The organism is Sphingobacterium sp. UBA7249, from assembly GCF_002472835.1.
GTDB lineage: Bacteria > Bacteroidota > Bacteroidia > Sphingobacteriales > Sphingobacteriaceae > Sphingobacterium > Sphingobacterium prati.
This window is the reverse complement of sequence record NZ_DKST01000013.1, coordinates 14,213-59,434: the sequence shown is the minus strand read 5'-3', so window position 1 is coordinate 59,434 and position 45,222 is coordinate 14,213. Positions and strand designations below refer to the sequence as shown.

Sequence of the window (45,222 nt, the reverse complement as noted above, 5' to 3'; positions counted from 1 at the left end):
GCCACGCGCTTTGATGAGCCGGATCAATGCAATATTGAGAAGAAATGCGTCGGATGAGTCTGATTCTTCAGCACAGGATAAAATCGAGATAGCTGATCTAGTTATCGATAGAGATTCTTTCTTAGTCTACAGGGGCGAGAAAAAAATTGTACTTGCCAAAAAAGAGTTTGAATTACTATATTTATTGGCCTCCAAACCAAATAAAGTTTTCACGAGAGAACAAATCTTAAAAAGTATTTGGGAAGATTCAGTTGTTGTAACCAACCGTACGATCGATGTGCATATTCGTAAGCTCCGCGAAAAAATAGGCGACGATTATGTGACCACGGTAAAAGGAGTGGGATACAAATTTGATAAAGAATAAAACAAGAAAGAGGCTAAGGCCTCTTTTTTGTTTCCAGCCAAGATTTTCGCGCTTCTTTTCGTAAAAGAAGATATACCTACGATCCACTAGGCATAAGGATGGGTATTCTCTACTTTTTGTCGCCTTATTTGGACAACTCTTTGAACAGATAGCTTGATATCACGGCAACAAATCTTTACTTTTGACAGATACCAAAGTAAAGAGATCAACATGTCATCTATTCTTATAAAATCTGCACAACTTGTTAACGAAGGTAAAGTTGAGGCCGCTGATGTATACATCAGCAACGGCCGAATCGAAATGATCGCACAGGAGATTAATCATCCTGCGGATCAGGAAATCAATGCTGAGGGGCTACATCTGTTTCCGGGATTAATTGACGATCAGGTTCACTTTAGGGAACCGGGATTAACATATAAAGCCGATATATGGCATGAAAGTCGCGCTGCGGTAGCAGGGGGGACAACCTCGTTCATGGAGATGCCTAATACCGTTCCCAATACCTTGACACAGCAACTGCTTCAGGATAAATATGATATTGCAGGAAGGAATGCATTAGCCAATTACTCCTTCTTTATGGGGGCAGCCAACGATAACTTGGAAGAGGTGTTGAAAACCAATCCGCGTGATGTCTGCGGTATAAAGGTGTTTATGGGATCGTCCACCGGAAATATGCTGGTGGATAATGAAAAAGCACTAGAGGGTATTTTTGCCAACTCGCCTACCTTGATTGCTACACACTGTGAGGACGAAGCAACGATCAAGGCCAATCTGGCAGCATTCAAGGAAAAATATGGTGAAGATGGATTGAAGATTGAGATGCATCCGTTGATCCGCTCTGCGGAAGCTTGTTACTTGTCTTCATCCAAGGCTGTGGAGCTGGCTAAAAAGCACCATACCAGGTTGCATATTTTACACATATCAACAGCAAAAGAAATCGATTTATTTCGAAATGATATTCCATTAAAAGACAAGAAAATCACAGCTGAAGCTTGTATCCATCACCTTTGGTTTTCTGATCAGGATTACGCAACAAAAGGGAATTTTATTAAATGGNNTGATGTGATTGCAACAGATCACGCGCCCCATACAATCGAAGAAAAAACGCAGCCTTACGCGTCAGCGCCTAGTGGAGGTCCTTTGGTTCAGCATGCTTTACAAGCGTTATTGGATATGGTCAAAGCGGGTAAAATGACGCTGGAACAATTGGTTCAGAAGTCAGCACACAATACCGCAACATTGTTTCAGGTCGAAGATCGCGGTTATATCCGTGAAGGCTATTGGGCGGATCTTGTGCTTGTGGATCTAAATAAACCATACACCGTTTCAAAAGAGAATATCCTTTCTAAATGCGGATGGTCCCCATTCGAAGGGCATACGTTTAGTTCAACGATCGAACATACAATCGTATCCGGTAAAGTAGCATTTTCTAAGGGAGAAATTATTGAGAAAGGAGCTGGCGAGCGTTTATTGTTCAATAGATAATTTATCGGAATATGCAGAAAAGGGCATTTATAAAATCAATTGCTTTGGGTGCAATGGCCATTCCGGTATTGGGGGCAGAACGATCTGTACAAATTGTGGAAGGGTTAACCGGGTCAGCTACTTTGCTTGCCAAGAGGTTACATCCTGGGGATACCATTGGTTTGATAACTCCAGCAGGCGTATTGGATGATGAAGAATCGATCATTATCGCTCGCGAGATCTTTGAAACATTGGGTTTTAAAGTGAAAGAGGGAAAACATATCCGTAGCCGCTATGGCAACTTAGCCGGTACAGATCAGGAGCGTATTGCTGATATAAATGATATGTTTGCTGATAAGGCTGTCAAAGCAATAGTCTGTATAAGAGGGGGCTCGGGAACTTCCCGTCTTCTGGACAGACTTGATTATAAGATGATGGCCCAAAATCCTAAAATTTTATTGGGCTATTCAGATATTACGGCGTTAATTCTGGCTTTGTACGCGAAAACCGGGCTTATTGCTTTCCATGGTGCGGTCGGTATAAGTACATGGACAAAGAAGCTCGCTGATGCATTTAATGCGCAATTTGTAGCGAATAAACCTGCAGTATTTGAAAACCCTAAATCAAAAGGGGATAATATTGTACAGACTAAAGACCGGATTGCCACAATTTCTCCGGGTACTGTCGATGGTGTACTGCTCGGTGGAAATATGACTGTATTGACCGGATTGTGTGGTACGCCTTATCTACCCGATTTTAGAGATAAAATACTTTTTATTGAAGAGGTGGATGAAGATATGGAACGCGTTGACCGCATGTTTTGCCAGTTAAAAAATGCTGGAATATTGGCTGTGATCAAAGGTTTTATCTTTGGAAAGTGTACGAATTGCAAACCGTCAGGTGGCTATGGCTCTGTGACATTGGACCAGCTGTTCAATGATTATATCAAGCCCTTAAATGTGCCTGCTTATAGCGGGGCGGTCATTGGGCATATTGCCGAACAATTTATCCTTCCGGTAGGTGCAAAGGTGAGAATGGATGCATCGCAGGGAACGATTACCTTGCTTGAGGCGGCCTTAAAAGATTAAGATGAATTTGGTAAAAGAAGATTTTATTAGAGCCTTTTCTTTATATGAAGAAAAGGCTTTGCAGCATAGACGATTTAAACATGCTGATATCTTGCCACTTTTGCAAGGAAAAGAGATCAGTAAGCAATTTACTGTTGAAGAGATCGGACAGTCAGTGGAGGATCGTTCGATTTTTAGATTGAAATATGGTCAAGGGTCGATAAAGGTTTTATTATGGTCGCAGATGCATGGCGACGAACCTACGGCAACGATGGCACTATTTGATCTGTTTAATTTCTTAAATGGGGAGGCAGATGGCTTTGATACCTTGCGAAAGGAGATAGCGGAGAAACTGGCCTTATACTTTATTCCGATGTTGAACCCTGACGGTGCCGAGCGTTATCAGCGGCGGACTGCCATGGATGTGGATATGAACCGGGATGCGCGTGCACTTGCAACGGTGGAGGGCGGCCTGTTAAAAGCACAGGCGATGCTACTTAAGCCAGACTTTGCTTTTAATCTCCATAATCAGAATAATTACTACAATATTCCAGGGAGCGCTACTCCGGTAACAATTTCTTTGCTGGCACCAGCCTACGATTATGCGAGAAGTGTCAATAGGATTAGGGCGGATGCCATGCGGCTTATCGTTGGGATAAACAAGATATTACAGGAGTTTATACCGGATGCTGTCGCGAAGTATGATGATGAACATACCCCGCGTGGTTTTGGAGACAATTTTCAAAAATGGGGTGCGCGTACCATTCTGATTGAATCAGGAGCCTACGCTGGAGATCCGGAGAAACTGGAAGTTCGAAAATATAATTTCATTGCGCTATTACACGCCTTTCAGGAAATCGCTTCGGGATCCTATCTAGTACATGATATTGCAGATTACAACGCAATTCCTTTTAATGACGAAAAGCTTCATGATGTTTTGATTCGAAACTTATCCATCGAAAAAAATGGTAAAAAGATGTTGGTGGATGTGGCTATTCGACAACATGAAAAAACTGTGGCGAGCGACTATTACGTAGAAGGAGTGATTGAGGATATCGGTGATTTGCAGGACTTCTATGGATATACCGATATGGATGTCGAAGGACTCCAATTTATTCCCGCAAAAATGTATACAGATCGGATATTTTCACTGGCGGAATTAACCTTACCTATTGTGATTGAATTGTTGAAACAGGGCTATGGGGCGTTACAGATTTCTGATAGGCCCGAAGGTACGCAGCTGCATGATTTTCCGATTCAGATCTTAACAGATGCCAATTTTCAATATGCAGGTAGCCTCTTTTTTGAAGAACAAGCTGACTTTTTTATCGGCTCCGAAGATGGAATTCGATTTGCATTGATCAATGGTTACTTGATTGATTTAAAGGAAGAAATAGGTGGGAATTTTAAAAATAGTATTTTATAAAAATAGACTTCTTTTTAAAGTATTTTAAAAAGAAGTTGGCTATGAAATACCTCCCTGGAGAATTATACAATACCGAGCTGTCCAACCTGGATAGCTCGGTTTATTGTTTTGTTTAATTATCTAGTAACTCGGGTTTTGTTGATTCGCGATAGCCGGATTCGCATTCATTTCATCCAAAGAAATTGGAAGAATCGTTTTGAAAAAAGTTCGGTCTATCGTCTTTGGTCTATTGGTGGTACTTATATTACCAAGATCATCGTCAAATGTGATCGACTTATTCCATCGCATCATATCAAAAAAGCGGTGTCCTTCCCCCAGTAGCTCTTTGCTTCTTTCATCAGCAATCATATCCAATGTAATTGTATTAGAGGTTGCTGCATCCAATTTTGGAGATCTTTGACGAATTGCGTTCAGGTAGATAGCTGCAAGACTTTTGTCGGGAGTGGGTTTAAGCAGTGCCGATTCAGCTGCGATTAGGTATATTTCTGATAATCGGATTACCTTGATATTGACAGCAGTACTGTTTGATGGTGTGTTTTTATCACCAACAAGGGAAGCACTTCCACTATACTTATATACAGCGCCAAGATGTGTGGTGCCAACCTCATCATAGGCCATTATTCCCCATCTTACATCTGTGTCGTCGGTTTTAAGTTTCGATAAGAAGGGGTCTGCGGCGATAAAATTCCCCAAAATTGCTGTGCTTCCATGTCCTTTTCTACGAAACATGGCACCAAGCGAACTTGTCCCTGCGTCAGCTTCATTTGGATAGACTCCAAGTTCAAGAATTGATTCCGTACCGAACATACTAGTCCAGGATTTTACCCAGTCGGCGTTGCTATACAAGGCGTACACCTTGGAGTCGATTATTTCCTGAGCTGCTTTTAGCGCATTTTCGTAATCGTTCATGTAAAGATAGACACGAGCTTGTAATGCCTTATTTGCAAAATAGTTAATGTATCCGTTTGCTTTTGACTTGGATAATAAACTCTCTGAATCTCTAAGATCCAGTAAGATCTGCTTGTAATTTTCTTCAACCGAGACCCGTTTTTCCTGTGCGTTGTATTCAAGTACTTTGGTTACATTGGGAATACCCAAGGATGATTTCTCCATATTATACGGTTTGCCATATAATCTCACCAGATCAAAATTAATTAATGCTCTAGCTGTTAATGCTTGCCCTTTATATGAAGCAAAATCCTCCGTAGAACCGCTTGCAACCAGTTTCTCGATATTTGTTAGCAGATTATTAATTTGTACTACTGAGTGAAATCCCTGTGTCCAAATGTCAGTATAGGGGTTTGATGATGCGGAATGATTAAATACATAGAGATAGTCGTAACCACGTCCTTGTGAGGCGATGGTAAAGTCACCACCCTTTGCATCTGCGTAGAGCGGGAAATTTCTACCATAATAACCGACATTGGCCATTTTGCTCATTAATCCATTCATAATTACTTTTGCATCGGCTGCTGTTTGAATAGATGTATTGGAATCCCCCATATTTGTTGGAGCCACATCAAGGAAATTGCTGCAGGAGCTAATTGCTAACGATATAGATATGCACGAGGCAATAAAAAGCTTTTTCATAATATTGTGTTTTGTCCGTTAAAAACTAAATTCGACACCAAAAGTATAGGTTTTTGCCAGTGGTGTTTCCCAGCCACGGGTACCAAACTGGTTTACTTCTGGATCCATATATTTATACTTGGAAATCGTGAGTAAATTACTGCCGTTAAAATATAGCCTAGCATTTGAAATGCCTGCCCGATGCAATAATGTATTTGGTAACCTATAGCTTAAGGAGATGTTTTTTAGCCTAATATAAGAAGCGTCAAATAACTGCCTACTACTTATCTGATTGACATCTTCTAGATCTCTACCAGTTACCATAGGATAGGTGCCGTCAGTATTCGATGGTGACCAAGAGTCTTCGACGAAGTATTCGGAATGGATCCGTTCCCAATAATAACCATCATCTGCAACATCTTTTGATGTAGCATCATATAGTTTGCCGCCTATCTTGTAGGCAAAGTTCAATCCCAATGAAAAGTTTTTATAGTCAATATCCGAATTTATACCACCGTATAATTTAGGATTGGCATTTCCAATAATTGTCTGCTTTGCATTTTTATAATTATAAGTTGCCGCTTTTCCATTAAACATAAATTCACCTGCGGTACCATCATTGGTATACCATACATTTTTTCCATTGGTTTGGTCCGTACCTGCCCATTCCAATCCATAGAAAGACAATGAAGATTCGCCTTCACGATAGACATACCTTGCCCTATTATCACCGCCCGTCGGGTCAAACCAGACGATATCCTGCCCTCCATATAATTGTGTTACTTTTGATGAAATCAAAGTTGCGTTGGCACTAAGCGTCCACTTCCAGTTATCATTTTTTATGATATCTGAGCCTAGTTCGATTTCTAAACCTTTGTTGTTCATTTCACCCACGTTTCTCAATATGTTTCCAAAACCCGTAACGGTAGATATGGGAACTTTTTGCAGCAGATTTTTTGAATCCCTATTGAAATATTCGAGTGTACCAAAAAGTTTATTGTTAAACAATCCAAATTCCAATGCGATATTGGTCGAATAGTTTTTTTCCCAAGCCAAGTCGGGGTTCCCTAGATTGTTTAATCCGCCTCCCGGCTGGGTCATATATTTATTGGAATAACTGGTCAGATTTCTCCATGCGTAGAGATCAGTGGGTAAAGTTCCGTTTATCCCGTATGAACCTCTTAGTCTTAAATTATTGATTTGTTGAACATCTTTGATAAAAGATTCTTTTGCTAAATTCCAGGAAGCTGCGACTGACCAAAAATTGCCCCAGCGCGGTCCGGGGCCTAATTGTGATGAACCGTCTCTCCTAAAAGAAGCTGAGGCAAAATAACGTTCATCAAAATTATATTCAGCTCTGGATAGGATAGACATCATGTTGTTGCCCCAAGAATATGCAGAAGCATCCAAAATACCCGCAGTAGCGACGGTGTGAAGTGATGAGGATGGAAGATCTTTACCTGTGGCGCGAATAAAGTCTGTCGTGTTTTTTTCGGCCTCGAAACCCGCTAATAAACTTAAATTATGTAGACCAAAGCTTTTGTTATAGTTAGCGGTGGTCGACGATACTAATTTCTGGATGGATGTAGAAACTTCGGTGACGCGACCATTGTCTACCATGCCATTATAATGTTTGCCGCTATAGTAAATATGATCTTTAACCTCCGTGTTATCGTAAGAGAAAATGGTTTTTAGGGTTAACTCGGGCAAAAGCTTCAATGTTAAGGATTCTATGGCAGAGAGCTTGCTCGTATTTGAAGAGTTTTCCCATTCTTTGTTGTAGTACAATGGGTTGTAAGCCAGACTTCCATAACGGGCAATGTATTCTTTCCCGGTTTTATAATCAGTTGGCCAATACATCTGCCATAATAGATTACGCGTTTGATACAAATAATTAGTTCCTGTATTGCGCGTATCATTCATGCCGATTAATTTGGTCTTCGCATAGTTGACGTTGGATCCAAATTCCAGGTACTTTCCGATTTTCTGTGTCAAATTGATCCGTCCGTTTATGCGATCAAAATTATTTTCGATAATCCGGCTTTTGTCTTGTGTATAACCCAAGGAAGCATAATAGTTTGTCTTTTCCGTTGCTCCACTAACAGCTATATCATTAGTATTGAATATGCCCGTTCTAAATAACGCTTTGTTCCAATCATAGTATTTTCCGTCCCGGTTTTCCAAACCATCAGTTTTTCCGGCAATATGAACCTTCTCCCACTGTGATGTGCCATCGGTGCTAAATTGGTAACCATGGATACCAAATCCATATGCAGAATTCGGTTTACCATAATTTGGAGAATTAGGATTCCACTCTAACGAATTCAGGCGGTATAGTGTATTCTTATTTGCTTGCTCAGCTGTCTGGCCTGATGCTATCCGAGAGTCATATAGGATACTGTATAGCATATTGATTTGATCCTGTACAGAGGCTGGTTCATTATTTTTTGTCGCCCAGGACGGACTTATGCCGATTGAGGATTTAACATTGATCTTTGGGTCGCCATTTTTGCCTCTTTTCGTTGTAATGATAATTACTCCATTTGCCGCCCGAGATCCGTACAACGAGGATGCAGCAGCATCTTTCAAGACGGAGATCGATTCAATATCACTGGGATTTAATGTACTCATTACATTATTTGTATTGACGATGTAATCGCCCATTTGTCCTACACTTCCAGAGACAACAGGGACACCATCGATGACATACAATGGTTCGTTGGAAGCATTCATTGAACCAATACCCCGAATACGTATGGCCGATGTGGCACCTGCTTGGCCTGATCCGTTTGATAGTTGTAAACCTGCCACACGTCCAGTTAATGCTTTTTCAAAAGATGTGACCGGTTGTTTATCGATTGCATCAGCTTTTACCTGCGCAGCGGAGCCCGTATAAGTATTTTTTTTTGCTGTACCATAAGCGACAACCATGACCTCATCCAAAGCCTGTTCGCTACTTATAAGAGTAATACTAATCGTTTTTCGTCCATTGATCTGAATCTCCTGTGCTTTATAGCCGACAGCAGATAACACTAGTGTAGCATTTGAATTTGCATTAAGGGTGAATAAGCCTTGTTCATTGGTCGATGTCCCTTGGCTGGATCCTTTGACATTTATGGTAACTCCACTGACGGGATTTCCATTGCTGTCTGTGATTTTTCCAGCAATCTGAATCTGTTGTGCATATAAAGACTGCATCGAACTACAGGCTATGAGACACAACGTTGTGAGCACATGTTGTTTCATAAGAGTTTGAATTGATTAATTTAGTTTGTTAATATGTTGGTTTTATCGGTTGTTGATCTCAACTCCGACAAAGATTCAATGCAATGTTCTTCTTATAAGACAAAAAAACATTGCATTGAATATAATCTTATTTTCTTAAAATTCCAATTCCCGGACGGTTCGGTAAGATGCAGTTGCCATCAATTACCGTCATGCCATCAAAGATATCGTTATCGATCAGGAGTGCCCCATCTAAATCTGCCCAATCGGTTAATGGTGCCAATTGTGCCGCTGCACTGATGGCACATGAAGTTTCGGTCATACAGCCGATCATTACTTTCATTTCAAGGGAACGTGCAAGTTCGACCATCCGCTTGGCTTCACGCATACCGGTACATTTCATCAGCTTGATATTGATGCCGCTGTAGACACCTTTTAAGCCAGGTACATCAGCCAATCGTTGACATCCTTCGTCAGCAATAGTCGGTATTGGACTATGTGCCGTCAGCCAGGCATTATCGTCAATCTGTTCTTTGGGCATCGGTTGTTCGAGGAAAGCGACATTTCGCTCAGCCAGCCAATGTGCCATTTCCAATGCCTGTTCCCGAGTTTTCCAGCCCTGATTAACATCGGCACATAAAGGACGATCGGTCACCTGGCGAATGGTGTCAATAATCATTTTATCGGTATCCAGTCCCAATTTTACTTTTAGAATCTTAAACTGATCTGCTTCAGCGACTTTTTTGCGGATCATATCCTCCGTGTCGATGCCGATTGTATAAGAAGTTGGCGGGATAAGATCCGGATTTAACCCCCATATTTTATAGAAAGGCTGGCCCATAACTTTACCAAGCACATCATGCAGTGCGATATCTATCGCTGCTTTGGCGGCCGTATTCTTTGTTGCTACTTGATCTACATAGTGCAGGATCTCTTCGGTCTGGAAAGGGGAGCTGAATCCCGATAAATCAATTTGATTTAAGAAAGCAATAACACTTTCCTGTGATTCACCAAGGTAAGGTGGCATGCTGGCCTCTCCGTAACCGATAACACCATCGTACTCCAACTCGGTCAATACCACAGGTGTTGTATTTCGGCTGTAGGAAGCGACGGTAAAAACATGGCGCAGTGTTAGCGTATATGGACGAAACCTTAACTTAAAGGTCCCAAAATCTTTGCTGATCCATTCAGATTGATTGCTCATCATGGTTTATTTGTTGATATAGTAATTATTTTCAGCGATTTTTTGAATTGCAGAATCCTTGGCACCTAAATAACGACGGGCAGCAACAACGGTACGTGTCTGAAAATCGTCGTAATCAGCAGCATCTTTTAGCATGCTGTTAATGCGAACCAATCCTGCAGCATGGATAAAAGCGCCATTGCCAATATAGAGCGCTACATGGGTTACACGTGCGTTGGGATTACTATTTTTGCCCGCAGCAAAGAAGAGTAAATCAGCAGGTTTCAGGTTTTTGATCGCTTTGTCAGGGTCAAAATGCCCCTCGCTATCCAAGATATCTATCTTTTCGCCCGCTAAAACCTGCTGTGATGCATCTCTAGGGATAACGAAGCCATTCATAAAGAAGCTTGTCTTGGTAAATCCGCTACAATCGACCCCTTTGACCGACGTGCCGCCCCATAAATAAGGTAGTCCCAACATGGTTTTTGCACTTGCGATAATATGGTCAGCGGTAGGATTACGCGTATCCAGCCAATTTTTTAACGTTAGGCCTTCAGATTTCTTGATATAACCTTTGCGGCCATCGGGGTAAGCGATTTCATAAAAACTGCCTTTTTGTCCAGTTAATTTCAAGATATCTCCGTATACAAGATCCGATACCCGTTGGCTTTTCTCATTGGGTTCGGAATAAGATTTTCCGAATTCAGTGGTGTAGATCAACTTTTCTGATTGTCTCCAGTTGTCAATCTCGGCCTGATCCATGACAGCTATTGAAGATGCTGGCACCCAGGCAATATAACCATCAGGTGTACGTACCCGGTATTCACCGCTTTTCTTCTGTAGCAGGTCTACTTGTGTGCCCAATAAAACTTGGCTTGTCAGTTCCGCGGCATTATCCGGGGAGGTACGCATGTTGGCAACTGAAAGTCTGATTACCCCCACAGTTTTGCCATCAACACTAGCGTCCGGTAAAAGTTGAACTTGGATATTCGCGGATATTTCTTTTGCTTTTTGTTCGAGAACAAACTTAGCATCTTTTTCGGTTGTTTCGAGGATATATATATTTTGGGGAACATCCGCTTTTTGAATAGCCACAATTTTCGTTCTCCGATCAGGTGCAAATTCACGTTTTACGTTTTCTTGCAATTCTTTGATTTTGAAATAAGTGGTGGAATCTACTTGCTGTGCATGGCCATGACTTGTGCCAATTAGACTTGCACATGCTAAAATAGCGAATTTTAGTGTGTTTTTCATGCTGATTAGTTTGTTTCTAAAGATAGGATTAATTCACAATATAAATCAATGTTTGTTGTCGATTTTTAAGTGATTCGAGTGCTGTGTTGCTAAAAAACGAATCTTTGGGCTTAATTTTAATTAATTTGTCTATTTGCTAAAACCATTTTGTATTATTGCTTATTGATCGCAAAACCATTGATTGTTTTTGAATCTCACTGCCAAAAGCAGGTTGGCGATTGTGAAATGAGGTAGTGAACATTCAAAAAACGAATTATTCATGTTTGTAAAATGCCGGACGGTAGAGGCAAACAGGTTATTAAAAGGCAAATAGTTTATATATGAGTTCTAGACGTAATTTTATTAAGCAGGGTTTTATGGCTGCTACAGCTATAGGTACTTTAAGTGCATTTGATACAAAAGGGCTGACGATTGCATCCGATGATAAGGTGAAAAAATATCCGATTGTCATATCAACCTGGGATTTTGGGATAGCGGCAAATAAAGCGGCCTGGGAGATCTTATCGAAAGGCGGAAAAGCTCTTGATGCTGTCGAACAGGGGGTACGGGTACCCGAAGCAGACTTAAAAAATATGACCGTAGGCAAAGGCGGCTACCCGGATCGTGATGGACATGTGACCCTAGATGCCTGTATTATGGATGCTGATGGTAATTGTGGTGCTGTGGCTGGTATGGAAAAAATCGGACATCCGATATCGGTGGCCCGCTTGGTTATGGAAAAAACTCCGCATGTCATGCTTGTCGGTGAAGGTGCATTGCAATTTGCGTTGGAAAACGGTTTTCAAGAGGAGAATTTATTGACGCCTGAGGGAGAGAAAGCTTGGAAGGAGTGGTTAAAGGAGAAGAAATACAAGCCTGTCGTTAATATCGAAAATAAAACTTTTGCTGCGGAGCGCCTGCCAGGCAACCAGTACAATCACGATACCATTGGTATGTTAGCCTTGGACGCCAATGGCAATATATCTGGAGCCTGTACAACCAGTGGAATGGCATTTAAAATGCACGGACGGGTGGGAGATAGCCCGATCATCGGAGCTGGATTGTATGTTGACAATGAAGTTGGTGGGGCTACGTCGACTGGGGTAGGTGAAGAAGTTATCCGTAATGTAGGCAGCTTTTTGGTGGTCGAATTAATGCGTCAGGGTTATTCCCCTGAAGATGCTTGCAAGGAAGCTGTGATGCGTATTGTGAAGAAAAAGCCTGCAATTGCCAAAGAGATACAAGTTGGATTTTTGGCGATTAACAAGAAGGGTGAGTATGGAGCCTATGCATTGCAGGAGGGATTCTCTTACGCCGTTTGCGATAGTAAGCAGCAAGATTTATTGATCAAAGGAAAACATTATTATTAGTAATTAGAATTAGATGTGAGATTTTAGATAAGAGATTTGAGGTAGGAGATTTGAGACAAAGGATCAAAGATTGGTTTAAGAAGCGTCCAGATTTGATATTCAGCCGTTAACCTTTGTTCTTTATTCTGAATCCTTGCTCCATAATCCTCCTTATTCTTTACGCCCTTTTAGAATACACGTTTAGATAGAAGTATTAAATTGAATAATGATTATCTTTGTATAAGTGTCGTTAGCGTAAAAAAATGAGATAATAAGTAGGCCTAGTCTATAAAAGTAAAGTCTCAGTACGCACTACTAAATACACGCTGCTAAATACTCAATACGATAAAAATATGAAAGCAACATTTGGAGGTGGATGTTTTTGGTGTACGGAAGTGATCTTCCAAAATACCGAAGGAGTGACATCCGTATTGCCTGGATATATGGGAGGTCATGTAGACCATCCTACTTATGAGCAGGTATGTACAGGTACAACTGATCACGTAGAAGTGGTGGAGTTGGAGTATGACGATGAGCTGGTCAATTATGAGGATCTGTTGAAAATTTTCTTCAAAACACATAATCCGACAACATTGAACCGTCAGGGTAATGATGTGGGTACGCAGTATCGTTCTGTAGTCTTCTATCATAACGAAGAGCAGGAGATCTTAGGGAAAAATTTTATTGATGAGTTGGAAAACGAGGATATCTATGAAGATCCAATTGTAACAGCGGTAGAACCGGCGTCAACATTTTGGCTGGCCGAAGATTATCATCATAATTATTTTAATGATCATCCTGAGAACCCATTCTGTTCGGTGGTCATTGCGCCGAAACTCCAAAAATTCTTAAAAGAATTTAAAGCCTAAAGGTTTTATATGGAGAGCTGTGCATCAAGAACAGCGAAGATGACACATTGTTTATGAGAAGGGTGGGAGCAATCTCGGATCAATAATAGAAAAGGCTCGAATATCATATTCGAGCCTTTTCTTATTCGGATTACTTATTGAAAAATGCTGTTAAAACATTTCCATTTGCCCCTTGTCATCAATTTGGATGTCGTCAGGATTAGTGATTTCCAATTTGATATCATCTTCTTTTTTATCTTTAGCGGTATCTGCTGATATTTCATCAGTTACTGCATCAGATTTGGTTTCTCCGGATTTTGTTTCGCCACTTTCTGAAGCGACTTCTGCTTTTTCCTTTCCTTTTTCACTTAGATCTTCATCAGCTGTGATCAAGGTGACAGATTTTACGGTATGGAAGGAAAGGCGGTTGCCTTGTGCTTTTATACCCTTTATGTCAATAATCTCAGTCAACGGTTGCTCCAGTGTTTCCTCCGTTTGTGATTTACCTTTCAGGATGTCCAATTTGACCGTAGGCTCAGCAGCATTGCTCATAAGCACTAATTTTGAACCGGCTTCTTCGTTGATAAACGAAATACGTTTGCCAATGGGCTGGTCATCAAATTTAAAACGTTTGACAAAATAAGTACCACTCTTACCATCTTGATGTACTACGGTATAGATATGTTCCGGGTAGAATTTTTCTATACGGATCATTTTCTCATCAAAGTGGTTGCTCAGGTCGAAGTTCGATAACTCGTAGCTGCCATCGGAAAGCACAATTAATATTTTATCATCACCATCAAATTCTCCTAAATACTGGCCGCGTTCATCGGCATTCAGACGTTTCATGATGGTATCATACCAGATTTTTCTTCCGGCGAGAGTGGAAATACCTGAGCTTTTAAAGGCAATTTTCTTGACGGGATATTTAGAAACAATATTCCCTTGGGAAGCGCGACCTTTGATGGCAATTTCAGCGAAATCCATATCGAAATTCAATTTACGTAATTTCGTGTGTGGTTTGAGCTGTATATTGACCACTTCGGCTTCACCATTTGGATTAGCGGTGAAATATAAAACCTTTGATCCTTTTGACCCTTTGGATACATCATATTCCTTATCGCGGGTAACGCCGACAACAGAGAAACGTTTGATATAACTCGTACCGGTTTCCCCTTCTTTATAGATCACGTTGTATATGGTACGTTCGTCACCTTTTTTGAAGACCGCTACGTGGATAATCCCTTTTCCGACAAATACTTTATCCTGGATTTTGCTGACGACATATTTGCCATCTTCGCGGAATACAATGATATCATCGATATCTGAGCAATCACAGACAAATTCATCTTTCTTCATTCCAGAGCCGATGAAACCTTCTTCGCGATTGACGTACAGCTTCGCATTGGCTAACGCAACTTGTGTTGCCTCAACCTTATCAAAGATGCGTAATTCAGTCTTGCGTTCGCGATCTTTGCTGTATTTTTCACGTAGTTTTTCATACCATGCAATGGCATATTCCGTCAATTGACGCAAATGGCGCTTAACTTCCTTGATTTCATTTTCGAGCGTCTTCATTGTTTCGTCTGATTTTTTCACATCGAAACGCGTGATACTACTCATTGGTTTATCGATCAGTTTCTTATAGTCCTCAGGAAGAATTTCACGATAAAACTGATCAAAGAATGGCTCAAACAAGCGATTTAAAACCTGCACTACAGTGTCAAAGTCACCGGCATTTTCATAATCGGCATGCTTGTACATCCCTTCTTGGATGAATATTTTTAATAAGCTATTGAAGAATATTTTTTCCTGAAGATCATTTAAACGGATCTCCAGTTCCCGCTTCAATAAATTTTTGGTGTTTTTTGTGTTTTCAATCAAGATGTCATTGACACTCATAAAATGAGGTTTCTCATCCTTGATAACACAGGTATTTGGCGAAATGGAGACCTCGCAGGCCGTGAAAGCATACAAGGCATCTATAGTAACATCGGGCGATATTCCCGGCGCTAAATGCACGATTATTTCAACGTTTCCAGCGGTGTTGTCTTCGATTTTCTTGATTTTGATTTTGCCCTTTTCATTGGCTGTCACTACACTTTCGATCAAGCCTCCTGTAGTAGTGCCAAAAGGAATTTCTGTGATCGCTAGGGTCTTTTTATCCCGTTCCTCGATTTTAGCGCGTACCCGGATCTTTCCACCGCGTTGTCCTTCGTTGTAATTGGATACGTCGGCCATACCACCTGTCGGGAAATCGGGAAGAATATTCGGACGTTCGCCGTTCAGTACCTGAATTGAGCCATCAATAAGCTCTATAAAGTTGTGCGGCATAATCTTGGTTGCCAACCCCACAGCAATACCTTCAGCTCCCTGGGCCAAGAGCAATGGAAATTTAACAGGTAAAGTGACTGGCTCACGGTTACGTCCATCGTAGCTCTGTTGCCATTCTGTCGTTTCGGGATTGAAAACAACTTCATTCGCAAATTTAGAAAGTCGTCCCTCAATATAACGTGGCGCCGCCGCCGAATCACCCGTGATTGGGAATCCCCAGTTACCCTGACAATCGATTAGCAGGTCTTTCTGTCCCAATTGAACCATGGCATCTCCGATGGAAGCATCTCCATGCGGGTGATATTTCATGGTATTACCAATCACATTGGCAGCCTTATTATATCGTCCATCATCCATTTCCTTTAGGGAATGGAGGATACGACGTTGTACGGGTTTCAAGCCGTCATTTATATGGGGTACAGCTCTATCCAAGATCACATAGGACGCGTAATCCAAAAACCAGTTTTCGTACAGCCCAGACAAAGGTATTGTCTGACTTCCGCCCTCTGTTTTTCCTGCTCCTAGTTCTTCTTGATTATCTTCCGTTGGGAAGTTTGTTTCGTCACTCATTTACTCAGCAATAGATTAAATTGTACAATACAGAAATGCTCGAAATTTTATTTTATTCGAACGTGTAAAAATACAAAACCATTTTGTTTTATCCCAGTGAAAGTATAAAAAGTTAAAAAAATTAGTTTTTAAAGCTAACATAATTAGTTTATGGCGGAATTTTCGACCAAATCATACCAATAACAGGGGATATTCCAACGGTCAAAATCAAACTCTTCGGTGACCTGAAAACCCACTTTTTCCAATACATGCCTTGATCCTTTGTTTTCGATATGTGTAATGGCATGGAGTTCAAAATGAGTCAGGTGCTCGCGATAATACTGCATACAGGCTAATGCTGCTTCAGTGGCATATCCTTTGCCCCAGGATTCTACCCTGAAACGATAGCCTAGATCCAGGAATCCGATACGTCTATTTTCCAATTCATCAATATATTTAAATCCCGTCCAGCCGATCCATTGATTGCTTGATTTTTCAATAACTCCCAGCCGGCCAATACCATATTTTTCATATTGTTGCTGAATGAGAGCGATCGCTTTTTCCATTTCTTCGATGGATTGAACTGGCTCTTTATTGAGAAAAGTATGTACCTTAGCCTGCGAATCCATTGCAAAAAAATAGTCTCTATCGTCCATGCTTATCGGACGGATGATTAGGCGTTCGGTTTCTAATGTTGGTAGGTATTTTTCCATCTGGTATATCATAGGTTTTAGCGGGGTTTAAAGCCACAGTTTATCAATATCTTTTTTCAATATTTTCTCTTTCATTTCTTCTTCAAAATCACCGAACTGCTCTTTTTTAACAGTCTTGCTGATCCGGCCTCCTTCTAATACCAATATCTCATCACAGGTATCTTTTAGTGTCGAAAATATATGCGATGAAATCAGGATGGTTTTGCCCATTGCTTTAAGACGTAGTATGATTTCGGTCAGGAGAATACTGCTTTGTAGGTCGATTCCGTTAAAAGGTTCATCAAGAATGTAGAAACTGTTGTTCTGGAGCAGGGTCGCTGTCAGTGCCAATTTCTTTTTCATTCCTGTAGAATAAGAACTCGCATACTCCTTTAATGGTAATTCGAAGATATTCTTTTCATTGAGATTCTTAATAGATTTTCTACGGGCGTCAGTAAGGAGATAGATATATTCTTCACCCGTCATTTTTGACAAAAAATAAGGATCTGAGGTGAGATAGCCTAAATGGTTTTTTAATGGCTGTAGGTTCGCATTGATCTTTCCTGAAGCTGTTTCTAAGCCTGCAATACAGCGGAATAAAGTTGTCTTTCCAGCACCGTTTTCACCTACGATACCATATACTTTTGCGTCCTCAAAAGTGAATGTAACCTCATGCAGGACCTGATGCTGGCCAAAGGATTTACTGATATGAATAAGCTCGATCATAAATAGTTTTTAAGATTTTTGAGGGCCTTAACGTAATAAAAAGGCAAAAGGGCTAATATTAGGGGATAGAAGCTAAAACACAATATCAGCACAAAGACTTCAGGGAAATTGATTTCACGCGGATAAGCAACATATTTTAAGGTAATGGCAAAAGGAAGCAAAAAACATATACCAGCCAGGACAATTAATGCATTAAACCATGCAGATGGAAAACGAACAGTATAAATCAGTAGCATCGGGAGTAAAAATAAAAGACATTGCAGCAGTCCACGTCTAAATTTGCGCAGTAGAAATCCAGCAGGTGTTTCTCTACTGTTCCATAGATAAAAGACAGGTTCAGGCAACTGATAATAGAGTATGCAAGTCAGAGCTACACCGCTTACACAAAATAGAACAAGGTTGGGATTCGTGACATAAAAACCAGTTGCTGCCAGTAGATACAAAAGGAGAATCAGTAGGTAACTCCTTCGGAATCCAATAATAAATTCAAAGGGTTTCTTTGCGAAGGGAGTAGGGATAGATTTACCAAAAGCTTTAAAGGTCAAAAAGGCAAATATGAGTGCCAGCACAACGAGCACGACCGCATAGAGCCAAAGACTTAGAGATAGCAATATAGTAATGGATGGTAAGGTCACTATAGCATTTTCCAGTAGCCTGATGTTGTAAAAATCTTTTTTACTAAACGTATTTTTTAGAAAATCGTTCCTGTTTCTCTCGGTTAGGAGAAACAGCAGCTGAAAATTGCTTAGTATTAAAGCATAGCTTCCAAAAACCGGGTACCGCAGTAACAGGCAGTAAGCAAGATAACTCGCTGCCAATAGCAAAAATGGAGCAACAGCCATTGGAAGCCCCGTAGCTTTAAATTGACGCGCCAGCAATTTATATTGAAGCTTTAAATAATTATTTATCATTTGCTATTTGCTTATCAATAGTCCTGCAAGTGATGCTATCATGACCTTGTTAGTCTGCTAATTATCATAACTATAGGTCGGATGATTTGTATTGTGAACTTTTTTCGAAGTTATGAAAATCTGATGAAAAAGATGATACGCTGATCGCTGCGAGCAGCAACATGTCCAATCTCCTATCTTTAATCTTATATTAAAAACTAAGATTTTCTTTGCCAATTGAGCATATAAAATAAGGCGATCAAGAGCACAAAAGCGTTTGCATACATAATTTGTGGAATGCGGAGGATGATGTCAGCATAATACAGTCCGGCGAGGAGAGCCCCCAGACCAATTCCTGCTTCAAGCGAAATATACATGGTCGCGACTGCTTTGCCCCGATGTTCAGGGATACTCAGGTCGATGGTCCAGGCATTAATAGCCGGAGAAAGAATACCTGTGCCTATACCATAAATACTTGCCCCGGTCATTAGGCCGATAAAGCTGTCTTCTAGGCCGATGACAACTAGTGCGATAGCGATAATCACTAAGCCTGTGATAATCACTTTTGGCCTCCCGTAGCGATCGGAAACCTTTCCCGAAACAAAGCGTATCATGACGGATGCGATCGTGAAGGCCAGAAAGAAAAGGCCCTTATTTTTAAGTCCTAGATGCTCACTCCAATCGGGGATAAGCGTAAGGATCACACCGTAGGCAGTATAGGATAAAAATGTAACTATTCCAGCGGGGAGCGCGCGCCATTCTATAATATCCTTTCGGTTTATTTTGAGCATGGAAAGGTTGAATTTCTCCTTTTTAACTAAGGTCTCCTTCATATTGATGACGATCAGGATTGATAACAATGCCATGAAAGATGATGAGTAGAACATGACATTAATCCCAAAAGCGTCAAAAATTGCACTCCCGATCGCGGGACCTACTGCGGTTCCGATGCTGAATGCAAGACCATGCATACCCAAGGCCTCGCCCCAACGTTTTTGAGGGACAAGATCCGCGACATAAGCCGAGGTTGAGGTAGGTTTAAAGCCAGTAGAGAATCCGTGGATTAATCGCAGAAAGAGAAAACCAGCGACAGTAGTTAAAATTGGATAGAGAAATCCGCAGATAAAACAAACAATAGATCCGATGGCCATGACCGGAACCCGGCCCCAGCGATCAGTCAGTTTACCGCTAAATGGTCTTGAAATACCCGCGGTTAACGTAAATAATGCTATGATCAGGCCTTTATATTCAGCTCCACCCATACTACTGAGGTAATTGGGTAGCTCTGGAATAATCATGTTGAAACTCGATGAAAATAAGAGTGAGCTCAGGCAAAGTAAAATGAATTGAAGCGTATAGATGGATTTCTGTTCCGAAGGCATTTTAAAACAATTGTCGTGCGTGAATAATCTTCAATCAGACAATATCGTGAAAGACACAGATGCTTTTTGAAGAGTTGGTCAAAGATACATTTTTTTCAACGATTAACTGTTTCTATAATAACTGTTGCCGGGCGATTTCACTGCAGAATACCGTTGTTGCTACAGCAACATTCAAAGATTCTGCTTGACCGATGCGAGGTATGGTCACCGCTTGATCTATTAAAGCTAATATCGCTGTACTAATGCCATTGCCCTCGTTACCCATGACGATCAATCCTTCTGCCCCCCATTCGGTTTGGTAAATGGATTGTCCATTGAGAAGTGCCCCGTAGACAGGTAAGTCTGTTGAGGAAATAAATTCATGCAGATCCACATAATAAATCTGTATCCGTGACAGTGAGCCCATTGTCGCCTGTACGACTTTTGGATTATAGGCATCGACTGTCCCAATAGAGCAAATGATGTGTTTGATCCCAAACCATTCTGCTGTACGGATAATGGTTCCTAAATTACCCGGATCCTGTACGTCATCTAGCACTATATTGTAACAATTCCTCAGCTCATTGACCTTGATTTGTTGTTGTTTAGGGAGCTTGACCAGGGCAAGAATACCTTGTGGAGATTTTAAGGTACTAATCTTTTGAAATTCAGTCTCGGTCAATTGATACGATTTTATATTATGCGAGATTTTACCCACTTTTGTGTTTGCGTCGTCTGTATAGAAAATGGATTCAACCTGGTAACTCGATGAGATAAATTCCTGCACTGATTTTATCCCCTCAACGATAAATAAACCATGTTGTTTTCTATACTTTTTATTTTGTAGAGACGTTAATAGACTGATTTGCGCTTTTGACAACATTTTTATTGATGATTAAGTACCCTCGTTTTATCGGATTTGCAAGTATAATGCTTTTGACGCTATTTTTTGCATCTTGCCGATCTTCAAAATATATAGAAGACGACCAAGCCTTGGTTACAAAAGTACAGATTTCTGACGTTCCACCCGCATTGAAAGAGTCTTCCGAAACCTATATCTCCAATCAGATAAGACCAAATTCGCGTGTCAATCTATTTATTTATAATACTTTCAATACCAAAAAAGGACGTTATAAAACGAAGAAGATTCGAAATGTTGGCGAGCCGCCACATTTGTTGGATTCGGCAATGGTTGACCTCTCAGCCAATCAGATCAGACGTTTTTTATTTACCAAGGGATATTTTAATGCCAAAGTCAGTCCCGAGATTAAGGTAGAAAAAAAGAGGGCTCATATCAATTTTAAAGTTGATGAGGGCAATGCGTATCAAATCAGAAACATTGAGCGTAAATTTGAAGATGGGGATGCAAAATGGTTATTTGATCGGGATATTCTGCCAAAAACTAAAGTCAAACCTAATACTCAATACGACGCTGCCAAATTGTTGGATGAACGCGAAAAGTTATATGTTGTCATGCGCAACAATGGGTATTACGATTACTTACGACAATATATGCGTGTGGGTATTGACTCTACGTTGAGCGGTAATTTAATCGACCTAAAAATAAATGTTGAAAATCCGAGTGATTCAACGATACATAAAAAGTATCAAATTGACAGTGTATATATGACTATTAGGAATTATGGAACAATGTCAAAGAAATCGCCCCGTCGTATAACCGATTCGGCAAAACGGCTTCTGTTTATAGATGAGACCAATAGTTTCCGCTGGAAACCTTTGGAACGGTATATGTATTTGCGGTCTGGCCATTACTATTCTCTGGCTGAGGAAAACAAATCTTATGATAGACTGTATGAGATGAATGGTTTTCGGTCAGTGAAAATACAGTTCGTCAAAAAAGATTCCAATAAACTTGATGTACACTATGATTTTGTTCCGCGACCACGTATGGGCAATCAGATTGAAGGGGAATATACCTTTAGCTCGGGAATGAGTGGTTTTAATATTGGAAATACGTTTTCACAACGTAATATTTTTGGTGGTTCGGAGCAATTGGAAGTGAAGCTGCGGTATGGGGTATTGTTTGATCCACGTTTGTCGGGCGGGCTTTCCAGCAAGATATTTAACAATGATTTTCAGGCGGGTGTGAATTTGGTGATTCCACGCCTCATGGTGCCGTTCAATATTAATCCAGGGGGAAAATATGGTTTACCCAAAACAACCTACTCGATGACTCTTCAGTTATTTGATCAGGATCGAACTTATTCCAACCGCTATTTTACAACTTCACTGAATTATTCCTGGTATGAAACAGAGAATAAGTATCACAGTTTTACGCCGATAGTGTTGGAATATAGGGATGGAAGATTGGACTCGAATTTTCGGAAAAATCTTGAGCAAGGCGGTTATCAGCTGTATGTACGTAGCAATGACCGTCAATATTTTGGGTTGGGTACCCAATATACTTTTATTCTGAATGGGAAGAAGCTGACCAGCAAAGAAGATTTTCAATATTTTCGTGGAACGGTGGATGTGAGTGGTAATATCTTGGACCTGATCAGTAGCTTGGCGAAATTACCTGCTAATGCTGATGGCGAGAAAAAGATCTTTGGAGTGCCATTCTTGCAGTATGCGAAAACAGAACTTGATTACCGTTTGTATCGGAATTTGGGCGGCAATAGACAATTTGTTTTCCGGTTTAATCCGGGGATCGCAATTCCGTATGGAAACAACTCCAAGTTATTGATATTCGAAAAAAGTTTTTATAGTGGAGGAATGAATGGTATCCGGGCCTGGCAGGCGCGCACACTGGGGCCAGGCGCCTATAATCGACAAAGTCTAAGTGAGGACCTGCGTCTGAATTTGCGCAACTTGGATCAACTCGGCGAGATTAAATTGGAAGCAAATGCTGAATATAGATTTCGCATCTTAAATAATTTTTTAGGGGCCAAAATGAATGGGGCGACCTTTGTTGATATGGGGAATGTCTGGCGGCTGAAGAAAGACGAAGAGTTAAACCCTGGTGGAGAATTTAAATTCAATAAGTTCCTGGGGCAGGTGGCCATCGGTACCGGCTTTGGGCTACGTTTTGATTCAGATTACTTTGTGATCCGCCTGGATGCAGGATTAAAGGTAAAAGACCCGCAATTTTCCGGTAGTGATCAATGGGTAATCAAGCATTTCTTTGATTCAAAAGAATTTAAGCAGCAATATTATGACACCCATAGACCCGATCGATATAATTTTATACAGTACAATTTTGGGATAGGCATGCCGTTCTAGTGAGTCGCGATTTTACAAGGCGGCTTAGCTTTCCAGGCTTACGGTCCCGAAGTCAATTATCACCCTAAGAGGTTTTTTAAACTGGAGAAAATTGATTCAAATATCTTGCTTAGATCCAGCCCCTGTGAATGATTGAATATAAAGAAAACAATTGCTAGTGCAATCGCGGTCATGATCACTTTTTTAAACATATAAGCGATGCCCAACACAATCGCGGGGATAATCAGAAACATCAATCCGCTGATGGCAAAGGGAGAAAGTCCACTGTCTGTCTTGTAGATATAAAACAGTCGGCCTTTGGATTTCTCCTGGTTCTTGTGATTAAAAAATACAAAAGTAGAGGATTCTATTTTTTGATTTGGCACTGCGACGCCATCGTGAAATTGCAGTGGTTGAGAGAAACCGTTGATAGTAAATAGGTAGTTTCCATTGATGGTTTCATTTGTATTGCCTACTGAATCTAATGCAACAACAGCCAATTTTCCATTTTTGGAAAGGTTTTCTTTTACGACAAAGTCTTGGATATTCTGTTGTTGGGCGCTTGTCCAGAAAGGTATCAGCAATAGAAAAAATATAAGCTTTTTCATCTTTTTGTTTTTATTCAACTCAAGTATAACACTGTGTTGGGCCTATTCCCGTCGTGACTCGGCTAGCTTTTAAATGCCAGATCCGATGTAACATAAATTGAGTTTGCAATTTTAGGAATTTTAATCTTGTTTTGGAAATCATAAATTATTTGGGGCTGATCCTAATCGAAAACTTTCTCTTTTTCTTTTCAGATCTTATGGTTAATTTTTGCCATCAAGCGAAGCTTGGGTTCTTCTGTTTGTTTTTTTATGTATTAGCAATATGCCGAAATTAATCTTCCTTGTTAGATTCATTATTTTCATTCTGTCCCCAAATCAAGATGTTAGCAATATTATTTACCTTAAATTCCGTTGCTAGACTCTCTAATTTTTCGGAGAAAAAATGTAGCTGATTTAATAAGATTATCAATGCTTTTTTTGTGGTTTGGTAGTCAAGTTCGATTTTATTTTTTGAAAAATATGGAAAGAAAGGTTCGTCTTTATCGTCGCAGAAAATGATAATCCTGTCTTGATTTTTGGTGATTCGGGGTGAGGGGTGGCACTCCAATAGTGAAAAATCTTCGAAATTTTCATTTAGTATTTTTTTCCATTGTTGAATTTCTTCTAAGAGGCCACAGCATTGTGGATACAATTCAATCTGTCCATTAATGGAAATTGCGTAGCCGCCAAATAGTGAGCAAGAGTTTTTTATAGGCATGTCTCCAATATGGAGTTTGATTATTGTTCTTAAATCCTCAATCTGAATGTCAAAAAGCCTATATTGATAAATTCCTGTAACGATTGGACGAGGAATATCAATATAGTTTTTCCTCAAGACCGTTTCTTGATAGACGTCCCATTCTTTCGTGTTTGTAAAGGAAGTTCCCTTAGGTATTATATTGCTTTGTGCCCCCTTTATAGTGGGAAGTTCAATCAGTGGTATAAAATCTATTTTGTCCATTAACTTCATTCGTGGTGAATCTCATATATCCAGTCTTTTGGGAGGACTCGCCATCAAAAGTACAATGTAAGAGAATACATTGTACTTGACAAATTTCAAGTTAAAAAAAACAGAAGCAAAAAGTAACAATAGTGGGGGCTAGTCATTGCCGGATTCGAACCGGATGATCTTGTTGATTTTACAACTTCATTATTCCTCCCCTTAATGGCGACGAAGTAACTATCGTTTACGGCATTCTGTTTAGAATCAAAAAGGCAACTGACGAAAAGAGTCTTTTCCTACGTTTTCGATATCGTCTATCTAGAACTGATCGGAAGCAGGATTTGAACCTGCCATTGTACCGAAGTAACTCTTTTCTACGGCACTTATCCAATTTTATCATAAAGCAAGGTAACTAACGAAAAGAGACTGTTTTTCCTGCTCTACCAACTGAGCTACTCTAAATACCTATAGAGACAGGACTCGAACCTGTGACACGGGCAACTCAAATGCGAAGTAACTCTCTTCTACGACACTTGCTTATTTTATTCCTTTTATTAATCCCGCAACCAAATTACTGCGGGATGATCTTATATTTCAACTTGATGGATCTGTTCGACAGCGGATAGGGCATTGTCCATACCAGAAAGTATATCAAATACTTTATCCGACCAGCCTGCTAATAGGTAAACATCATTTTGTTTAACATCTATGGGCTGATTTCCATATCCCGCCAGATCGAATAGGTAGAGTTTTGCATGTGGTGCTAAACTTTTATAATTATTCCAAGATTTCTCTAACGAGTTGCCTTTATAATTACTATCCCATAGTTGGCAGTCTGTAAATATCATGACTTTATCCACGATCTTTTTTGTGTGCACTAGATCGTCCACAACCAAATATCCATTTGTCGAATACCCCACTTCACCTTCTCGTTTGTAGTATTCCATAACATTCGCCAGTATTCGATGTCTAGGCATATTGATGATTTTGTATGTATCGCCAAATATTCCTGTTGTTACGGTTTTACATTGTGATTGTAACAGCATCGCCAACATGAGACCTACATCATATAGCAAGACCGTGCTTTTTGCGGAAATGGGCTTTTGCATAGATCCAGATACATCACAGGCGATTACGACAGAAGTCTCAAAACTGAAACCTTTTATATTTCCGGCACTGCATCGTGTAGCATCTTCCAATGCTGTCAATACAATGGATGTCAAATCCGATTTTATTGATTTCAGTTCTCTATAAGCTGAAAGAAATCTAAATGGAAGTTGCCTCGAATTTAACACCGCCTGTTCGTTAGACAAGTAATCACAGACCATCGAGATATGCTGAAGGGATACTTTCGCATTTAGGATGTTACGAAGATTTCTGATCAAAGCCATGTAACCCATTTTTTTTACTTTCGATCAACTCTTCCCATTTTCTGGCAAAAGCATCAGCTCTGGCAAGGGCGTTATCAAAATTTTCCTGACCCAATTTAGAAAGTTCCGTTTCCCAAGTATAAGGGATTGAAAGTTTATCCGCTGCGATCCTGTCAAAAATAGCCTGCTGTTGATCGTTCTTAGGGCGAGGGTGTATAAGAAACAATGCATCCTTTAACTTAATTTCAGCTTTCCTGTCATATTTTGCGAACTGGTATTCATCAAATCTGTTAAAAGACGCCACCAGACCTTTTTGGATTTGCTTGGAAAGTCTATCTAACTTTTTCGCTCCATTTCTGTTATTTGCAATCTGGTAATAGGCCAGAAGTTCAGTTATCTCGTCCGCACGTAAAATCACACGGTTTACCATTTTACTTACGATAGAGTCCCCAGAGGCTTTCTTCGCTAATTCGACAGCAAGTACTATCGGGATTGACCTTAAGTTCATTGCGGTACGTGCATATATGGCAAGTTTGGCAACAAATGTCGATTCGCATGCCATGACCAGCTCCTTGATTCGATCTAATCGACTGTTGCCGGTTTCATAAAAAGAGTCATTCAATCCAGTTGTGACTACCGTAGTATACAATTCCAGTTCTGGTGTCATGAGATAAACCTTTGCTTTTTCATGATTGGTAACCAGCTGTTTTTTAGTGTTAAGGAAGTTGAATTTCATCATCATTGCATTATCGTTAAACATTTCTGCCAGACTATTCTGAACTGACATTACAAAATTGCGAGCTGATCTACGCGTTATATGTGCGTAATAAGAGGTTAATGTGTGATTAATGTTTATTTGTCTGGTTATTAGGTGATTATTTTTTTTTATTTCAAAAAATTATTTGTTTAGTATATTTAAGTGCGCAGGTTTATTGCGTGGATTGCTTCAATCTGTTTTACCTGCCTCGCGTTAAGGGTTAAGATTCGTTATAAAAAAACGTAGATGTGTAGATATCATGTTGGACAAGGCTTGGTTTGAGCGAGTGGCATTTCAGAAGTTTCCGGATTATAGAGTATTCGTTGATCGGCTCAAAGTAATAAGCTTGCGCTTCTGCTCCCTGATGCGTTACCAATCGGTGGGCAGATATTAAACATCTGTTATAATAATCCTTTAAATTGCAACCTGCATAGTGGTTTAAAATCGAGTTTTTATGGATCAAGATCAATGGATTTATTACTTTTCTATCTGAAAGAATATCAATTGGTTTTGTCCAAAGTTACGAGTCTTTCTGATGCGGAGAAGATCATAAAGAACTGAAGAACAAAGGAGTCATCTTTTGCTTTATATATTTTTTAATTGGTTGTATATTGTATTTAAACGGAATTTTTATTAATTTTAGAGATAACCATATAAAACTATTTTTTGATGAGAAGATTATTATTCGTATTCCTTTTATTGAATTCTTTCTGTTTCGGACAAAAGAAAGTTAATTATAAAATAACCGAAGAAACCTTTTCCGAAGGAAAGCTTACACAATCCAAAACATTATATTTTACATTGTCTGCCAACAGATCAGCGACAAAAAAAGATTTTCCTTCCGAAATATCGATTAAAGCCATAGAACATAAGGATACCAATCTTCCATTTATCTTTTCAAGTTTTCATCCTGACAGTAATCAAAATGTTTTGTCTTCGAGTATGTTCGTTGATATTCTGATGAACTTACAACAACCTATCCACTTCAATTTTCGGGATCAAAAGACCATCGTTGACACTTCTTCACTCAGAAATGAGATTGTATCAAAGGCTAATCATTTGCAACTCTCAAATGATATGGCAGAAATGGTCAGAAACAACGTTACGGTAGGAGCTGTTTTACTTAGTAATAATCTAAATCATAAGTATATAAATAAGGAATTATTGGAAAAGCTCCAATTTGGGCCACAACTTGTCAAAGGCAATCAATATGCACTGGTCAAAGGGGACAAGAAAAATTTATATCTTACTTTTAGGGATTCCTCAGGTCGTTTGGAGGGAGAGCTTGTTGTCGATAAGAAGACACTTTTACCTGTTATGCTCTCACGGCAAAATGAATATAGTTATAATAGTCGCACATTTATCAATACAACAAAATTACACGTGATCGATACCGTTGTGTCCAGTACTTACAATGCAGCATATGCGGAGATGCTGCTGAATGGCAGCTTTGCCGGTAAGGCACTTTATACCGATGAGGCAATTGATAGCGTGAAGGTGATGGATTATATCGTTAAGTATGATGCTATTTTTCCAAATGATAAGACATTCGTACAGCGAAAATTAAGTCTACTTCAGCAAATTAAGAACCATAAACTTTATGACCTAAGTTTGAACGATGCACCGGTCAATTTTCTTGCGGGTACACATCATCTTTTGAATTTCCTCTACAATGGAGACTTATCAAGGGATAAGTTTATCGCGGCAATTCCGTTACTAGACCACGAAAAACGATATGATTGGATGCAGAATGGTTTATATCAACACTTGGGGCAACCAGCGACAGCAGGAGCCTTGTCTCCCGATGAACAGACCGACTTATTAGTCAATTATTTTTCCGAAATTGAAAAACAATATACCTATCCGATGGTGCTGGGACGGCGGATTATTCAGCAGACCGACAATCTATCGCAATCTAAAAAAATGCTTAATGAGTTGATGGATCTTAATGACGACTATTGGATAAACGGAAATATCGGGCGATATGCGTTATTGGCTTATCAGCGGATGGCCTCTGTAGATCTGGATTATAGTCGGCAATTGCTAGCAGATATTATTTCAAAACTTACGGTACTTTATAATGCAGATAAGACCGAGTATCGCAATATAACCCGTGCGCATCTCGCTACGGCCAACTATTTAGCCTTCCAAGTGGATAGCAAAAACAATAAACAAGAAGCGATGAACTATTTGGAGAAAGCTGCCCTATACTCACCAAAAAATCAGGCAGAGGTTGCGTACAACTCGTCTTACGATATTATGTTTTTGAAATCTAAGAGAAGCTATGCGGAAGAATATCTTACAGAATTGGCCGCAGGCGGTAAGAAAGATGTCGCTTTACAGAAATATATCGATGAGTTTTTGACGGTTCAGGGTACTAGCTATAACGGGTTACGTGATTTTTACCAATATTACTATCCGGAACAGAAATTCAGTGAGTTTTTCATTCAGAAGGTCGTTCCCCAATTGCCCGATGCGCCAGATTTTGCTTTGACGAATCTGGAGAATAGCCAAATCGCGAAAGCTGACTTAAAAGGTAAATGGACATTGGTTGATTTTTGGGGCACGTGGTGCGGTCCATGTGTCGCGGAGATGCCAAAACTCAATAGGTTTTATGAAGATTTGAAGGCGGATAAATCAAGATTGGACAAGATAGGTTTTATGAGTATAGCATGTAGTGATACGGAAGATAAAGTGAAACATTTTGTTGCTAGAAATAATTATACCATACCCGTGCTGATGTCAGACAATCAGGTGGAAAAAAACTTTAAGGTCCGTGGATATCCGAGTAAGTATATTTTAACGCCTGATGGGAAGCTAATTGCTATGCCATTTGGTTTTGATTGGCAGCCGTTGTTGGAAGAAGTCGCGACTTTTTGATGGATTATTTATTATCCTGAGACAATATTTTTCTATTAAGGTAGGATCTTATCTTTTAGAGTCTGATATAGAAGTTTTCAGATCAATCTAAAAGATTATTTAGTCCTTCTTTGTTGAATAATAATTGACCTATTTGCAGATTAGACCATCCTGTTTTCAATACATAAGAAAAAGCGGGTGTCTCTTCGACAATCTTGCAGTCTATATAGTAGGGGCTGACTTGGACGTTGGCTTCTGCGATTTTCTGCCGTAATTCAATTATATGTGTAGAGATAAAGAAAGTAGAAGTAGCAAACTTTTGAAGACCCTTGATTGTTTTTACACTTATAGCCAGTGCATCTTCATAGTTGGTCCCCTTAAATAGCTCGTCGAAAATAGCGAAACATCGTTTACCCTCATGCGCTTGATGAACAACGTTTTTCAATTTGATAATTTCGTTCATAAAATGACTATAACCATTTTTTAAATCATCGCTGTGATTAATTTGAATCGATACATGATCATAAAAAGGAATGGTTCCCGCGCTGGCAGGCATAGCTAATCCCAAATGAGTCAAGTAAACGCATAATCCGATGGATTTAAGCAGCGTTGATTTTCCGGACATGTTTGCACCTGTAATAAGTACGATATTGTTTTTTATGACGATATCATTTTTTACAGGATTAGATAGCAAAGGGTGATATAGTTCTGTGAGTTGAAAACAATTTTCATTCATTGTAGCGAACTGAAAATTGTTTTTATAAATTGCTTTCCCGATTGATAAATAAGCTTCGAAAAGAGCTAGTTTCTCAAAAAATAAAAGCGTATCACCATTTTTACGGTTTTCAGAAACAATAGCATTTAGCTCCTGGATGGATGTATAGCCTAGTTTACCTTTACGAATTTTGGATAAATAGTGTTGAAGTTTGAAGGAGTGGAGATAGTTTATGACAAACCTAAGATCCTCTTGATATTTATGGGGAAATTCTTTGAGTTCAATATTTCCTGCGAAATCGTTTTCAAGCTTGGATAAGAAGTTAATTAGTTGCGCATACTCGCCCAGTAAGATGTTGTTCTTCTGTTTTTTAACTTTGTAGGTTAGAAAATCTACTTTTTTTAGGTCTCCTAATGGGAAATGACATAAGAACTTATGTGAATCCGCATATTCAATTTTGGGGTAATAGTAGTCATTCCAGCGTGATACGGACAAAATAATTTGTTTTAGGATTGCTTGTCTATCGGTGATCTGGGCGATAGATGATAATGGATTTTGTAGAAGTTCGTAGAGCGCCGAATGACTATCTGAGTTTAATGTATAATCAAATAAGGGTAAAATGTCTTTTGATAAAAATAAATCTTGTGTATCATTCATAATTGCATTATGCTTATTTAGAGTGTCTATGCTGATTTTATTCCTTCATTAGATCTTCGATCAGTTGAAGTTTTACAGTTTCTAAGATCCCTTTTGGATCATCAATGATTACTTTTCCAAAGATATCCTTTTTAATAGACGCATGATTTCCATTGTTATCACTGGCTTCATAATTTCCAAATATATCCTTTCTTACAGAAACACGGCTCCCTTTGTTATCTTCAATTGTTTTGCCTCCCAATATGTCGGTTCTAATGGTCGTACTTTTACCGGTATTACTTTCAATAGTCAGGTTTCCTAAAATATCCTTTGATACACGACTGCTATTTCCTTGACTGTCAATAATGTCTAAGCCACCAATAACATTTTTAGATACGGAGGTGTGGTTGCCACTTGCATCACGGATATCTAAACCGCCGAAGATATTTTTTGAAATAGAAGTGAGGTTGCCGTGACTGTCACGGATCTCCAAATTATCGAGGGTATTTATGGAAGCAGTGGATGGGCTCCCGTCCTCATCAGGAATATCAAAATCGCCACTTATATTTTTTCTGACCGTTTTTTCCTTTCCGTTGTTATATTTTACGACTATATTGCCGGAAAAATCCTGTTTTATCGATGTTTTAAGTCCGTTGTTATCCTTTTTTGTATATCCGTCCCAGTGGTCTTTACTATATTTGACACTTTTACCCCAGTTGTCTGAAACGGTTACTTCTCCCCAACTATCTGTTTTTATTTTAATGGAGCTTTTATCTAAGCCTTCCGAAACAGCTAATTGTGTAATATACTTTCGGATATTATCAGAAAGCGTATCAGTTAACTGCTTAGAATAGTTTTTGTGGTGAGAAGGACCAGCTTTCGCGATCATTGTTGCTGAAAATAACAAAGCAAAACTAAATAGGGTATATAAGCGTTTCATGCGGCTGTGATTTATGATTAAGATACGCTTTTTTGACAAGAAAATGAAAGGAATGATTTTCACTTGTTTAATCTTAGCAGATGAAATCTCGGGCTCTTTCAAAAGTGTTTTCCAGTCTGTAAAGTTGGATTATTATCTTGTGAGTGAAAAATAAACCGCATTGTTCTGTTTAAATTTTCTATATTTAAATGTCAGAGAAAAGAATTTATAATACGTTAAGAAAAAATGTTTAAGCATTTAAAATACATAGACGGCACATCGGATAAATTTTGGGAAATACAAACAGTGGGTGTCACCCATACAGTTACCTATGGTCGAAACGGGACTGCTGGACAAAGTAAAAGCAAGACTTTTGATTCAGAAGAAGCTTGTCTAAAAGATGCAGAAAAGCTAATCGCTGAAAAGACAAAAAAAGGTTATTCAGAAGATGGAACTGTTGATGCAGAGCCGAAGATAAAAGGAGTAAGCTCAGGGAAAACTACCACTAGCGGCGAGCGAAAACAGGAGGCTGTGGTTGCAATGAAAAAGCTTATCAGTGCAGGTGGAGTGGAAGATATCATCCCTTTTCTGGAGGAGTATTCCAGTGGCAACCTGGAAGTTTTAAAAAAAGAAATTCGGGCGGCAAAGCGATATTGGGTCGATTACAGTGACCTCTCCAAAGATCCTGAATTTAAAAATAGGGCACAGTACAACTGGGGGACACGGGGCACAAAGGAGCAACAGCGCACGGTAAAATTACTTGCTCTAGCTACATTTTCTGGTTCAGATGCAGCTAACTGGGATATTTTTCACGAACTTTTGAACCAGGCAAGGAGTAAGGATGTGATGCAGATCCTAGCTTATGCCAAGCCCAATTGGTTGGGTGGATATTTATTACAGTTAGTGCGTAAAAATGAATGGCAGCGGATTAATTATAACGATCTCCGTTTTTTGGAGCAAATGGGGCACATTGATTTTGAACCGGAACTTTATGCTAGTTCGATTTCTGGTTTTAATAATTATGAATCAAAAAAGTTATTTGAACAACTTACAACGGATGAATTGACAATCCACCGGGATATTCCTTTGGTATTTGCCTACGAAACAGGTATTCAGAATGCCTACTGGGATTATAATTATCAGAATACGGTCAATGAACTGCTATGGGATAAAGTGTTCGATAATTTGCTTGAAAGCGGAAAAATTGACCCTGCACTCATTATTGAGGGGGCGTTGGAAGCACAGACCAAAAATTGGAATAATAATCTGAAGGGCTATTTCAGAAAACTCATCGAGCGGATGAAGCTTTCCGAAAATACAGTGATTGCATATCAGCAGAAATTCTTCCCTTTATTGCATGCCGAACATAGTGCTGTGATTAATTTTGCGGTGGAATATTTGAAACCATTCTTTGGCCACAATGATTTTCAATTACCTGAGTTTTTAGATTGGGCCGAAGCTATCTTTATGCGAAGCGATGTTAAAACGAGCCTCAAAACTCTTCTGATACAATTTGATAAACTGTTGAAGGAAAAGCCAGAATGGCAGGAACGATTTGTTTCGCTCGCTGCCGATATCTTTATGATCTCGGATTTACAGTTACAGGAAAGGGCAAGTAAGTTTATCCTCAAATATCAAAAAGAACCTTTGGATGAACTTTCTGCTAAGTTGCTGCTTTATAAACCACAGATGATGGGAACAATCGCTACTGACCTCAGCTACTTGGTACAGGATGAAGGTTATTCGGAGGAAGAGATACTTGCCGAACTTCATGGCGAAACACAGGAACAGTATAGGTATCAGCCTATAAACGTAAGACGTCTAAACGAAGCTTACGCATATCCGCAGACATGGAACGAATTATTTTTCAAGGTAGGGGAGGTAATCGGAGGTTCGGACCCGGTTCAAGTAGAAATACTTATGAATGGTTGGGTACAGCATGCAAGCAGTTTTCCGGCAGATTATCAAAAACAGTTGGAGCCTTATATTAAACAACTAAGTGGAGGATATCGGGAATCTTCCTGGTACAACCATTTCTCGGGTACATTCATTAATATGTATTATAAACCCAATGTGGTATACAAGGACAAAGATAGGTATCACAATTATTCCAAATGGGTCAGTCTGATGGGCAGTCAGTTGGAGTTATTGCAGCAATATCGAATAGATGGTATTCGTTTGCCATTATTGAGCTTACCCACACATAAACCGTTTTGGATCGCGCCTGGCGTTCTTGTGCAACGTATTTTAGCTTATCAGGAAGTAGGGGTGAAAATCAATTTACTGGATTTTTCTATCGCACTGAGTCGTACCGTTCGTGAAGATCTAGAAGGTATTGAGCGATCGATCAAGCAAATTGAGGAGCAGCAAATACAAGAGGTCATAAACTACGCCTTAGGTATTGGACCAATGAAGGTGCAGCAGCAATCATGGTTAGGAAATCTGTTGTCTTCCAAAGATTCGAACCAAGTCGGTTGGATTGGTGTATGGGCTACTGCTGCACGTACACATCATCCGGACGCCTATTTTGAAGAATTTAGTAAGGAGCCTTTAGCGGATATTCCCTTTGCTGCGCAGCCATTCCGTCCAGCGTTAAAAACCGAGCCAACCTATTATGATAATTATAATTATGCGACCCGGAAATCTGAAAAGGTGTATAATGGTGATAAGTTGAGCTACGTATTTCCATCCTATAAACAGGGAGCCGACAGCTTTTTGTACCATAGGGATATTTTTAACAGAGGAAACGATGCGATAATGTCGTATTATTTATATAGGGCAGATGTACCCTATATGCATAGTTTAATGCCGCAGAATACAGAAAGCCTTTCCATGTTTTTGACCATTGGCCTGAACAACAAAAGTGATTCGGGAGGAAAATCCCCAGTGGCTTATTTGCAAGAGATGTTGTATGATTTTTTCCGGTTCGATCAGCAATCCAATCTATACTTGGCTACCTCACTCTTTAATAAAGAGAAAGAGGTGCGCGCCATGGCTGTTGAGGTTGTGCTGGCAGCAATCCAAGAAAATAGGTTGGACACGGATACACTTGGTAAACAATTGGGTGCATTGTTGAGCAATGGTTACGGACCTATCGGCCGTTGTGCTGAAGTCTTGGAACAATGTCGCGACATATCTTCCAAACATAATAATGCCTTGTTGCAACTATTGAATATAGCTTTGCTCCATTATAATATCGTTGAAAAAATGCCGACCAATTTTAAGAAAATCATCGAGTATTATTATGATTTGATGAGCAAAGAGCAATACCACTGTTCAAATGATCTGCAACAGGTATTTGAGAAGCTAGAAATATATAAGAGTTTACAACCTATTTTGAAGAAAATACGAAAATAAGATTATGGCGGAGCAAGATTTAGCAATTAGTTATACGAGAAATTCACAGCTGACCCAACAATCGGGGATACAGCAATTGGTATTGGCACATCAGTCTGAACTCGCAGAAGTAGCCAATGTGCCTTGTTTCTTCTGGGGGAGCTTGACGGATCCTTTACTGACTTCCAAATGCTTATTGACGCTATCGAAAGTTGTGCAGTCAAGTTTCGGCCCTGTGCCGCCGAGTTTACGGGATCCTATTGTATCAGCTGGTACCAATCAGATTCGTTTCGAGGGCTTTTCTTCCTGCAACGGTGTTTATGCGCGTCTGGATTTATTGGAGGATGCTATTGATGGTGAGTTTATCACAAGTGGTACCACGAATGTAGATTTCAATGAACCTATGCTTAACGCATTAAATGCTGTAAAAAAGACCGAAAAAATGGTATTGGGGGTAGGGAGTAGTGAAGTCGCTATCAGTACCGATAAGACCAAGGTAATTGAGAAAAAAGTAACCTTACCATCACGCTGGATTAAGGGGCTTACTTCGGTGCAATTATATTTGGCAGGCATGGAAGTGCAATTTGAATTAAATAAGATTCAGCTTATTCAGTTATTCCAAGGTTTACCGAAAGGGAATGTCAAAGGAGAATTCTATATGACCAAAAGAGCCAGTCGGTTTGTGTTTTCACCAATAGGTACTCTTGGCGCCGTACGAATTGGTGGAATACAACGATTACGTTTATTGGAGGGACTGCTCAGCTATGCAGATAGATTACTCGTTTATCAGGAGAAAGGCGGTGAAAGTGCCGCTTTTGTTGCCGACTTTGGTAAAATGAGATTGACCCTGGCTTTGTCCCCAGATAGTTATCGGGGATTCTCAGGAGAAGGTAATGTATTGGAAAATATGATTAAGGCAGTTCCTGATGAATGGGTACATGCCGTGAATGGATTGCTCAAGTCCAACGAACTATTTGATCCGACCATGTTGTCGATAGAGCATGATGTTGATTTTGACACGATGGATACATTATCTGCCTCATTGTCTTCCATTGGTTTGTTGGGCTATGACTTGCATAGTCATCAGCATTATTACCGAAGACTGCCCTTTAAGATGGAACGTATTTTGGCATTGAATCCGAGGTTGAAAAATGCTAAAAAACTTGTTGCCACAGAAGGAGTGCAGTTTATCAGGAATACAGTGGATTATATTGAAGCCAGGGTCGATGGATCAGGTGTACAACATACCGTGATCATCCAGGGGGATAAATATCAATGTACTTGCAATTGGTTTACCAACCATCAAGGGAAAAGAGGGTTGTGTAAGCACATACTAGCGGTGAAAATGCTGAATGGCTAATAATCTACTCACTTCATACTTTGCTTCCTTTGTGAAGTATGAAGTACTCATGGTGTTAGTTCTTGCGGCTATGGAGCAGTAGCACTAAAATAGGCAGAATTGTGTCAATAAAATTCTGCTGGTGATTAGGGAGTTTCATCGTCATTACTAGACTACATGTGTGCGAAAAAATTGAAGGTTTGCTGAGCAGTTAATCTAGGCTTCGCATCGGACGATTTATTTACAAAATCTTCATACAATTCAATCGTGATAATCTTAGCTCCAGTAGGGATTTTATAGGTTTCATCCTTTGTATAATTGTAACCCCGAATATTCGCATTTTCTTTGCCCGCTATCCTTTTGATCTCGACAATATATTTCAGCCTAAAGGTATTCCCCGTGAATTCCTCTTCGATTCGGATTTTCCGTATGCGATTGATATAATGACCACTAGAGGAAATATTGCCCTGCAGACCGAATTTTAATAAGTTTTCCTTTTTGGATATCATAAAAACCAGGTGATTAAGCCGCTCTGTAATCTCTTTAAACGTGTTAAATGTATGGGAGATGCCGTTTTCAGAAACATCGCTTGTTATCTTTTTTGGCTCCGTATAAATAGGGGAGATTCGGAATTTTTGTTCGTTGGTTTTACAACTCAATAGTGTCAAAAAAGTTGAAACAATCATGATATTTCTCATTGCTTATCTTTAATTTTTTCGAATTAAAGTTAGCACAGATTGTCTGATAAGAATATCCCTGATACCGGTGATTTTATCGCACATTTCCAATTGTGTCCACACTGTGGACACAATTGGAACCTGGATAGCTGTAGAGGATATCGCTAAGGCTCGAGGGATGACGAACCGTTTTTCATACTGCAGGTCTGTTTCATATACATGTAATTTACGATCAATGTCACAGTCCTAATACATATCTTCTTCATCAATAAAATTATAACCATTATTGATCAGCTGCTGGAGATATTCATCGAAACTATCCGCTATGACGCAAAACTCATCGGGATCATGCACGAAACGTACTATTTGCCCTTTTTTACCTTTTTCTGAAGGACTGAAATCTACGAATAATTGTGAAGTGCCACCGTTGTTCATACAGTCGGAAAAATGAAGCCATTTTAAGTTCGCTGATTTATCAGTAATCTTGCTATCAATTTCCACGTGGTCATATTTCCGATCGATATAATCAGCATAATAGGTATGTGCAATAGATTGATTTTCGATCATCTCTTTAGAAGAAAGTAGATAATATGGATACTCATTTAAGTCAGACCCTAGAAAGAAGAAAGCTATTTCCTCATCGGCGTAGGTTCGCCAATAGGTCCCATCAACATACTCGAGCAGTTCTACGAGTGCTTGAGGGACATCTGAAAATATCTCTTTGAGCTTCTCCAAATTTGTTTTACTTGCACCATGTTTAATCTGTTCAAAATGATCCCAAGTTTCCCTGCTGCCATTGTCATAGTAAGCATTCTTTAAACCTGATAGATAGTTGTCAACTGTTTTCATGCACTTTGCTTCTTGTAAGCGAAGTTAACCAAACTTTATGAGGCAATAAAAGCAAATACCGTCAATTTTCCTTTTCTATCTTCCTTGTTGTTCTTCTAACGACGATCTCGAATCGTATAGTCAACAAAACATTTAACTTTTCATTTGATAAGCCCATTGGCAGCCCTTGGTTCAATATCGGTGACACTATCGCCTTCAAGAGCAGTATCAATCAGAATACATATCAAAGTGCAAAGGGAGCATTCCAGATTGAAAGTATAAAGAAAAATAAAGGTTTTGGTGGAATCATGATGTGGTTGCCGTCAAATTTAAAAGGCGATTCCATTGAGGTGTCTGCCATGATCAAACGCGAGAATATCATAGAAGGATCCTATGTTGCGATAATGTTGCGAATAGATCCGAAAGTCTTTTTTGATAATATGGCTAATCGTCAAATTCGGGGAACAAAAAAATTGGGAAAATATTGAGCTAAAGACGAAGTTGGTACCCGACCAAACCGAAGGGATATCCATTGCATTTTTTCTGTCTGGAGAGGGCAAGATGTGGGTTGATGATGTACTTATTACTGTCGATGGTAAAGATATTACCAGAGAAACGGGAATATTTGTTCCCTTTACAAAAGGGATTAGTGACCCTGTGAGTTCAGGTATTTCTGATTTTAACAATACGCCAGAGATTGATCAATGCTTGGTGGATTTGGGAAGAATCTGGGGCTTTTTGAAATATAGGCATCCAGCGGTAGCACAAGGCAAGCACGATTGGGATCAACAGTTATTTAAGTCTATGAATACTGTTATTATGGCAAAAGATAATAAATCCATCGAGTCGCATTACGCAGCGCTGCTAGATAGCCTTGGTACCACAGCCAATTATGCTAAACCACATGTCGAAAATGTCGTTCATGAGATGTCAAGGAGATTATAAAAGATCCGATGGTAACAGAGTTTTTGGGTTTGAAGCGCGAGAGTACCTATTATCGAAAAAATCTCGAAGGCTAGTTTTAGTGATGAAGTTGACGTATAAATGCGGAGTGTATATATGCCAATCATGTACAAAAACCTGTGCAGTAATAATCAAAATAAAGAGAAATGCCTATATTTTACTTATGGGATTTTGATCATTAGTGGTTTTTTCAATTTTATTTTTCAAACATAGAATATTTTGTACATTTGTATCGAATAAAATCGAAATAGAAATGGCAGAAACTGTACAACCAAGGGCTCCAAAGACAACTGATAATAATGCGAATCAAACTCATTACTACAAAACATTGGTAGTAGCTATCGCTTTAGGTTTAATAGGTACATTTATCCGTTTTGTACCGGATGTATGTACTGCAATGGGACAACAAACTTTCTTGTTCTCCGCGATAGCAAACATCGCCATGATTGTGGGCGCTCTTATAGCATTTAAAACTGTTTTCGGTATTTTGGGATTTGGAAAAAACCGTGACTAATTAAAAGTCGTTTAAAATATTGAAAGCCTCAGTTTTACTGAGGCTTTTTTTGTATTGGCGTGGCAGTTGGTAAATAAAAAGGCATCAATTAGATAATTGATGCCTTTTGCTATGATTGATGATAGACTATGCAAATAATGACCAGGTACCCCATGGAATACGGGCAAGCATCAAGATTAAACCGATGATGTAGAAAATCACAACAGTTTGATTTGCTTTTCTGGAGTTTTCCATCTTTTTAGCTTTTGAATAACCGATAGTGATCAATACGATAGCAATGATCATTGTCAAGGGGTGCTCAATGATTTTTAAACGTAATGTTGGGTCTTTCATCACGCCGCCAGAGATCATTGATGGATACTTCAAAACGAAGTATAAGATCAATCCCACTAACAATTGAATATGCGATACGATAAAACCTAATAAGGCAATTTTACGGTTGTAAGGTTTGTTGCCTAAATAGTTCATTAAGGNNGATCACAATAGATATCACCAGGGCTAGCAATAAGACAATTGCTATTGTCGAGTGTAAGTGTAACATAAAAGCTCTCTTTAATTGTTTCCTAAGTTAGCAAAGATAAAAATATAATGAATGTATTTGTTAAAAATCATTGTTCTAGCAGAAATACCTCCGCAATTGGGTTGAACAAGTACATGCGTTTGCTGGTTAACTCCATGCATTTATAGCGTTTCCGTATTTTCTCGATCCGTTGAAAAGACCGCCCATTCTTCAATTTAAAAAAATGGCCATCCTCCAATGCTTCTACCGTCAGCGCATTGCTTTTTGCTTTGTCATAAGCTTTTAATGTACGGAATAGATGAAGATCGGTACAGCTTGATGCGGCCGGATTCTCCATATAACTGTGTATTGCGCCGCTGATGTCGGCCGGAAAGATATTTAGTTTTAAAAATGGATCCATTAGCTCCTTAAAATGTCTTTTCCATTCAGTTCCATGCGGTTTGACGCGGTGCTGGTGCTTGTTCCAAGTCTGTAGATGTGCAAATTCATGTATGGTTGTGATCAGAAAGGAATAAGGATTCAGATCATGATTGACCGAAATACGGTGGGGACTGCCCCTAAAAGGAGCACGGTAATCGCCCAACTTGCTGCTACGGGAACGAGAAATCTTAAACAAGCACGCTGTATCGTTTATCCACTTAGATATGATCGGTGCAGCTTCCTCAGGTATGTATTTTTTAAGAGTAGCACTATAATCTTGCATGCTGTAAAAATAGTTATTTATTCATGCCTAGTCATAACAGAAGGACATTATTTTGTCGCAAGCAAACATTATACTGTCAAAAGATAGTGTTTATAGTTTTAAAAGCGGGATGTGATAGATTTATTTTGATATCACCATTGTTCGAATCAAGAGCATGACTTTGAGCGGTTAAAATACCCTAAAGATTTTTAATTGTTATTTTAGCTATTATAATTAGTTTTATTTGTAATTTTGATATTATTTTTAGTATTTAGCACTTATAGATAATTATCACAAAAGTTGTTTAGATCTGTAATAATATTTTTTTGGAACAAAATATATTGAAATCGTCTGAGTTTTAGGTAAATTACCTACTAAAGAAAGGATCATAAAAATAGATTATATAAATTGGATGAGGAACGGTTTTCCTCCAACTGTAACAATAGACCTTTAAGAATATGCTAGATACCTTACATATTAAGAATTATGCCCTGATCAACGAATTGGAAATCCAATTTGATAAAGGCTTAAATATGATTACTGGGGAGACTGGAGCGGGTAAATCCATTATTATGGGAGCACTCTCCCTAATTTTGGGTAATAGGGCAGAGGGAAAACACTTTTTTGATCCATCTAAGAAATGCGTGATCGAAGGAGAATTTAATATTGGAGCTTATCAAATAAATAGTTTCTTTGAGCAGAACGATCTAGATTATGCGAATCATACGATTATCAGAAGGGAAATAACACCAGACGGTAAATCCCGTGCCTTTGTTAATGATTCACCGGTTACATTGTCCATACTTAAGCAATTGGGAGAGCAGTTAATCGATGTGCATTCCCAACATGCAACTTTACAGATCAATACCGAGGAATTCCAGTTTCTAGTAGTTGATAGCGTCGCTGGTTCATTTTCCTTGAAACAAAGTTACAAGGAAAGCTATTCGGCCTATAAAAAAGCAAAGCGGGAACTAGAAGAACTGAAAGAAATGGTAAAGAAGGCGACGATAGAGTTGGATTATTTTCAATTTCAGTTTGATGAACTGGATGGAGCGAAGCTGGTTGTGGAAGAGCAGGGGACACTTGAGCAGCAACAGCGTCAGTTGGAGAATGCCGAGGATATCAAGCGTGCGTTAAATGCAGCATCGCAACTGTTGGAAAATGAGGATACAGCGGTACTGACGCAACTGAAGGACGTGATGACACAGATCGAAGGAATATCCTCTTTTCTACCCGAATCGGCTGATCTTGCTGCACGGGTGAAGAGTACGCTGATTGAGTTGAAAGATGTGGCCGCAGAATTAGTTTCGCTTGAAGAAGATACCCAATTGGATGAAGGTACTTTGTTGGAGATTAATGAGCGATTAAGCCTACTGTATTCGTTACAGAAAAAACACCATGTAGATTCTGTTGAAGATCTTATTCAGTTGAGGGACGATCTGGAAGCAAAGATATTAGCCATTAATTCCTCAGACGAACAGCTGGAGCGTCTGGAGGCCGAGGTTATACAGAAACTGGAAGTTGCACTGCACAACGCGAAAGAGCTCTCACAGGCACGTAGATTAGTATTGGATACAATAGCCAATGATGTGCAAAAGACATTGCTGAATGTAGGTATGCCGAATGCCGTGCTTCAGATCGTATTAGAGCCCCTAAAGGAGGGAGAGATGCGCGAGTCTGGAATAGATACCATTCAGTTCTTATTTTCCGCGAATAAGGGACAGGCCTTGCAATCCATCCATCGTGTGGCTTCGGGTGGTGAGCTTTCCCGTGTGATGTTGGCCATAAAGTCACTGGTTGCCAAAACTTCGGCTTTGCCAACCATTGTTTTTGATGAGATTGATACGGGAATTTCGGGAGAGGTCGCTTTGCGTGTAGGTGAGGTCATGGAAAATTTAGCTCAAAATATGCAAGTAATCGCGATTTCCCACTTGCCACAGATTGCCTCAAAAGGTGCGGCACATTTTAAAGTGTATAAAGAAGATAAAGCGGATCGTACGATATCAAATATTGTTAGGCTCGATCAAACAGGGAGGGTAAAAGAGATCGCACAGATGCTCAGTGGAGCTAGTCCAACGGATGCGGCACTGGAACATGCGGAGTTATTGCTGAAAGGATAACTAAATATAAAAATGCCTCAAAAGTATTTAGCTTTTGAGGCATTGTAATTTTTCAAGATCTTTTTACTTCGTTACTAGTTTCCTATAGATGCATCTGTTAAAACAATTTTAAGAAGCATATTGTCTGGTGCAGTAGGAGCTTGTCCGCTTACATCCCTGGCATAAACGCGTACAACACCTATAGAATAGTTGAACGAAAATTGATAGCCAAATATTTCAGATGGAATTGCCTCATATCTATCCGATGCAGCATCCAAATTAATCGCTACATTCACATGGCCGTCTTCATAATAGCGCTGATCTAAATCCTTCATAGAAATGTCTTTTCTGTAGAGATTGTTAGCTTCTTTAACCCATTCATTTGATTTAACAGGAAATACATAACTTACGCCATCTAAAACGTTTACCTCTTGTGTAATATACTCCTTTTTACAAGAAGAAAATGAAACCAAAGCTGCGGTTCCAATTAAGGCTGCTAATAAAAGTCTTTTCATATCGTTTGTGTTATTTGTGACATATTTTTTAGTATAGGACGATAAAATAGTGCTAAAGTTTAACGTCAACCTTCTTTACAACAAAAAATGCACCATATTGGTGCATTTTCTGAATTTATTTAGAATACAACGAGTGATTATTTCTCAGCTGTATCTTTTGATGACTTAGAATCTGAGCTAGAAACCTCAATATCTTTAGTTTCCGGATTGATACTCACGGTCAAAACTGAACCGGTTTGCACATTTCCTTTGAGGATTTCTTCTGCAATTGGATCCTCCAGATATTTCTGGATTGCACGTTTTAAAGGACGTGCACCGAAATTACTGTCGTAACCTTTGTCTGCAATGAAACCTTTAGCCTCATCCGTCAAGTTAATGGTATAACCCAAATCTGCAATTCGTTTAAACAATGACGTCAATTCAATATCAATGATCTTAAAGATATTTTCTTTTGTCAACGAATTGAATACGATAACGTCATCAATACGGTTTAAAAACTCTGGAGCAAAAGCTCTTTTTAATGCAGTTTCGATTACCCCGCGGGAATGTGCATCTGTCTGCTGCGATTTTGCGGCAGTAGTGAAACCAACTCCCTGGCCAAATTCTTTCAACTGACGTGCGCCAATGTTGGAAGTCATGATGATAATCGTGTTACGAAAATCTACCTTACGTCCCAAACTATCAGTCAATTGACCTTCATCCAATACTTGCAACAACAAGTTGAACACATCTGGGTGGGCTTTCTCAATCTCATCCAACAGTACTACAGCATAAGGCTTGCGACGTACTTTCTCAGTCAACTGTCCTCCTTCTTCATAACCAACANNTTCACTCATGTCAATTTGAATAAGCGCATCTTCGGTATCAAACATAAATCGTGCTAACTCTTTTGCCAATTCAGTTTTACCGACACCAGTAGGACCTAGGAATATAAAGGAACCGATTGGCTTCTTAGGATCTTTTAGTCCAGCACGCGTACGTTGGATGGCTTTCACCAGTTTACCAACAGCGTCATCTTGACCAATGATTCTTCCTTTCATCAACTCACCCATATTCAACAGCTTTTGGCTGTCTGTTTGGCTGACACGCTGTACCGGGATACCGGTCATCATCGCGACAACTTCCGCTACATTTTCCTCGGAAACAGTATATCGTTTAGACTTGGTTTCTTCTTCCCAAGCAATTTTTTCCTTCTCCAATTCGTCGATAAGTTTCTTCTCAGTGTCGCGTAGTTTAGCAGCTTCCTCGTATTTCTGACTACGAACTACTTTATTTTTCTCTAATTTGACTTCCTCGATTTTATTTTCGATATCAATTATAGATTGCGGAACATGGATATTGTTCAAGTGTACACGAGAGCCCGCTTCATCCAATGCATCAATCGCTTTGTCCGGGAGGAAACGATCTGTTATATAACGTGTTGTCAACGATACACAAGCTTCAATCGCTTCCGGAGTATAA

Annotated in this window: 35 protein-coding genes and 1 tRNA gene; 13 read left to right on the top strand and 23 right to left on the bottom strand. The window is 39.5% G+C overall.

What is annotated here, in order from left to right:
• The 4 genes from B4A24_RS09350 to B4A24_RS09335 all read left to right on the top strand — a co-directional run.
• Window positions 1-364: winged helix-turn-helix domain-containing protein (locus B4A24_RS09350; RefSeq protein WP_293944520.1), on the top strand; the 364-nt coding region annotated here is incomplete at its 5' end.
• 210 nt (window positions 365-574) lie between these two features.
• A complete protein-coding gene (locus B4A24_RS09345) occupies window positions 575-1,849 on the top strand; it encodes an amidohydrolase family protein (RefSeq protein ID WP_293944519.1) in 1,275 nt (424 codons plus the stop codon).
• An 11-nt stretch (window positions 1,850-1,860) separates the two neighbouring features.
• Complete coding sequence (locus B4A24_RS09340; RefSeq protein WP_293944518.1) at window positions 1,861-2,916, top strand: S66 peptidase family protein; 1,056 nt, start codon at window positions 1,861-1,863, stop codon at window positions 2,914-2,916.
• A 1-nt stretch (window position 2,917) separates the two neighbouring features.
• Window positions 2,918-4,321 (top strand): M14 family zinc carboxypeptidase, encoded by a 1,404-nt coding sequence (locus B4A24_RS09335; RefSeq protein ID WP_293944517.1) that lies wholly within the window; start codon window positions 2,918-2,920, stop codon window positions 4,319-4,321.
• A 120-nt stretch (window positions 4,322-4,441) separates the two neighbouring features.
• Here the strand turns inward: B4A24_RS09335 and B4A24_RS09330 are convergent, their stop codons facing one another.
• The 4 genes from B4A24_RS09330 to B4A24_RS09315 form a co-directional block, all read right to left on the bottom strand.
• On the bottom strand, window positions 4,442-5,911 hold the full coding sequence (locus tag B4A24_RS09330; RefSeq protein WP_293944516.1) for a RagB/SusD family nutrient uptake outer membrane protein: 1,470 nt from the start codon (window positions 5,909-5,911) through the stop codon (window positions 4,442-4,444).
• An 18-nt stretch (window positions 5,912-5,929) separates the two neighbouring features.
• The gene (locus B4A24_RS09325) at window positions 5,930-9,136 is read right to left on the bottom strand and encodes a SusC/RagA family TonB-linked outer membrane protein (protein WP_293944515.1); all 3,207 of its coding nucleotides are present in this window, start codon (window positions 9,134-9,136) and stop codon (window positions 5,930-5,932) included.
• 127 nt (window positions 9,137-9,263) lie between these two features.
• The gene (locus B4A24_RS09320) at window positions 9,264-10,322 is read right to left on the bottom strand and encodes a dipeptide epimerase (RefSeq protein ID WP_293944514.1); all 1,059 of its coding nucleotides are present in this window, start codon (window positions 10,320-10,322) and stop codon (window positions 9,264-9,266) included.
• Window positions 10,323-10,325: 3 nt separating this feature from the next.
• Window positions 10,326-11,552 (bottom strand): NlpC/P60 family protein, encoded by a 1,227-nt coding sequence (locus tag B4A24_RS09315; RefSeq protein WP_293944513.1) that lies wholly within the window; start codon window positions 11,550-11,552, stop codon window positions 10,326-10,328.
• Between the two features lie 320 nt (window positions 11,553-11,872).
• On the opposite strand from B4A24_RS09315, the gene B4A24_RS09310 reads away from it, so the two are divergent.
• A complete protein-coding gene (locus tag B4A24_RS09310) occupies window positions 11,873-12,901 on the top strand; it encodes a N(4)-(beta-N-acetylglucosaminyl)-L-asparaginase (protein ID WP_293944512.1) in 1,029 nt (342 codons plus the stop codon).
• 332 nt (window positions 12,902-13,233) lie between these two features.
• The gene (gene msrA, locus B4A24_RS09305; RefSeq protein WP_293944511.1) at window positions 13,234-13,749 is read left to right on the top strand and encodes a peptide-methionine (S)-S-oxide reductase MsrA; all 516 of its coding nucleotides are present in this window, start codon (window positions 13,234-13,236) and stop codon (window positions 13,747-13,749) included.
• 150 nt (window positions 13,750-13,899) lie between these two features.
• On the opposite strand, the gene B4A24_RS09300 is transcribed toward msrA, so the two are convergent.
• The 6 genes from B4A24_RS09300 to B4A24_RS09275 all read right to left on the bottom strand — a co-directional run bounded on the left by B4A24_RS09300 (window position 13,900) and on the right by B4A24_RS09275 (window position 21,163).
• Window positions 13,900-16,632 carry a DNA gyrase/topoisomerase IV subunit A gene (locus tag B4A24_RS09300; RefSeq protein ID WP_293944510.1) on the bottom strand — a complete coding sequence of 911 codons (2,733 nt, stop codon included), beginning with the start codon at window positions 16,630-16,632 and terminating at the stop codon, window positions 13,900-13,902.
• A gap of 143 nt (window positions 16,633-16,775) precedes the next feature.
• The gene (locus tag B4A24_RS09295) at window positions 16,776-17,324 is read right to left on the bottom strand and encodes a GNAT family N-acetyltransferase (RefSeq protein WP_293944509.1); all 549 of its coding nucleotides are present in this window, start codon (window positions 17,322-17,324) and stop codon (window positions 16,776-16,778) included.
• Window positions 17,325-17,351: 27 nt separating this feature from the next.
• On the bottom strand, window positions 17,352-18,029 hold the full coding sequence (locus tag B4A24_RS09290) for an ATP-binding cassette domain-containing protein (RefSeq protein ID WP_293944508.1): 678 nt from the start codon (window positions 18,027-18,029) through the stop codon (window positions 17,352-17,354).
• The gene (locus tag B4A24_RS09285; RefSeq protein ID WP_293944507.1) at window positions 18,026-18,940 is read right to left on the bottom strand and encodes a hypothetical protein; all 915 of its coding nucleotides are present in this window, start codon (window positions 18,938-18,940) and stop codon (window positions 18,026-18,028) included. Before B4A24_RS09285 ends, B4A24_RS09290 begins: the two co-directional genes overlap by 4 nt.
• A gap of 197 nt (window positions 18,941-19,137) precedes the next feature.
• The gene (locus B4A24_RS09280; RefSeq protein ID WP_293944506.1) at window positions 19,138-20,301 is read right to left on the bottom strand and encodes an MFS transporter; all 1,164 of its coding nucleotides are present in this window, start codon (window positions 20,299-20,301) and stop codon (window positions 19,138-19,140) included.
• A 112-nt stretch (window positions 20,302-20,413) separates the two neighbouring features.
• Complete coding sequence (locus B4A24_RS09275) at window positions 20,414-21,163, bottom strand: TrmH family RNA methyltransferase (RefSeq protein ID WP_293944505.1); 750 nt, start codon at window positions 21,161-21,163, stop codon at window positions 20,414-20,416.
• Window positions 21,164-21,171: 8 nt separating this feature from the next.
• On the opposite strand from B4A24_RS09275, the gene B4A24_RS09270 reads away from it, so the two are divergent.
• Window positions 21,172-23,523, top strand: coding sequence for a BamA/TamA family outer membrane protein (locus tag B4A24_RS09270; protein ID WP_293944504.1), 2,352 nt, complete (start codon window positions 21,172-21,174; stop codon window positions 23,521-23,523).
• A gap of 59 nt (window positions 23,524-23,582) precedes the next feature.
• Here B4A24_RS09270 and B4A24_RS09265 read toward each other — a convergent pair whose 3' ends face one another.
• From B4A24_RS09265 to B4A24_RS09245, 5 genes are all read right to left on the bottom strand, one after another.
• The gene (locus B4A24_RS09265; RefSeq protein ID WP_293944503.1) at window positions 23,583-24,110 is read right to left on the bottom strand and encodes a hypothetical protein; all 528 of its coding nucleotides are present in this window, start codon (window positions 24,108-24,110) and stop codon (window positions 23,583-23,585) included.
• A gap of 271 nt (window positions 24,111-24,381) precedes the next feature.
• On the bottom strand, window positions 24,382-25,059 hold the full coding sequence (locus tag B4A24_RS09260; RefSeq protein WP_293944502.1) for a hypothetical protein: 678 nt from the start codon (window positions 25,057-25,059) through the stop codon (window positions 24,382-24,384).
• Window positions 25,060-25,360: 301 nt separating this feature from the next.
• Window positions 25,361-25,489 (bottom strand) — tRNA-OTHER (locus B4A24_RS09255).
• A 130-nt stretch (window positions 25,490-25,619) separates the two neighbouring features.
• Window positions 25,620-26,423, bottom strand: a complete 804-nt coding sequence (locus tag B4A24_RS09250) for a TROVE domain-containing protein (protein ID WP_293944501.1) — start codon at window positions 26,421-26,423, stop codon at window positions 25,620-25,622.
• The gene (locus B4A24_RS09245) at window positions 26,398-27,162 is read right to left on the bottom strand and encodes a TROVE domain-containing protein (protein ID WP_293944500.1); all 765 of its coding nucleotides are present in this window, start codon (window positions 27,160-27,162) and stop codon (window positions 26,398-26,400) included. The genes B4A24_RS09250 and B4A24_RS09245 overlap by 26 nt, the downstream gene beginning before the upstream one ends.
• Window positions 27,163-27,828: 666 nt before the next feature.
• On the opposite strand from B4A24_RS09245, the gene B4A24_RS09240 reads away from it, so the two are divergent.
• Window positions 27,829-30,039 carry a TlpA family protein disulfide reductase gene (locus tag B4A24_RS09240; RefSeq protein ID WP_293944499.1) on the top strand — a complete coding sequence of 737 codons (2,211 nt, stop codon included), beginning with the start codon at window positions 27,829-27,831 and terminating at the stop codon, window positions 30,037-30,039.
• Between the two features lie 82 nt (window positions 30,040-30,121).
• On the opposite strand, the gene B4A24_RS09235 is transcribed toward B4A24_RS09240, so the two are convergent.
• Both B4A24_RS09235 and B4A24_RS09230 read right to left on the bottom strand, forming a co-directional pair.
• A complete protein-coding gene (locus B4A24_RS09235; RefSeq protein WP_293944498.1) occupies window positions 30,122-31,390 on the bottom strand; it encodes a MutS-related protein in 1,269 nt (422 codons plus the stop codon).
• Between the two features lie 37 nt (window positions 31,391-31,427).
• On the bottom strand, window positions 31,428-32,309 hold the full coding sequence (locus B4A24_RS09230) for a hypothetical protein (RefSeq protein ID WP_293944496.1): 882 nt from the start codon (window positions 32,307-32,309) through the stop codon (window positions 31,428-31,430).
• Window positions 32,310-32,534: 225 nt separating this feature from the next.
• Between B4A24_RS09230 and B4A24_RS09225 the strand changes: the two genes are divergently transcribed.
• Window positions 32,535-35,645: a DUF6493 family protein gene (locus B4A24_RS09225; RefSeq protein ID WP_293944494.1), complete on the top strand. Its 3,111-nt coding sequence runs from the start codon at window positions 32,535-32,537 to the stop codon at window positions 35,643-35,645.
• Window positions 35,646-35,649: 4 nt separating this feature from the next.
• The gene (locus tag B4A24_RS09220; RefSeq protein ID WP_293944492.1) at window positions 35,650-36,984 is read left to right on the top strand and encodes an SWIM zinc finger family protein; all 1,335 of its coding nucleotides are present in this window, start codon (window positions 35,650-35,652) and stop codon (window positions 36,982-36,984) included.
• Between the two features lie 152 nt (window positions 36,985-37,136).
• On the opposite strand, the gene B4A24_RS09215 is transcribed toward B4A24_RS09220, so the two are convergent.
• Window positions 37,137-37,661 (bottom strand): hypothetical protein, encoded by a 525-nt coding sequence (locus B4A24_RS09215; RefSeq protein ID WP_293944490.1) that lies wholly within the window; start codon window positions 37,659-37,661, stop codon window positions 37,137-37,139.
• A 225-nt stretch (window positions 37,662-37,886) separates the two neighbouring features.
• Complete coding sequence (locus B4A24_RS09210; protein WP_293944488.1) at window positions 37,887-38,489, bottom strand: SMI1/KNR4 family protein; 603 nt, start codon at window positions 38,487-38,489, stop codon at window positions 37,887-37,889.
• A 411-nt stretch (window positions 38,490-38,900) separates the two neighbouring features.
• On the opposite strand from B4A24_RS09210, the gene B4A24_RS09205 reads away from it, so the two are divergent.
• Together B4A24_RS09205 and B4A24_RS09200 are read left to right on the top strand one after the other, a co-directional pair.
• Window positions 38,901-39,413 carry a hypothetical protein gene (locus B4A24_RS09205; RefSeq protein ID WP_293944486.1) on the top strand — a complete coding sequence of 171 codons (513 nt, stop codon included), beginning with the start codon at window positions 38,901-38,903 and terminating at the stop codon, window positions 39,411-39,413.
• Between the two features lie 271 nt (window positions 39,414-39,684).
• A complete protein-coding gene (locus B4A24_RS09200) occupies window positions 39,685-39,945 on the top strand; it encodes a hypothetical protein (protein ID WP_172395662.1) in 261 nt (86 codons plus the stop codon).
• A gap of 126 nt (window positions 39,946-40,071) precedes the next feature.
• Here B4A24_RS09200 and B4A24_RS09195 read toward each other — a convergent pair whose 3' ends face one another.
• Complete coding sequence (locus tag B4A24_RS09195; protein ID WP_293944483.1) at window positions 40,072-40,413, bottom strand: hypothetical protein; 342 nt, start codon at window positions 40,411-40,413, stop codon at window positions 40,072-40,074.
• 140 nt (window positions 40,414-40,553) lie between these two features.
• Window positions 40,554-41,168, bottom strand: a complete 615-nt coding sequence (locus B4A24_RS09190; protein ID WP_293944481.1) for a SprT-like domain-containing protein — start codon at window positions 41,166-41,168, stop codon at window positions 40,554-40,556.
• Window positions 41,169-41,605: 437 nt separating this feature from the next.
• Between B4A24_RS09190 and recN the strand changes: the two genes are divergently transcribed.
• Window positions 41,606-43,267, top strand: a complete 1,662-nt coding sequence (gene recN / locus B4A24_RS09185) for a DNA repair protein RecN (RefSeq protein ID WP_293944479.1) — start codon at window positions 41,606-41,608, stop codon at window positions 43,265-43,267.
• Window positions 43,268-43,341: 74 nt separating this feature from the next.
• On the opposite strand, the gene B4A24_RS09180 is transcribed toward recN, so the two are convergent.
• Together B4A24_RS09180 and B4A24_RS09175 are read right to left on the bottom strand one after the other, a co-directional pair.
• Window positions 43,342-43,761: a hypothetical protein gene (locus B4A24_RS09180; RefSeq protein ID WP_293944477.1), complete on the bottom strand. Its 420-nt coding sequence runs from the start codon at window positions 43,759-43,761 to the stop codon at window positions 43,342-43,344.
• Between the two features lie 137 nt (window positions 43,762-43,898).
• On the bottom strand, window positions 43,899-45,222 hold a 1,324-nt coding region (locus tag B4A24_RS09175; protein WP_293944476.1), incomplete at its 5' end, for an AAA family ATPase.

Coding starts and splice junctions, on each gene's coding strand:
- B4A24_RS09340 (WP_293944518.1), top strand. CDS start 1,861: ATGCAGAAAAGGGCATTTATAAAATCAATTGCTTTGGGTGCAATGGCC.
- B4A24_RS09335 (WP_293944517.1), top strand. CDS start 2,918: ATGAATTTGGTAAAAGAAGATTTTATTAGAGCCTTTTCTTTATATGAA.
- B4A24_RS09330 (WP_293944516.1), bottom strand. CDS start 5,911: ATGAAAAAGCTTTTTATTGCCTCGTGCATATCTATATCGTTAGCAATT.
- B4A24_RS09325 (WP_293944515.1), bottom strand. CDS start 9,136: ATGAAACAACATGTGCTCACAACGTTGTGTCTCATAGCCTGTAGTTCG.
- B4A24_RS09320 (WP_293944514.1), bottom strand. CDS start 10,322: ATGATGAGCAATCAATCTGAATGGATCAGCAAAGATTTTGGGACCTTT.
- B4A24_RS09315 (WP_293944513.1), bottom strand. CDS start 11,552: ATGAAAAACACACTAAAATTCGCTATTTTAGCATGTGCAAGTCTAATT.
- B4A24_RS09310 (WP_293944512.1), top strand. CDS start 11,873: ATGAGTTCTAGACGTAATTTTATTAAGCAGGGTTTTATGGCTGCTACA.
- msrA (WP_293944511.1), top strand. CDS start 13,234: ATGAAAGCAACATTTGGAGGTGGATGTTTTTGGTGTACGGAAGTGATC.
- B4A24_RS09300 (WP_293944510.1), bottom strand. CDS start 16,632: ATGAGTGACGAAACAAACTTCCCAACGGAAGATAATCAAGAAGAACTA.
- B4A24_RS09295 (WP_293944509.1), bottom strand. CDS start 17,324: ATGGAAAAATACCTACCAACATTAGAAACCGAACGCCTAATCATCCGT.
- B4A24_RS09290 (WP_293944508.1), bottom strand. CDS start 18,029: ATGATCGAGCTTATTCATATCAGTAAATCCTTTGGCCAGCATCAGGTC.
- B4A24_RS09285 (WP_293944507.1), bottom strand. CDS start 18,940: ATGATAAATAATTATTTAAAGCTTCAATATAAATTGCTGGCGCGTCAA.
- B4A24_RS09280 (WP_293944506.1), bottom strand. CDS start 20,301: ATGCCTTCGGAACAGAAATCCATCTATACGCTTCAATTCATTTTACTT.
- B4A24_RS09275 (WP_293944505.1), bottom strand. CDS start 21,163: ATGTTGTCAAAAGCGCAAATCAGTCTATTAACGTCTCTACAAAATAAA.
- B4A24_RS09270 (WP_293944504.1), top strand. CDS start 21,172: ATGATTAAGTACCCTCGTTTTATCGGATTTGCAAGTATAATGCTTTTG.
- B4A24_RS09265 (WP_293944503.1), bottom strand. CDS start 24,110: ATGAAAAAGCTTATATTTTTTCTATTGCTGATACCTTTCTGGACAAGC.
- B4A24_RS09260 (WP_293944502.1), bottom strand. CDS start 25,059: ATGAAGTTAATGGACAAAATAGATTTTATACCACTGATTGAACTTCCC.
- B4A24_RS09250 (WP_293944501.1), bottom strand. CDS start 26,423: ATGGCTTTGATCAGAAATCTTCGTAACATCCTAAATGCGAAAGTATCC.
- B4A24_RS09245 (WP_293944500.1), bottom strand. CDS start 27,162: ATGTTTAACGATAATGCAATGATGATGAAATTCAACTTCCTTAACACT.
- B4A24_RS09240 (WP_293944499.1), top strand. CDS start 27,829: ATGAGAAGATTATTATTCGTATTCCTTTTATTGAATTCTTTCTGTTTC.
- B4A24_RS09235 (WP_293944498.1), bottom strand. CDS start 31,390: ATGAATGATACACAAGATTTATTTTTATCAAAAGACATTTTACCCTTA.
- B4A24_RS09230 (WP_293944496.1), bottom strand. CDS start 32,309: ATGAAACGCTTATATACCCTATTTAGTTTTGCTTTGTTATTTTCAGCA.
- B4A24_RS09225 (WP_293944494.1), top strand. CDS start 32,535: ATGTTTAAGCATTTAAAATACATAGACGGCACATCGGATAAATTTTGG.
- B4A24_RS09220 (WP_293944492.1), top strand. CDS start 35,650: ATGGCGGAGCAAGATTTAGCAATTAGTTATACGAGAAATTCACAGCTG.
- B4A24_RS09215 (WP_293944490.1), bottom strand. CDS start 37,661: ATGAGAAATATCATGATTGTTTCAACTTTTTTGACACTATTGAGTTGT.
- B4A24_RS09210 (WP_293944488.1), bottom strand. CDS start 38,489: ATGAAAACAGTTGACAACTATCTATCAGGTTTAAAGAATGCTTACTAT.
- B4A24_RS09200 (WP_172395662.1), top strand. CDS start 39,685: ATGGCAGAAACTGTACAACCAAGGGCTCCAAAGACAACTGATAATAAT.
- B4A24_RS09195 (WP_293944483.1), bottom strand. CDS start 40,413: ATGAACTATTTAGGCAACAAACCTTACAACCGTAAAATTGCCTTATTA.
- B4A24_RS09190 (WP_293944481.1), bottom strand. CDS start 41,168: ATGCAAGATTATAGTGCTACTCTTAAAAAATACATACCTGAGGAAGCT.
- recN (WP_293944479.1), top strand. CDS start 41,606: ATGCTAGATACCTTACATATTAAGAATTATGCCCTGATCAACGAATTG.
- B4A24_RS09180 (WP_293944477.1), bottom strand. CDS start 43,761: ATGAAAAGACTTTTATTAGCAGCCTTAATTGGAACCGCAGCTTTGGTT.